The sequence below is a fragment of the Christiangramia pacifica genome, assembly GCF_057221535.1.
Window position 1 is genome coordinate 1,636,949 of sequence record NZ_CM170146.1, and the last position, 57,671, is coordinate 1,694,619.

At 38.1% G+C, this 57,671-nt stretch carries 58 protein-coding genes (2 of these 58 running past the window's edge); 38 read left to right on the forward strand and 20 right to left on the reverse strand.

Going from position 1 to position 57,671, the window contains the following annotated elements; genetic code table 11:
- From rpsK to ctlX, 12 genes are all read left to right on the forward strand, one after another.
- Positions 1-342 carry the 3' portion of a 30S ribosomal protein S11 gene (rpsK, locus tag AC2S94_RS07495; protein WP_300434111.1) on the forward strand. The gene continues 60 nt to the left of window position 1, outside the view, so 342 of the gene's 402 nt are visible here — the last part of the coding sequence; its start codon lies beyond the left edge, outside the window; it ends in the stop codon at positions 340-342.
- Between the two features lie 83 nt (positions 343-425).
- Positions 426-1,031, forward strand: coding sequence for a 30S ribosomal protein S4 (gene rpsD, locus AC2S94_RS07500; RefSeq protein WP_484630824.1), 606 nt, complete (start codon positions 426-428; stop codon positions 1,029-1,031).
- A 22-nt stretch (positions 1,032-1,053) separates the two neighbouring features.
- Positions 1,054-2,046 carry a DNA-directed RNA polymerase subunit alpha gene (locus AC2S94_RS07505; protein ID WP_156274123.1) on the forward strand — a complete coding sequence of 331 codons (993 nt, stop codon included), beginning with the start codon at positions 1,054-1,056 and terminating at the stop codon, positions 2,044-2,046.
- Positions 2,047-2,143: 97 nt separating this feature from the next.
- Positions 2,144-2,686, forward strand: coding sequence for a 50S ribosomal protein L17 (gene rplQ / locus AC2S94_RS07510; RefSeq protein ID WP_484630825.1), 543 nt, complete (start codon positions 2,144-2,146; stop codon positions 2,684-2,686).
- Between the two features lie 115 nt (positions 2,687-2,801).
- Positions 2,802-3,914, forward strand: coding sequence for a glutamine-hydrolyzing carbamoyl-phosphate synthase small subunit (gene carA, locus AC2S94_RS07515; protein ID WP_484630826.1), 1,113 nt, complete (start codon positions 2,802-2,804; stop codon positions 3,912-3,914).
- A 134-nt stretch (positions 3,915-4,048) separates the two neighbouring features.
- The gene (locus AC2S94_RS07520) at positions 4,049-5,263 is read left to right on the forward strand and encodes a hypothetical protein (RefSeq protein WP_484630827.1); all 1,215 of its coding nucleotides are present in this window, start codon (positions 4,049-4,051) and stop codon (positions 5,261-5,263) included.
- A 112-nt stretch (positions 5,264-5,375) separates the two neighbouring features.
- A complete protein-coding gene (locus AC2S94_RS07525; protein ID WP_484630828.1) occupies positions 5,376-5,900 on the forward strand; it encodes a hypothetical protein in 525 nt (174 codons plus the stop codon).
- A gap of 230 nt (positions 5,901-6,130) precedes the next feature.
- A complete protein-coding gene (gene eno, locus AC2S94_RS07530; RefSeq protein WP_484630829.1) occupies positions 6,131-7,420 on the forward strand; it encodes a phosphopyruvate hydratase in 1,290 nt (429 codons plus the stop codon).
- A 155-nt stretch (positions 7,421-7,575) separates the two neighbouring features.
- On the forward strand, positions 7,576-9,120 hold the full coding sequence (locus AC2S94_RS07535) for a glycogen synthase (protein WP_484630830.1): 1,545 nt from the start codon (positions 7,576-7,578) through the stop codon (positions 9,118-9,120).
- Positions 9,121-9,379: 259 nt separating this feature from the next.
- Positions 9,380-10,663: a citrate synthase gene (locus AC2S94_RS07540; protein ID WP_484630831.1), complete on the forward strand. Its 1,284-nt coding sequence runs from the start codon at positions 9,380-9,382 to the stop codon at positions 10,661-10,663.
- Positions 10,664-10,746: 83 nt separating this feature from the next.
- Positions 10,747-11,658 carry a dimethylarginine dimethylaminohydrolase family protein gene (locus tag AC2S94_RS07545; RefSeq protein WP_484630832.1) on the forward strand — a complete coding sequence of 304 codons (912 nt, stop codon included), beginning with the start codon at positions 10,747-10,749 and terminating at the stop codon, positions 11,656-11,658.
- Positions 11,659-11,668: 10 nt separating this feature from the next.
- Complete coding sequence (ctlX, locus tag AC2S94_RS07550; RefSeq protein ID WP_484630903.1) at positions 11,669-12,595, forward strand: citrulline utilization hydrolase CtlX; 927 nt, start codon at positions 11,669-11,671, stop codon at positions 12,593-12,595.
- Here ctlX and AC2S94_RS07555 read toward each other — a convergent pair.
- Positions 12,592-14,094 (reverse strand): BCCT family transporter, encoded by a 1,503-nt coding sequence (locus AC2S94_RS07555; RefSeq protein WP_484630833.1) that lies wholly within the window; start codon positions 14,092-14,094, stop codon positions 12,592-12,594. The two genes, ctlX and AC2S94_RS07555, sit on opposite strands and share 4 nt — an antisense overlap.
- 24 nt (positions 14,095-14,118) lie before the next feature.
- Positions 14,119-15,555 (reverse strand): SDR family oxidoreductase, encoded by a 1,437-nt coding sequence (locus AC2S94_RS07560; protein WP_484630834.1) that lies wholly within the window; start codon positions 15,553-15,555, stop codon positions 14,119-14,121.
- A gap of 70 nt (positions 15,556-15,625) precedes the next feature.
- Between AC2S94_RS07560 and AC2S94_RS07565 the strand changes: the two genes are divergently transcribed.
- On the forward strand, positions 15,626-15,829 hold the full coding sequence (locus AC2S94_RS07565) for a hypothetical protein (protein ID WP_484630835.1): 204 nt from the start codon (positions 15,626-15,628) through the stop codon (positions 15,827-15,829).
- Between the two features lie 3 nt (positions 15,830-15,832).
- On the opposite strand, the gene AC2S94_RS07570 is transcribed toward AC2S94_RS07565, so the two are convergent.
- Both AC2S94_RS07570 and AC2S94_RS07575 read right to left on the reverse strand, forming a co-directional pair.
- Positions 15,833-16,462 (reverse strand): MarC family NAAT transporter, encoded by a 630-nt coding sequence (locus AC2S94_RS07570; protein WP_484630836.1) that lies wholly within the window; start codon positions 16,460-16,462, stop codon positions 15,833-15,835.
- A 110-nt stretch (positions 16,463-16,572) separates the two neighbouring features.
- The gene (locus AC2S94_RS07575) at positions 16,573-16,998 is read right to left on the reverse strand and encodes a hypothetical protein (RefSeq protein WP_484630837.1); all 426 of its coding nucleotides are present in this window, start codon (positions 16,996-16,998) and stop codon (positions 16,573-16,575) included.
- Between the two features lie 111 nt (positions 16,999-17,109).
- On the opposite strand from AC2S94_RS07575, the gene argS reads away from it, so the two are divergent.
- From argS to AC2S94_RS07590, 3 genes are all read left to right on the forward strand, one after another.
- The gene (gene argS / locus AC2S94_RS07580) at positions 17,110-18,888 is read left to right on the forward strand and encodes an arginine--tRNA ligase (RefSeq protein ID WP_484630838.1); all 1,779 of its coding nucleotides are present in this window, start codon (positions 17,110-17,112) and stop codon (positions 18,886-18,888) included.
- Positions 18,889-19,057: 169 nt separating this feature from the next.
- Complete coding sequence (gene ffh / locus AC2S94_RS07585) at positions 19,058-20,386, forward strand: signal recognition particle protein (protein WP_484630839.1); 1,329 nt, start codon at positions 19,058-19,060, stop codon at positions 20,384-20,386.
- A 45-nt stretch (positions 20,387-20,431) separates the two neighbouring features.
- On the forward strand, positions 20,432-21,334 hold the full coding sequence (locus AC2S94_RS07590) for a bifunctional 5,10-methylenetetrahydrofolate dehydrogenase/5,10-methenyltetrahydrofolate cyclohydrolase (protein WP_484630840.1): 903 nt from the start codon (positions 20,432-20,434) through the stop codon (positions 21,332-21,334).
- 32 nt (positions 21,335-21,366) lie between these two features.
- On the opposite strand, the gene AC2S94_RS07595 is transcribed toward AC2S94_RS07590, so the two are convergent.
- The 4 genes from AC2S94_RS07595 to rluF all read right to left on the reverse strand — a co-directional run bounded on the left by AC2S94_RS07595 (position 21,367) and on the right by rluF (position 24,184).
- Positions 21,367-21,780 carry a YkvA family protein gene (locus AC2S94_RS07595; protein WP_484630841.1) on the reverse strand — a complete coding sequence of 138 codons (414 nt, stop codon included), beginning with the start codon at positions 21,778-21,780 and terminating at the stop codon, positions 21,367-21,369.
- Between the two features lie 18 nt (positions 21,781-21,798).
- A complete protein-coding gene (locus AC2S94_RS07600) occupies positions 21,799-22,818 on the reverse strand; it encodes an AI-2E family transporter (protein ID WP_484630842.1) in 1,020 nt (339 codons plus the stop codon).
- 30 nt (positions 22,819-22,848) lie between these two features.
- Positions 22,849-23,271, reverse strand: coding sequence for a VOC family protein (locus AC2S94_RS07605; protein WP_484630843.1), 423 nt, complete (start codon positions 23,269-23,271; stop codon positions 22,849-22,851).
- Positions 23,272-23,383: 112 nt separating this feature from the next.
- Positions 23,384-24,184 (reverse strand): 23S rRNA pseudouridine(2604) synthase RluF, encoded by an 801-nt coding sequence (gene rluF, locus AC2S94_RS07610; RefSeq protein WP_484630844.1) that lies wholly within the window; start codon positions 24,182-24,184, stop codon positions 23,384-23,386.
- Between the two features lie 133 nt (positions 24,185-24,317).
- Here rluF and AC2S94_RS07615 point away from each other — a divergent pair, with 133 nt between their 5' ends.
- From AC2S94_RS07615 to dnaG, 4 genes are all read left to right on the forward strand, one after another.
- Entirely contained in the window at positions 24,318-24,881 is a 564-nt protein-coding gene (locus tag AC2S94_RS07615; protein ID WP_484630904.1) for an RNA polymerase sigma factor, read from the forward strand.
- Positions 24,868-25,641 (forward strand): hypothetical protein, encoded by a 774-nt coding sequence (locus tag AC2S94_RS07620; RefSeq protein WP_484630845.1) that lies wholly within the window; start codon positions 24,868-24,870, stop codon positions 25,639-25,641. The genes AC2S94_RS07615 and AC2S94_RS07620 overlap by 14 nt, the downstream gene beginning before the upstream one ends.
- A 52-nt stretch (positions 25,642-25,693) precedes the next feature.
- Positions 25,694-26,722, forward strand: coding sequence for a porin family protein (locus AC2S94_RS07625; RefSeq protein ID WP_484630846.1), 1,029 nt, complete (start codon positions 25,694-25,696; stop codon positions 26,720-26,722).
- Positions 26,723-26,807: 85 nt separating this feature from the next.
- The gene (gene dnaG, locus AC2S94_RS07630; RefSeq protein ID WP_484630847.1) at positions 26,808-28,763 is read left to right on the forward strand and encodes a DNA primase; all 1,956 of its coding nucleotides are present in this window, start codon (positions 26,808-26,810) and stop codon (positions 28,761-28,763) included.
- On the opposite strand, the gene AC2S94_RS07635 is transcribed toward dnaG, so the two are convergent.
- Together AC2S94_RS07635 and nadE are read right to left on the reverse strand one after the other, a co-directional pair.
- Entirely contained in the window at positions 28,756-29,394 is a 639-nt protein-coding gene (locus AC2S94_RS07635) for a response regulator transcription factor (RefSeq protein ID WP_309562643.1), read from the reverse strand. The genes dnaG and AC2S94_RS07635 overlap by 8 nt on opposite strands.
- A 114-nt stretch (positions 29,395-29,508) precedes the next feature.
- Positions 29,509-30,300 carry an NAD(+) synthase gene (nadE, locus tag AC2S94_RS07640; protein WP_484630848.1) on the reverse strand — a complete coding sequence of 264 codons (792 nt, stop codon included), beginning with the start codon at positions 30,298-30,300 and terminating at the stop codon, positions 29,509-29,511.
- Positions 30,301-30,406: 106 nt separating this feature from the next.
- Here nadE and gldB point away from each other — a divergent pair, with 106 nt between their 5' ends.
- From gldB to AC2S94_RS07655, 3 genes are read left to right on the forward strand one after another with little or no spacing between them, the layout of a single operon-like run.
- Positions 30,407-31,366 carry a gliding motility lipoprotein GldB gene (gldB, locus tag AC2S94_RS07645; RefSeq protein ID WP_484630849.1) on the forward strand — a complete coding sequence of 320 codons (960 nt, stop codon included), beginning with the start codon at positions 30,407-30,409 and terminating at the stop codon, positions 31,364-31,366.
- The gene (gene gldC / locus AC2S94_RS07650) at positions 31,366-31,704 is read left to right on the forward strand and encodes a gliding motility protein GldC (RefSeq protein ID WP_309562646.1); all 339 of its coding nucleotides are present in this window, start codon (positions 31,366-31,368) and stop codon (positions 31,702-31,704) included. Before gldB ends, gldC begins: the two co-directional genes overlap by 1 nt.
- Positions 31,705-32,064, forward strand: a complete 360-nt coding sequence (locus tag AC2S94_RS07655) for a GTPase (RefSeq protein WP_484630850.1) — start codon at positions 31,705-31,707, stop codon at positions 32,062-32,064.
- Here the strand turns inward: AC2S94_RS07655 and AC2S94_RS07660 are convergent.
- The 3 genes from AC2S94_RS07660 to AC2S94_RS07670 are packed head-to-tail and all read right to left on the reverse strand — an operon-like array spanning position 32,061 to position 34,146.
- Positions 32,061-32,753, reverse strand: a complete 693-nt coding sequence (locus tag AC2S94_RS07660; RefSeq protein WP_484630851.1) for a hypothetical protein — start codon at positions 32,751-32,753, stop codon at positions 32,061-32,063. The two genes, AC2S94_RS07655 and AC2S94_RS07660, sit on opposite strands and share 4 nt — an antisense overlap.
- A 12-nt stretch (positions 32,754-32,765) precedes the next feature.
- Positions 32,766-33,371 (reverse strand): ribosome biogenesis GTP-binding protein YihA/YsxC, encoded by a 606-nt coding sequence (gene yihA / locus AC2S94_RS07665; RefSeq protein WP_484630852.1) that lies wholly within the window; start codon positions 33,369-33,371, stop codon positions 32,766-32,768.
- Positions 33,372-33,381: 10 nt separating this feature from the next.
- A complete protein-coding gene (locus tag AC2S94_RS07670; RefSeq protein ID WP_484630853.1) occupies positions 33,382-34,146 on the reverse strand; it encodes an alpha/beta fold hydrolase in 765 nt (254 codons plus the stop codon).
- 290 nt (positions 34,147-34,436) lie between these two features.
- Between AC2S94_RS07670 and mraZ the strand changes: the two genes are divergently transcribed.
- Genes mraZ through ftsZ form a run of 13 tightly spaced genes read left to right on the forward strand, consistent with a single transcriptional unit; the run spans position 34,437 to position 49,937 of the window.
- Positions 34,437-34,904, forward strand: a complete 468-nt coding sequence (gene mraZ / locus AC2S94_RS07675; protein ID WP_484630854.1) for a division/cell wall cluster transcriptional repressor MraZ — start codon at positions 34,437-34,439, stop codon at positions 34,902-34,904.
- Positions 34,891-35,787 carry a 16S rRNA (cytosine(1402)-N(4))-methyltransferase RsmH gene (gene rsmH / locus AC2S94_RS07680; protein WP_484630855.1) on the forward strand — a complete coding sequence of 299 codons (897 nt, stop codon included), beginning with the start codon at positions 34,891-34,893 and terminating at the stop codon, positions 35,785-35,787. Before mraZ ends, rsmH begins: the two co-directional genes overlap by 14 nt.
- 5 nt (positions 35,788-35,792) lie before the next feature.
- Positions 35,793-36,110, forward strand: a complete 318-nt coding sequence (locus AC2S94_RS07685) for an FtsL-like putative cell division protein (RefSeq protein WP_484630856.1) — start codon at positions 35,793-35,795, stop codon at positions 36,108-36,110.
- Positions 36,111-36,116: 6 nt separating this feature from the next.
- Complete coding sequence (locus AC2S94_RS07690) at positions 36,117-38,108, forward strand: penicillin-binding protein (RefSeq protein WP_484630857.1); 1,992 nt, start codon at positions 36,117-36,119, stop codon at positions 38,106-38,108.
- Positions 38,108-39,574 (forward strand): UDP-N-acetylmuramoyl-L-alanyl-D-glutamate--2,6-diaminopimelate ligase, encoded by a 1,467-nt coding sequence (locus tag AC2S94_RS07695; protein WP_484630858.1) that lies wholly within the window; start codon positions 38,108-38,110, stop codon positions 39,572-39,574. The genes AC2S94_RS07690 and AC2S94_RS07695 overlap by 1 nt, the downstream gene beginning before the upstream one ends.
- Positions 39,574-40,806: a phospho-N-acetylmuramoyl-pentapeptide-transferase gene (gene mraY / locus AC2S94_RS07700; RefSeq protein WP_484630859.1), complete on the forward strand. Its 1,233-nt coding sequence runs from the start codon at positions 39,574-39,576 to the stop codon at positions 40,804-40,806. The genes AC2S94_RS07695 and mraY overlap by 1 nt, the downstream gene beginning before the upstream one ends.
- Before the next feature lie 9 nt (positions 40,807-40,815).
- Positions 40,816-42,153 carry a UDP-N-acetylmuramoyl-L-alanine--D-glutamate ligase gene (gene murD / locus AC2S94_RS07705; RefSeq protein ID WP_484630860.1) on the forward strand — a complete coding sequence of 446 codons (1,338 nt, stop codon included), beginning with the start codon at positions 40,816-40,818 and terminating at the stop codon, positions 42,151-42,153.
- A 28-nt stretch (positions 42,154-42,181) separates the two neighbouring features.
- A complete protein-coding gene (locus AC2S94_RS07710) occupies positions 42,182-43,390 on the forward strand; it encodes an FtsW/RodA/SpoVE family cell cycle protein (protein WP_484630861.1) in 1,209 nt (402 codons plus the stop codon).
- Complete coding sequence (gene murG, locus AC2S94_RS07715; protein ID WP_484630862.1) at positions 43,387-44,490, forward strand: undecaprenyldiphospho-muramoylpentapeptide beta-N-acetylglucosaminyltransferase; 1,104 nt, start codon at positions 43,387-43,389, stop codon at positions 44,488-44,490. Before AC2S94_RS07710 ends, murG begins: the two co-directional genes overlap by 4 nt.
- Positions 44,491-45,849, forward strand: coding sequence for a UDP-N-acetylmuramate--L-alanine ligase (gene murC / locus AC2S94_RS07720; protein WP_484630863.1), 1,359 nt, complete (start codon positions 44,491-44,493; stop codon positions 45,847-45,849). It begins immediately after the preceding gene.
- On the forward strand, positions 45,839-46,555 hold the full coding sequence (locus tag AC2S94_RS07725; RefSeq protein ID WP_484630864.1) for a cell division protein FtsQ/DivIB: 717 nt from the start codon (positions 45,839-45,841) through the stop codon (positions 46,553-46,555). Before murC ends, AC2S94_RS07725 begins: the two co-directional genes overlap by 11 nt.
- Before the next feature lie 3 nt (positions 46,556-46,558).
- Positions 46,559-47,911 carry a cell division protein FtsA gene (gene ftsA, locus AC2S94_RS07730; protein ID WP_484630865.1) on the forward strand — a complete coding sequence of 451 codons (1,353 nt, stop codon included), beginning with the start codon at positions 46,559-46,561 and terminating at the stop codon, positions 47,909-47,911.
- 28 nt (positions 47,912-47,939) lie between these two features.
- Entirely contained in the window at positions 47,940-49,937 is a 1,998-nt protein-coding gene (ftsZ, locus tag AC2S94_RS07735) for a cell division protein FtsZ (protein ID WP_484630866.1), read from the forward strand.
- A 67-nt stretch (positions 49,938-50,004) separates the two neighbouring features.
- Here the strand turns inward: ftsZ and AC2S94_RS07740 are convergent, their stop codons facing one another.
- From AC2S94_RS07740 to AC2S94_RS07765, 6 genes are all read right to left on the reverse strand, one after another.
- Positions 50,005-50,208 (reverse strand): hypothetical protein, encoded by a 204-nt coding sequence (locus AC2S94_RS07740; RefSeq protein ID WP_026933611.1) that lies wholly within the window; start codon positions 50,206-50,208, stop codon positions 50,005-50,007.
- A 68-nt stretch (positions 50,209-50,276) separates the two neighbouring features.
- A complete protein-coding gene (locus tag AC2S94_RS07745; RefSeq protein ID WP_484630867.1) occupies positions 50,277-50,873 on the reverse strand; it encodes an inorganic diphosphatase in 597 nt (198 codons plus the stop codon).
- A gap of 2 nt (positions 50,874-50,875) precedes the next feature.
- Positions 50,876-51,433 (reverse strand): hypothetical protein, encoded by a 558-nt coding sequence (locus tag AC2S94_RS07750; protein WP_484630868.1) that lies wholly within the window; start codon positions 51,431-51,433, stop codon positions 50,876-50,878.
- A gap of 17 nt (positions 51,434-51,450) precedes the next feature.
- Positions 51,451-52,971: a helicase HerA-like domain-containing protein gene (locus AC2S94_RS07755; RefSeq protein WP_484630869.1), complete on the reverse strand. Its 1,521-nt coding sequence runs from the start codon at positions 52,969-52,971 to the stop codon at positions 51,451-51,453.
- Positions 52,972-52,980: 9 nt separating this feature from the next.
- A complete protein-coding gene (locus AC2S94_RS07760; protein WP_484630870.1) occupies positions 52,981-54,030 on the reverse strand; it encodes a S66 peptidase family protein in 1,050 nt (349 codons plus the stop codon).
- Between the two features lie 48 nt (positions 54,031-54,078).
- Complete coding sequence (locus AC2S94_RS07765) at positions 54,079-55,362, reverse strand: D-alanyl-D-alanine carboxypeptidase/D-alanyl-D-alanine-endopeptidase (protein WP_484630871.1); 1,284 nt, start codon at positions 55,360-55,362, stop codon at positions 54,079-54,081.
- A gap of 124 nt (positions 55,363-55,486) precedes the next feature.
- Here AC2S94_RS07765 and AC2S94_RS07770 point away from each other — a divergent pair, with 124 nt between their 5' ends.
- Positions 55,487-56,119, forward strand: a complete 633-nt coding sequence (locus AC2S94_RS07770) for a 7-carboxy-7-deazaguanine synthase QueE (RefSeq protein ID WP_484630872.1) — start codon at positions 55,487-55,489, stop codon at positions 56,117-56,119.
- A 52-nt stretch (positions 56,120-56,171) separates the two neighbouring features.
- Here the strand turns inward: AC2S94_RS07770 and AC2S94_RS07775 are convergent, their stop codons facing one another.
- Positions 56,172-56,750, reverse strand: coding sequence for a DUF2911 domain-containing protein (locus tag AC2S94_RS07775; protein WP_484630873.1), 579 nt, complete (start codon positions 56,748-56,750; stop codon positions 56,172-56,174).
- Between the two features lie 256 nt (positions 56,751-57,006).
- On the opposite strand from AC2S94_RS07775, the gene asnB reads away from it, so the two are divergent.
- Positions 57,007-57,671, forward strand: partial view of an asparagine synthase B gene (gene asnB, locus AC2S94_RS07780; RefSeq protein ID WP_484630874.1) — the 5' portion only. It continues 946 nt past the right edge of the window; only the first 665 of its 1,611 coding nucleotides appear in the window; the start codon lies at positions 57,007-57,009; the stop codon falls past the right edge of the window.

Below are 57,671 nucleotides of genomic sequence, written 5' to 3' on the forward strand. Positions count from 1 at the left end.
TCCAACGGTGAAGCACACGTAACTGCTTCTTTCAACAACATCATTATTTCCCTTACCAATAAAAAGGGAGATGTTGTAGCATGGTCGTCTGCAGGTAAGATGGGCTTTAGAGGATCTAAGAAAAATACTCCTTACGCTGCGCAGTTAGCTGCTGAAGATGCATCGAAAGTTGCACATGAAGCTGGTATGCGTAAAGTAAAGGTTTATGTAAAAGGTCCTGGAAACGGTAGAGAATCAGCAATCAGATCTATCCATAACAATGGAATAGAAGTGACTGAGATCATCGATATTACTCCGCTTCCACACAATGGTTGTCGTCCACCTAAGAGACGTAGAGTTTAATAAATTTAATTAATAGGAGAGGAATTAGATTATCGAAGGACTTATGCCTTAATTCATAATCCCTTTCTAAAACTATAATAGTAATGGCAAGATATACAGGTCCAAAAACTAAAATAGCCCGTAAATTCGGTGAAGCTATTTTTGGAGACGACAAATCTTTCGAAAAAAGAAATTATCCTCCAGGACAGCACGGTAACAACCGTCGTCGTGGAAAGAAATCAGAATATGCTATCCAGTTAATGGAGAAGCAAAAAGCTAAGTATACCTATGGTATTCTTGAGCGTCAATTCCGCAACATGTTCGAAAAAGCAACCCGTGCCCAGGGAATTACTGGTGAGGTACTTCTTCAACTTTGTGAGTCTCGTTTAGATAACGTGGTGTACCGTATGGGTGTTGCTCCTTCAAGAAGAGCTGCCCGTCAATTAGTTGGTCACCGTCATATTACTGTAAACGGAGAACTTGTAAATATTCCTTCTTACCACCTTAAAGCTGGTGATGTTGTTGGAGTAAGAGAAAAATCTAAATCACTTGCTGTGATTCAGGAATCATTATCAAATAACAGCAGTGTTTACGAATGGATTTCATGGAACTCAGAGAAGAAAGAAGGTACTTTCGTATCTGTTCCTGGAAGAGTTCAGATTCCTGAAAACATTAACGAGCAATTTATAGTCGAATTATATTCGAAATAATAATTCACACAGAAGTCGAAATATGGCAATACTAAATTTTCAGAAGCCCGATAAAGTTATAATGATTGATTCAACAGATTTCGAAGGGAAATTTGAATTTCGCCCTTTGGAGCCTGGTTATGGATTAACCGTTGGTAACGCTTTAAGACGAGTGCTTTTATCTTCTTTGGAAGGTTTCGCGATCACTTCAGTTAGAATTGAAGGTGTAGATCACGAATTCTCTACCATCGCAGGTGTAGTGGAAGATGTAACCGAAATTATTCTTAACCTGAAACAGATCAGATTTAAGAGGCAAATCGATGAGATCGATAACGAATCGGTTACGATTTCAGTATCCGGAGAAGAGCAGTTAACTGCCGGTCACTTCCAGAAATTCATTTCAGGATTCCAGATTCTTAATCCAGACCAGGTGATCTGTCACATGGATAAGAAAGTTAGCTTGAACATGGAGGTTACTATCGAGAAAGGTAGAGGTTATGTTCCGGCGGAAGAAAACAAGAAAGCCAATGCTCCTCTTGGTACTATTTTCACTGACTCTATTTACACTCCTATAAAGAATGTAAAATATAGCATCGAAAACTACCGTGTAGAGCAGAAGACTGACTATGAAAAACTGGTATTTGAAATTATCAGTGACGGTTCAATTCATCCAAAAGATGCGCTAACTGAAGCGGCTAAAACTCTTATTCACCACTTCATGTTATTCTCTGATGAGAGAATCACTTTAGAAGCTGATGAGATCGCTCAAACTGAAACTTATGATGAAGAATCTCTTCATATGAGACAACTTCTTAAAACGAAGTTGGTAGATCTTGATCTGTCAGTAAGAGCTCTAAACTGTTTGAAAGCTGCAGAGGTTGATACTTTAGGAGACCTTGTATCTTACAATAAGAATGATCTTATGAAATTCAGAAACTTCGGTAAAAAATCACTTACTGAACTTGAAGAACTTGTAAGCAACAAAGGTTTAAACTTTGGAATGGACCTTTCAAAATATAAATTAGATAAAGACTAGTTCTGAAATTATTCAGACAAATAGTCAAATAATATAAATCCCGTCATAATTTGCTCCCCAAAACGGGTCGTAGCAAGATGATGAAACAAAAAATGTCATGAGACACGGAAAAAAAGGAAATCATTTAGGTAGAAAAACAGCTCATCGTAAGGCAATGCTTGCGAATATGGCTTGTTCCCTAATTGAACACAAACGTATTAACACTACAGTTGCAAAAGCGAAAGCTCTTAAAGTATTTGTTGAGCCGTTAGTAACAAAATCTAAAGAGGATACTACTCATAACAGACGTATCGTATTTAGTAAGTTAAGAAGCAAGGAAGCTGTAAGCGAACTTTTTCGTGAAGTTGCTCCTAAGGTTGGAGATCGTCCAGGTGGATATACCAGAGTTATTAAACTAGGTAGTCGACTAGGTGATGCCGCTGAAATGGCACTTGTAGAACTTGTAGACTTCAACGAAACTTACAATGTTGGTGAGAAGCCGAAGAAGAAAAAATCTACTCGTCGTGCTGGTAAGAAGAAATCTGATGATACTGCTTCTACAGCGCAGCCAAAAGAAGCTTCTGCAAAGGAAACTAAGAAAGAAGAGCCGAAAGCTGAAGAAGCTAAGGCTGAAAAAAAAGACGATAAAAAAGAGGAATAGAAATGATTCTTTTTACAATCTAAATTTTAAAAGGATAAGCTTTAAGAGTTTATCCTTTTTTTATACCCTAGCTATAAATTATTAAATTTGCCACAACAGCAACACAAACACAACTATGAAATACCAGGCTAAAAGAAAGGCGATCATTTTACTGGAAGACGGAACTATTTTTTACGGGAAATCTGTGGGTAATAAAGAAGGGAGCGCCGTTGGAGAAGTTTGTTTCAATACGGGAATGACCGGTTACCAGGAGATATTTACAGATCCTTCCTATTACGGTCAATTAATGGTGACTACCAATGCACATATTGGAAATTATGGTACCAACGAAAATGAGAATGAATCTGATAGTGTAAAGATCGCGGGACTTATTTGCAAGAACTTTAGTTACGTAGAGTCCAGGCCAGCTTCAGACAAGTCGCTAGAGCAGTTCCTTGATGATAACAATATTTTTGCCATTTCAGATGTGGATACCCGTGCTTTGGTAACCTATATTCGTGAAAATGGAGCCATGAATGCGATAATTTCTACAGATGTTGCTAATATTGATGAACTGAAAAAGCAATTATCGGAAGTGCCAGATATGAATGGTCTGGAACTGGCTTCGAAGGTTTCTACAAAAGAACCATATTTCTACGGAAACGAAAATGCAACTTATAAGATCGCAGCGTTGGATGTGGGAATCAAAACCAATATTCTTCGCAATCTTTCGAAGAGAGATGCTTATGTAAAAGTTTTTCCTTACGATGCTACTTATGAAGAAATGAAAGAGTGGAATCCTGACGGATATTTTCTTTCTAATGGGCCTGGAGATCCACAACCACTTGAAAGCGCCATCAATGTGACCAAGACTATCATTGAGAAAGATCATCCTTTGTTCGGAATATGTCTAGGGCACCAGATCATTGCTATAGCTAATGGAATCGAGACCTATAAAATGCATCATGGTCACAGAGGGATCAATCACCCGGTGAAGAATATGATTACAGGAAAAGGGGAGATCACTTCGCAAAACCACGGATTCTCTGTAGATAAAGACCAGACTGAATCTCATCCAGACGTTGAAATCACCCATATTTGTCTAAACGATGGTACGGTTGGTGGATTGGTTATGAAGAGTAAAAATACTTTTTCGGTACAATATCATCCGGAAGCAAGTCCAGGACCGCATGACGCCAGCTATCTTTTTGATGAATTCATTGAAAGAATCAAGTCTGTAAAAGCATAATATTTTTACGAAGAAAATAATACAAAAGCCGGAAGATTTCTTCCGGCTTTTGTATTAACGTTTAAGCCTATTAAAATTTTTGTTTTTTGATTTTAAGTTCTATGTTTACCGCTTTTAATTTTAACAGATTTTTAATGAAACAAATTTTATTTTTTGCCTTAATTTTTTTCTCTACTGGTGTTTTTGGCCAAATAGATTTTAAAAAGGGTTATTACGTAGATCAGTCGGGAAACAAGATCAATGGATTGATAAAAGATATGGATTGGATCTACAATCCTGATCAATTTTTATTTAAAAACAACGAAAATTCTGAAATTAAATTTCTTGATGCCTCAAAGGCACAGGAAGTGAAAGTGGGAGAATTTTATTTTATCAGCAAAGAGGTTCAATTTGAAAATTCCTCTTTTGAAACTGATCAATTGGATAACAAGCGTAGTCCGAATTTCGAGAATAGAAAAATTTTCCTGAGGATTCTTTTAGATGGAGAGGTAGATCTTTTGGAACATGCTGGTAAGTTGAAGACACTTTTTTTCTACAGGGATAAGAAAGATTCCATTTATCCCCTTATTTATAAGAAATACATTGTAAACAATAAAATATCTGAAAATTTCAGATTTCGTCAGCAATTGGTAAATGATCTTTCATGTAAAGAAATAAATCAGCCCATTCAATATATAGAATATAGGAGAAGTGATTTAGTGGATTATTTCACGGAATATAATGCTTGCTTAAACGCTGATTCAACTACGTATATTGAATATAAATCTCCTAAAATATTTATATCTCCAATAATTGGGATTGGATTTGCTCAAATGAATATAGAAAGAGGATTAATAACCGATGGTCAAAAATTAACTGGAATTGAATATGGATTAGGGGCTAGCTTAGAATATAATTTTGCTTTCAATGAATATAAGTGGTCTATGGTTGCAGACATATTTTACAGGTCTTTTGAAGAAGAAATTTTTATTGAGGCACTTCAATACGATGCAAATTTAATGGTGAAATATAATTCCCTGAATGTGTTTTTTGGCCTAAAACATTATCTGTTTTTAAATGAGAAATTAGATCTTTTTTTAAACGGTGGGCCTACATTGGATTTGCCTGTTAATTCTGAAATTTTGTTTGCTAATACTGGAAGGACGGTAGATCCAATTCTTGAAGATCTTGATTTAGGTATTGGATATAGATTAGGAGTAGGATTAGATTGGAATAATAAATTTTATGTAGGGTTAAATTACGAAGGTAGATCAGTAAATGGTGAAAGTTTTCTTCAAGGCAATTATGATCTTGACTGGCAAAGCAATTATAGTAGTCTGAATCTTAAATTGGGTTACAAATTATTTTAAAGAATTAAAAGCCGGAAGTTCTCTTCCGGCTTTTTTTATTACTCTTAGGTGTAAAATAAATTTGAGGAAGATATTTATAAGTGTATTTTTAGAAAGTTAATCTTACATATATATGAAGAAATTATTATTCGTTTTATTATTTCTGGGGTATACAGGCTTTTCACAACAAACCACTAACAGCCAGTTTTCCTTGAACTTTCTGGTTCCTTCTGCTGAATACGAACTGGCAGTTTCAGACAACTCAACCATAGATCTGAATGCGGGAATTGGCTTCGCTTACCACAAATCTTCCTACAGTGGTGAGGCTTTCGGAATTTATCCCGGTGGGGAAGTGCAATATCGATATTACTACAACTTCAATAAACGCGCAGACAAGGATAAAAAAACTTCTGAAAATAGCGGTAACTATATTGCAGTGGTAGGTTCGATAACTGGTGGAGATCCAATTATTGGTGATTTAAAATATAGTAATGATTATGGCGGATTTGTCGGTCCAACCTGGGGATTGCAACGAGTTTATAATAGTGGTTTTAAATTAAATCTTAACCTTGGTCTGGGAATGGGATTTAATGATGGTGGAGACACTTATTTAACGCCGCTTTTTGGTCTTCAGCTAGGTTGGTTAGTGGCTCAATAAAAGTCCAAATCGCTTAATTATCTTACGGATCTGCAAATTTTGTGGATTCTTTTCCGAAGATTTCGTATTTATCGTGTGCTGTTTTTGTCAGAACTCTAAAAACTTCTCAAATCGAAAACGTTTTAGTTTGCTTTAATGTTATAAATGCTTTAAAACTAATGCTATCAGTCGATTTTTTGTGCTCCTATTTGTATCTTGCAGATTGTTCAACTAACTAATATTAAAAGAAAATGAGCGCTATTTTAGATATTCACGCACGACAGATATTCGATTCAAGAGGGAACCCTACAGTAGAAGTAGATGTTTATACAGAAAACGGAATCATGGGACGCGCAGCTGTTCCTTCCGGAGCTTCAACAGGAGAACATGAAGCAGTAGAGCTTCGTGACGGAGGTGAAGATTTTATGGGAAAAGGAGTAAAAAAAGCCGTAGAAAATGTAAACGGACAGATTGCTGAGAAACTACTGGGTTATTCCGTATTTGAACAAAATCTGATTGACCAGACCATGAGAGATCTTGATGGTACTCCGAATAAATCAAAACTTGGAGCTAATGCAATTTTAGGTGTTTCTCTTGCAGTTGCCAAAGCAGCGGCAAATGAATTAAATATGCCTCTATACAGATATGTTGGTGGAGTAAGCGCAAATACGCTTCCTGTGCCTATGATGAACATTATTAATGGAGGTTCTCACAGTGATGCGCCAATCGCATTTCAGGAATTTATGATCATGCCAGTAATGGCTGAAAGTTTTTCTCATGCTTTAAAGATTGGAACCGAGATTTTCCATAATCTTAAGAAAGTGCTTCATGATCGTGGTTTGAGTACTGCCGTTGGAGATGAAGGTGGTTTTGCTCCAACCCTGGATGGAACTGAAGATGCTTTAGATACTATTCTAAAATCTATTGAAAAAGCAGGATATACTCCTGGAAAAGATGTGATGATCGCACTAGATTGTGCTGCCGCAGAATTTTTCGTAGATGGCAAATATGATTACACCAAATTTGAAGGAGATAAAGGAAAAGTAAGAACCAGTGAAGAGCAGGCAGAATACCTTGCAGAACTGGCCTCTAAATATCCAATTATCTCAATTGAAGATGGAATGGATGAGAATGACTGGGAAGGTTGGAAAGCCGTTACAGATAAGATTGGAGACAAAGTGCAGTTGGTAGGTGATGATTTATTCGTAACCAATGTAGAACGTCTTGGTAGAGGGATCAAAGAAAATATCGCCAACTCAATCCTTATCAAAGTAAACCAGATTGGTACTTTAACTGAAACTATTGCTGCGGTAAACATGGCACATAATGCCGGGTATACTTCAGTAATGTCTCACCGTTCAGGTGAAACTGAAGATAATACTATTGCCGATCTTGCTGTGGCCTTAAATACGGGTCAGATCAAAACCGGTTCTGCTTCACGTAGTGATCGTATGGCTAAGTACAATCAATTGTTAAGAATTGAGGAAGAGCTTGGGCATGTAGCTTACTATCCACAGGACAAGGCCTTCAAAATTAAATAATCTGAAACCTAAAAATTTATAAAGCCTCTTCGAAAGAAGGGGCTTTTTTGTTTATCTGCTATTTATTTGTATGTTATATTAACAATCATTTAATTGTCGAAACTATGAGAGCTGTCGCTTAATTAGTAACTTCAGGCAATTAACCAACCACTACATTGAGTACCAATTTTCTATTCGTTGCTGCGGAAAATGATGGCATCCCACGCTGTAAAGCTGGAGGGATGGGCGATGTTGTTCGTGATGTTCCAAGGCAAATAGCCGCAAAAGGCGATACTGTTCATGTGATCACTCCAGCATATTCACGGTTGCATAATTCTGAAGCCACCAAATTAACAGATATCAACTTTGTATTTCGAGGTGTGCCGCACAATGCCGAAATCTATGAAGTTCAGGGTAAAAAGGATATTCCGGGAATCAAACATTACGTATTGCATCATCCGGATATCAAAGCTGGTGATATAGCCCATATTTATTTCAATGATCCGGATCAGCCATTTTTTACAGATGCTAATGTATTTGCACTTTTTTGTACCGGAGTTGCAGCTGCAATCAGGGAAAATGTATTTCAGAGGCTGGATATAATTCATTTGCACGACTGGCATACCAGTATGCTTTTGTTTCTAAGAAAATTCAATCCTAGATTTGAAATATTAAAGGATATCCGTTTTGTGTATTCTATTCATAACCTGGCAATACAGGGAATCAGGCCTTTCAGTAATAATTATTCTTCTGTAGATGCATTTTTTCCGGATATCGAATATGATCGGGAAGTATTGCTGGATAGGCGATACCAGGATTGTATCAATTTGATGGCAGTTGGAATCAGGCTTTCTGATGCTGTTCACACAGTTTCGCCATCTTATAAGGAAGATATTCAGAAGCCCAGCGATCCGCCACATTTTATCGGTGGCGAGGGTTTGGAGGAAGATCTAAAGAAAGCGGATAAGGAAAACAGGTTATTCGGAATTTTGAATGGTGCGAATTATGCCAATATTGAGGTAGTTGAAAGAGGTATTTTGCTTAGGCAATGCGTAAGAAGATTGTTCAGATGGCTACAGGAGGAAAACAAGGATTATAAAGCGCATTATCTTGCGCACACAGGAGAAAAGATCACACGTTGGCAGGAGAAGAAGCCGGATTTTATATGTTCCAGTGTCGCGAGGTTAACGGAACAGAAATTCTTTTTCTTTAAGGATAATCCTGAGTTGCTTTCCGGATTGATGGAGAAACTGGCCAGTGTTAATGGGATTTATATTTTGCTAGGAACGGGTGCGCCAGAATATGAGGTGCTTTTTAGAGAAGCAAGCTACAAATACAAGAATTTCATTTTTATTAATGCGCAGTCAGATAGTATCATTGACATGTTATATCAGGATTCTGATTTATATCTGATGCCAAGTCTTTTTGAACCCTGTGGAATAAGCCAGATGCTCGCCATGAGAAATGGTCAGCCATGCCTGGTTCATCATACCGGTGGACTAAAGGATACAGTGATTCACGGAAAAACCGGTTTCAGTTTTGATGGGAATACTACTGAAGAAAAAGTGGAGAATTTCGTCGAGGTATTTTCAGAAGCCGTAGATCTGTTTTTCAATGATAAAAAAGGATGGAAAAAGATTTGTGCGAATGCAAAAAAACAACGATTTACCTGGGAGAAATCTGTAGATGAATATTACGAAAAGCTATATAAGATTTCATGATCCAATTGCAATTGAAAATATTTTAATGTTACAGCTTATCACCCCATAGAAACTTAATATTGAAAGCGATATTTTTTCGATATTCAAGCCAATCTTATTAAAACTGACCTAAGTTTTTGGTTACCTATAGTTAAAATTCACGAAAACTGAATAAAATCAAGGTATTTGTGAAATTTCGTTACTAAGCTTAAAATTATTTTAACACTAAATTTCGTAATTTAGCAATCCTTAAAAATTAATCTAAAGAACTATATATACTATGTCTAAAACAGCGACACTCGAATTTGACGGAAAGAAATATGAGTTTCCCGTTACTGTGGGAACAGAAGATGAAATAGGGATCGATATTAAAAAGCTACGTGGAGAAGCGGGGCTTATTACTCTTGATCCTGGATTTAAGAATACTGGAAGCTGCGAGAGTGCGATCACTTTTTTGGACGGTGAGAAAGGAATCTTAAGATATCGTGGTTATGCGATTGAAGATCTTGCTGAAAAAGCTGATTTTCTTGAAGTAGCTTACCTATTGATCTTTGGAGAATTACCAAACAAAGATCAGCTTGAGAAATTTACAAACGATATAAAAGAGCAATCTCATGTAGATGAGGAGATGAAAAAGATCCTTGATGGATTCCCTAAATCTGCTCACCCAATGGGCGTTCTCTCATCGCTTACTAGTGCTCTAATCGCATTTAATCCATCTTCAGTAGATGTTCAGTCTGAAGAGGACATGTACAAAGCGATCGTTAAGATCTTGGGTAAATTTCCTGTGCTTGCCGCATGGACGCTTAGAAAGAAAAATAGTCTTCCTCTAAATTATGGAGATGAGTCTCTTGGCTATGTAGAGAATCTTCATAAGATGATGTTCGAGAAGCCTAACAAAACATATAGCGTAGATAAAGCAGTGATCGATGCTTTGGATAAATTACTGATCCTACATGCAGATCACGAACAAAATTGTTCTACTTCAACGGTAAGAATGGTTGGTTCTTCTCATGCCGGACTTTTCGCATCTCTTTCTGCTGGTATTTCTGCACTTTGGGGACCACTTCACGGTGGAGCAAACCAGGCAGTTATTGAAATGCTTGAAGGGATTAAAGCTGATGGTGGAGATACCCATAAATTCATGCAGAAAGCGAAAGATAAGGAAGATCCTTTCCGTTTGATGGGATTCGGACACCGTGTTTACAAGAATTTCGACCCTCGTGCCAAGATCATCAAGAAATCTGCAGATGAGGTTCTTGGTCAATTAGGAGTTGAAGATCCAGTACTTGATATTGCTAAAGGATTGGAAAAAGAAGCTCTTGAAGACGATTATTTCGTAAAAAGAAAATTATATCCAAACGTAGATTTCTATTCAGGAATTATCTACCGTGCACTAGGAATTCCGGTGGAAATGTTTACTGTGATGTTTGCATTAGGTAGACTTCCAGGATGGATCGCACAATGGAGAGAAATGAGATTGAAAAAAGAACCAATTGGTCGTCCACGTCAGATTTACGTAGGTGAAAATCACAGAGATTTTAAACCACTTGGTAGCAGATAATTTTCAAATTTCATTTGAAACTAATTAATTGAAAAAGCTTCATCATCGGATGGAGCTTTTTTATATTTGTCAAAATCTTAGCAATGAAATTGCATATAATTAATGAAACTTCAAGACTTAGAGCGGTTGTTTTAGGAACTGCTAAAAGTAACGGCCCGATTCCAACTCTGGAAGAAGCTTACGATCCAAAATCTCAGGAGCATATTAAAGCAGGAACTTATCCCAAAGAAGAGGATATGGTGAAAGAGATGGAAGCGGTAGCGGCTGTTCTGGAAAAATATGATGTTAAGGTTTTCAGACCTAAAATAATTGAGGATTATAACCAGATTTTTACGCGTGATATCGCTTTTGTGATTGACGATAAATTCGTGAAATCCAATATACTTCCAGATCGTGATCAGGAGATCGAAGCGATAGAACATGTGATGAAACAAATAGATCCCTCTAAAATTGTAACTCTTCCGGAAGAAGCTCATATAGAAGGCGGGGATGTGATGCCAATGGGCGATTATATTTTTGTTGGTACCTATAAAGGCAAGGATTATAAAAATTTTATTACTGCCAGAACTAATATTCAAGCCGTGGAAGCTTTGGAAAAAGCTTTTCCAGATAAGAAAGTCATATCCTTCAGCCTTAAAAAATCAAATACGATTGCGAAGGATAATGCCTTGCATCTTGATTGCTGCTTCCAGCCGGTGGGGAAGGATAAAGCTATTCTTTACAAGGATGGTTTCCTAATTCAGGAAGAATATGAGTGGCTGGTTAATTTCTTCGGAAAAGAAAATATTTATGAGATCACTCGAGATGAAATGTACCATATGAACTCGAATATTTTTTCTATTTCAGAAGATGTGGTGATTTCAGAAAAGGGATTTACCATGCTGAATAATTGGTTGAGAGGACAGGGTATCACGGTGGAGGAAGTTCCTTACGCAGAGATTTCAAAACAGGAAGGACTTTTACGTTGTTCAACTTTACCTTTGATCAGGGATTAAAAGAATTATGATGAAGCAGATTACAGATACAATTTTAATGGTGAGACCGGTCGGTTTCAGAATGAATGAACAAACCGCGGTAAATAATTATTTCCAGACAAAATTGGAAGGGGATGATATCAATGAACTCGCGACTCAGGAGTTTGACATTTTTGTTGAAAAATTGAGATCGGTAGGAGTCAATGTTGTGGTGGTTGATGATGTGCCTGAAGATGATACTCCAGATTCTATCTTCCCTAATAATTGGGTTTCTTTTCACGAAGACGGCCAGATCGCTCTTTATCCCATGTTTGCTGAAAACAGGAGAAAAGAGCGAAGACTGCATTATTTCGCAAAACTGGAAGATGCCGGATTAAAGATCACTGATATTGTAGATTATACCATGGCCGAAGAAGATGATGTTTTTCTGGAAGGGACTGGAAGCCTAATTCTTGACAGGGTTCATCAAAAAGCATATTGTGCCATATCTCCTCGAGCAGATGAAGATCTATTGATTGAATTCTGTGAAGATTTTGAATTCACACCGGTTATTTTTAATGCATACCAAAGTGTGGGCAATAAACGACTTCCGATTTACCATACCAACGTTATGATGTGCATCGCAGAAGAATTTGCGGTGATCTGTTTAGATACGATCGATGATAAAAAAGAGCGTAAGAATGTAGTAAAGCATTTGAAAATGGATGAGAAGGAGATCATTTCTATTTCTGAAGAGCAAATGCATGAATTTGCCGGAAATATGCTTCAGGTGCAGGGAGCTGAAGGAAAGAAATATCTAATAATGAGTGCAAGAGCCCATAGAAGTCTTACAGAAGATCAAATTTCCAGGATCGAAAAACATTGCGAAATCTTAAGTTCAGAAATTCAGACGATTGAAACTTGTGGAGGCGGAAGTGCAAGATGCATGATGGCGGAAGTATTTCTTCCAAAAGCCTAGAATTTTTCAGCACTTCTTTTAAGGAGTTTTCTGCTAAATAGCAGTATGATGATCACACTCAGAAAGGCAAATGGCAGCGAGCTTATAATTAGGAATTTTTGCATTGCGGTTAACACATCAGAGTCAGGTTTTACCTGACCTAAAACAATGATTGCCTCACAAAATATAAAGATCAATACCGCCCAAAGAAGGCGGTATTTCTTTTTTGGTTCGGGATTGCCGTTATCGGTAAACATGCTCAGAACAAAAATAGCCGAATCTACAGAGGTTACCAGAAAGCTAATGAGTAGCAACATTACGATCAGGCTTGTAATTACCGGAAGTGGATAGGCTTTGAAAAATACAAAAAGTGAGGTAAAAACATTTCCAAATTCATCGTTATAAGCATTCCAGCTTTCAATGATTTCGAAGGCTGAGGTTCCAAAAACGCTGAACCAGAAAAAACTTCCCAAGGAAGGAATCAATAAAACTCCCAGTATCATTTCTCGAATCGTTCTTCCTTTGGAAATGCGCGCGATAAAAATCCCAGTAAACGGTGCCCATGCCAGCCAGAAGGCCCAGTAATAATACGTCCAGTCGGTTAAAAATTGAACTCCCGGATCATAACTGCCCATGGCAAGACTTAATGGTATAAAATCAAGAATATAGTAGTAAAGGGAACTAAGGAAATTCGAAACAATAACAGTGATGTTACCAGACAGGAATACGAAAACCATCAGTAGGAGCGCAACAAATATATTCCAGTTCGAAATTCGTTTAATTCCATTATTAACTCCTGCCCAGGCTGAAAAAAAAGCTAACGTACAAATTAGAAAAACCAATCCCATATTCTGAATTAGAGATCCCGGCTCTCTTGATTGTAAATGACTCAGACCACCTTCAATTTGAGTGGTTCCAAGTCCAATTGCGGCTACCAGACCTATAACTGTGGTGAGAATGGTAAGTGTGTCAATTGATATAGGAAAAAATCTAGATTTTTTAAAGGTATTAAATCCTGAACTCAGTCTGATGTCAGCTTTATCCACAAATAAGGAATATCCAATGACTAAAGCAAATAAGCCATAAAATGCCCAGGCGGTGAAGCCCCATTGGTAAAAAGTATATTCAAGGGAAATAATTTCAGCGGATGCTCCCGTATCAATTGGCGGATTCATCAGCATATATACAGGTTCCTGTACAGCTCGCAATAAAATTCCGGCGCCCATACCGGCAGAATATAACATCGCGATCCAGGACCAACGATCAAATTCAGGAGGAGATTCCCCGAGTCTTATCTTTCCGAATTTTGTAAAAGCGATCACTAAAAGAAAGACTACGCACCCCAGGCCTAACCATAAATAGAAAGTTCCAAAATACTCTCTTACCCAAAGCGAGATAATTTCAATACTATTATAAAATTCATCAGTGAAAAGAAAAATAAGAACGGAGCTAAGCAACAAAATCGCAGCAGATATCGAAAATTCTTTATTTCTGAAAAGTGATTTGAAATCTGATTTCAAGATGATTAGTTCTTGATCATAAAACTAATTCTTTTTTATTCCCTTCGCAATTCGGTTGATCATCCCTTCAAATATGAAAAAATGAAATGGATACATCGCGTACCAGTAAAGCCGGCCAAGTAAGCCTTTAGGTCTGAAGGTTGCATTTTGATGTAAAATATTTTCCTCATCTATTTTAAATTCTAGCCAGGCTTCCCCAGGCACCTTCATTTCAGCAAAAAGTAGCAATCGTCTTTCTTCCTTATCTGCCAGAAGAACGCGCCAGAAATCTAAAGAATCTCCTGCATTGATCTTGGTTGGATGGGTTCTGCCTCTTCTTAGTCCAACGCCGCCAAATACTTTATCCAAATAACCTCTTACTTTCCAAAGCCAGTTTCCATAATACCAGCCATTGAGTCCGCCAATTGCCCAGACTCTTTCCAGCGCCTCTTTTGGATCATCTACCTTGATAGATTTCTTATCCTGCAGGCATCCGTATTTTGGGATCTGAACATATTTATTTAGTTCTTTCCTGAATCTTCCGCTACTTAAAGAATCTTTCCAGCTAGATAATACTTCATTTTGTTCGATCTTATAAAATGCCAATTTGATCGCTTCTTTATAAGATATAAGTTCAATATTGAGAATCTCTTTCAGCCGGGTATCTCTGGTAATTACTTCTACAGACATACTATCTACAAGATTCTGGGCAAGTCTATAAGATGTAGAGGTCACGAAATAAAGCCAGTAAGAACTCAATTTTGGTGACATAAATGGGACACCGATGATCCATATCTTTAGGTTACGAACTTCAGCATATTGTTCCATCATTTCCTGATAGGTCAAAATATCGGGACCTCCAACATCAAAAGACTCATTATAGCATTCTTCACATCCAATTACACCGGTGAGATACTGGATGATATTTCTGATTGCAATTGGTTGAGATTTTGTTTTGACCCATTTTGGGGTGACCATAACTGGTAATTTTTCGCACAAATCACGAATGATCTCGAAAGATGAACTTCCTGATCCTACAATAATCGCTGCTCTTAGGACAGTGACATTGAAATCACCCTTATATAGAATTTCCTCGACGGCTTTTCTGGACTTCAAATGCTTCGATAATTCTTCCTCATTAATGATCCCGCTGAGGTATATGACCTGGTTCACCGAAGTTTCAGCCATCATCTTATTAAAGTTCTCTGCAGCCTGAGCTTCCTGTTTGTCAAAATCCTTGGTGGAAGCCGTCATGGAGTGGATCAGGTAATAAGCAACATCGATATTTTGGATCTTTTCTGGAGCTGTACTATCTTCCAGGAAATCAAGTTCTACAATCTCAACTTTTTCTTTGAGCTCTTCGTTGGAAGTAAAGCGGTTTTTATTACGGACTGCACAAATAACTTCATGCCCCTGCTCAAGTAGTTGAGGTAGAAGTCTCATTCCAATATATCCATTGGCACCGGTAAGTAATATGCGCATTTGAAGAATTTGAACTTCAAATTAGAAATTTAATTATTACTTTCACTTCAGATTAGTAAAACTTTATTAAATGAATAACGTGCTGAAATTCGTCCTACTAATAATTGGGATAGGACTAATTGGATATGGTGTTTATGATCTTGTTACACCTGAATTTTCTATTGATGCAGGTCCCTTGCAGGTTGAAGCACATGGCGACAATACACAATCTTACGCAATGATCGTCTTCGGAATTCTTTCCCTGGTTGGCGGACTGGCTTTTAACAGGCGATAATTCTTAAACAAGTTTTCCCAGCAGGTTCATTATTGATGAACTGATATATTCTATTCCAATAGCGATCACGATAAAGCCGATGATCCTCGAAATGGCATTAATACCTGACGCTCCAAGGATATTGACGATATAGTGTGAACTTTTCAGTACAAGTAAAGTTGCCAGGCAAACGCAGAATATTGCGGCAACGGCAATAAGCTTATCGTTCCAAAGCTCATAATCCTGGTAAAGCCCGATAAGAAATGAAATAGATCCTGGCCCGGCCAGCATTGGTATTGCCAGCGGTGTTAAGGAAACACCGTCTCTTTCAAAAGCATCCTCTTTTACTTTTGGTTTGTCCATTCCTTTATGTTTGGAAAAGGAACCGGTTAGCAAGGCAAAACCTGAAGTGGTGATGATTAACCCGCCGGCAATTCTCAAAGAATCAAGGCTTATTCCGAAGAAATTTAAAATATACCTTCCGGTAAAAAAGCTGATTAGCAAGATCACGAAAATATTGACTGCCGCAAGAATTGACGTTTTGGATCTTTCCGCTTTTGAATCTTCTTTGGTTAGACCAACAAATATTGGAACGGTGCCCAGCGGATTAATTACTGAAAATAATGCGGCGAAAACATAAATGAATAATTCCATTAATTTTTTTCCGCAAAACTGCTTCAGCTTTCCTTGAGAAAAATTAAAATGAGATCAATTTTGAGTTAAACAAATTGCATCAGAAGCCAGGGAATGTAAATTGAATATTACTAAAGATCCTCGATCTGTGTTGGCGCATTATCGTTCTTGTAATCGATGATCTTTTTAAAGAATTTGTGAATTCCGGGAGTATCAGCTTTAACCTTTATGAAGTGATGATCCTTATAAATACTATATTCTTCCGCTTTTCCTTTATAAAGGTTGAGTTTGTAATATGGGATCACCAATGCGTAAGTTTCCAGAAGTGATCTGAACATAACGATAATGCCATTATTTCTCATTTCCACATTGCAAACGTTGGCATTGTTATCCAGGATGAGCAAATTATGAATATCTATGCTGGTAGACGTAATGTGTAGTTTTGGAGAGCCGGTCCCTTTGAGCTTTACTCTTTCAAATAGCGTAAAAGGCTTGCCCACTTCCTTATTTATTTTGTCTGAGATCGCCGGACGATTATAGGAAATATTCAGTAGCATTTCTTTTTTCCTAAATATAAGGATTTGAGTACAAAGCCTGGCGCCTGAAACTTCAATTCTTTTTATCTTTGCGCACTTATTAATTGGAAATACGCCAAAAAGCATAGGAAAATGAATATTGAACAAATTCTTGCATCAAAAGTTAACGAAGCCGTCAAGAAGCATTATGACGTGGAACCTGAAAACATCGAATTTCAGCCTACGCGTAAAGATTTTGAGGGTGATATTACTTTGGTGGTTTTTCCAATGTTAAAACAGGTGAAGACCAATCCTGCGCAGCTGGCTGAAAATATTGGAAAGTTTTTAGAAGAGGAGGTTGAAGAGGTTGCATCGTATAATGTGATCCAGGGTTTTCTGAATATTGTTATCAGCGATAAATATTATATCAATTTTTTTAATGATGTAAGGAATAGGGAAGATTTTGGAATACTGCTTCCGCAAAGTGATGCCAGTGGGATCATGGTGGAATATTCCTCACCAAATACGAATAAACCACTTCATTTAGGACATATTCGAAATAACCTATTAGGTTACTCGGTTTCAGAAATTTTAAAAGCAGCTGGAAACGAGGTTTATAAAGTACAGGTGATCAATGACCGTGGAATCCATATTTGTAAATCTATGGTTGCATGGCAGAAATTTGGAAATGGTGAAACTCCTGAATCCACAGGATTGAAGGGAGATAAACTGGTTGGAAATTACTATGTGAAGTTCGACCAGGAATATAAAAAGGAGATTGCTCAGCTGCAGGAAGAAGGAAAAAGTGAAGATGAAGCGAAATCTCAGGCTCCTATTTTTGTTGAAGCTCAGGAAATGCTAAGAAAATGGGAAGCCAATGATCCTGAAGTAGTAAAATTATGGTCAACGATGAACCAGTGGGTTTATGATGGCTTTGATAAGACCTATGATGCCCTTGGCGTTGATTTCGACAAGAATTATTACGAGAGTGAGACCTATCTTCTGGGAAAGGACAATGTGCAGAAAGGACTTGAAGACGGAGTTTTTTATAGAAAGGATGATGGAAGTGTCTGGATAGATCTTAGCGATGAAGGTCTGGACGAAAAGATCGTTTTAAGAAGCGACGGTACGGCAGTTTATATGACGCAAGATATCGGAACAGCGATCCAGAGATTTGCTGATTTTGATATCAACCAAATGGTTTATACCGTTGGAAATGAGCAGGAATATCACTTTAAAGTTCTATTCCTGATCCTGAAAAAACTTGGCTATGACTGGGCAGATGCTCTTTATCATTTGAGTTATGGGATGGTGGATCTTCCTAGCGGAAAAATGAAAAGTAGAGAGGGAACAGTTGTTGACGCTGATGATCTAATAAAAGAAATGGCAGATACCGCAAGAAGTATTTCCGAAGAACTCGGGAAACTTGACGGCTATTCTGAAACTGAAAAAGAAGAACTCTACCGTATTATCGGTCTTGGAGCTTTGAAATATTATATTCTGAAAGTGGATCCGAAGAAACGTATTCTTTTTAACCCGGAAGAATCGGTAGATTTTCAGGGAAATACGGGGCCTTTCATTCAATATACCTATGCAAGAATTCAGTCGATCTTGAGAAAGGCAGATTTTGATACATCTGCAGATCTTTCGAAAGATTTCAGTTTCCACGAGAAAGAAAAGGAACTGATCAAGCAGATACAGTTATTCCCCGAAACAGTTGGTTTGGCTGCAGAAAATCATTCCCCGGCACTGATCGCGAACTATACCTACGAATTAGTGAAATCATTCAATTCTTTTTATCAGAATGTTCAGATCTTAGGGATTGATGATGAAGCTGAAAAGATTTTCAGGGTACAACTTTCAAATCTGGTAGCAAATGTGATCAAATCGGCATTCAAGCTACTCGGGATTGAGGTTCCGGAGAGAATGTAATAGGAAGTATGAAAGTAGATGTACAGAATTCGATATTTCGTCGTGCTGAAATTTTTTCAGTATCTCAACAGAAATAGAATTTTAATTTTTGAACTTTCTCTTTCAGCTTCAAATCATTAAATTTGCAATTCGCTGCTTAGCAGTAATAGAATAAAATCACAGGAAAATTATGTTTGATAATTTAAGCGATAAGTTAGATAGTGCCTTTCACGTCTTAAAAGGGCATGGACAGATTACGGAGATAAATGTTGCGGAAAGCCTTAAAGAGGTGAGACGAGCGTTGGTAGATGCCGATGTGAACTATAAGATTGCTAAAGAATTTACTAATACAGTAAAGGAAAAAGCTCTTGGGCAGAACGTTTTAACAACGCTGAAACCAGGACAGCTAATGGTAAAGCTTGTTAAGGATGAGCTTACTGAATTAATGGGTGGTGAAGCTGAAGGTATCAATCTTTCAGGAAATCCTTCTGTGATTTTAATGTCTGGTTTGCAGGGTAGTGGTAAGACCACTTTCTCCGGTAAATTGGCGAACTTCCTTAAAAATAAAAAGACCAAAAAGCCTCTATTAGTAGCCTGTGATGTTTACCGTCCTGCAGCGATCAACCAGCTTCACGTAGTTGGAGAGCAGATTGGTGTTGAGGTATATTCAGATGAAGGGAATCAAGATCCGGTTGCGATTTCTAAAGACGCTATTGCCTATGCGAAGGAAAATGGACATAATGTAGTGATCATCGATACCGCGGGTCGTCTTGCTGTTGATGAAGCCATGATGACCGAAATCTCAAATATTCACCAGGCGATCGAGCCACAGGAAACACTTTTCGTAGTCGACTCTATGACTGGTCAGGATGCGGTGAATACTGCTAAAACCTTTAATGAAAGGTTGAATTTTGACGGGGTGATCCTTACTAAACTGGATGGTGATACTCGTGGTGGTGCGGCGATCTCTATTAAATCTGTCGTTAATAAACCAATCAAATTCATCGGTACTGGTGAAAAAATGGATGCGATCGATATTTTCTATCCATCTCGTATGGCCGATAGGATTCTGGGAATGGGGGATGTAGTGTCTCTTGTGGAAAGAGCTCAGGAACAATACGATGAAGAAGAAGCTAGAAAACTTCAGAAAAAGATCGCTAAGAATGCCTTCGGTTTTGATGACTTCCTGAACCAGCTTCAGCAGATCAAAAAAATGGGATCTATGAAAGATCTTATGGGTATGATCCCGGGAGCAGGAAAAATGCTGAAAGATGTAGATATTGATGACGATGCCTTCAAAGGAATTGAAGCGATCATTCATTCAATGACTCCGGGTGAAAGAAGCGAACCTAAGATCATCAACGCTAGTAGAAAAAAGAGAATTGCAAAAGGATCTGGAACTTCTGTACAGGAAGTGAACCAGTTGCTGAAACAGTTCAACCAGATGGGTAAAATGATGAAGATGATGCAAGGTGGCGGTGGCCGAAAAATGATGCAAATGATGAAAGGAATGCAATAATCCTTTCGGTAAACATACAGAACAACAACTAACACACAATAATTAATGACAATTCTCGACGGTAAAAAGATCAGTAATGACATCAAAGATGAAATTGCTGCTGAGGTTACCAAAATCAAGAAACGTGGAGAAAAAGTTCCTCACCTTGCTGCGATCATAGTAGGTAAAGATGGGGCCAGCATGACCTACGTAAATTCTAAAGTGAAAGCCTGTGAAAGGGTTGGTTTTGAATCTTCGCTTTACAGACTTCCAAATACAGTAAGTGAATTAGAATTACTGGATAAGATCGAAGAGCTTAATCAGAATGATGAAATTGATGGTTTTATCGTGCAATTGCCTTTGCCTCCGCAAATAGATACTCAAAAAGTATTAAATGCGGTAGATCCTGACAAAGATGTGGATGGCTTTCATCCCACAAACTTTGGGAAAATGGCTTTAGACATGACCAGTTTCATACCTGCCACTCCCTTCGGAATTCTTGAGCTTTTAGAACGCTATGATATTCCTACAAAAGGAAAACACACTGTGGTGATCGGCAGAAGTTACATTGTGGGAAGGCCGATGAGTATTTTGATGGGAAGAAGTGGTTTCCCTGGAAATTCCACCGTTACTTTAACTCATGAATTTACCAAGAATATCACCCAGGTGACCTCACAGGCTGATATCATTATTATCGCCGTGGGTATTCCCGATTTTCTTAAAGGAGAAATGATCAAGGATGATGCAGTTATTATTGATGTAGGAATCACAAGAGTTCCAGATGATAATGCTGAAAGAGGTTATATTATAAAAGGAGATGTAGACTTTGAAAATGTAAGTAAACGTGCATCCTATATTACTCCTGTTCCTGGAGGTGTAGGCCCAATGACCGTTTCGATGCTGTTAAAAAATACTTTACTGGCCAGAGAAAGACATAAGCACAGAGCTATGGAAGCCAAAAAGAAATAAAAAAGAGGGAGCTCAGCTCCCTCTTTTTAGTTTTATAAAGCACCGCTGGTATCTCCATTCTCTAATTTCCAGTCCAGGTAATTATGAATATCAGACTGGATAAATCTTAATCCGAAAGTTATGATCGCCATATCATCTATATAGCCCAGTCCCGGGATGAAATCCGGGATAATGTCCAGAGGATTCAGGATATATAAAAAGGTGAAGGCTATGGTCGCAATGGTAAACCAGGGAACTTTACTATAAACACCCCTGCGGTAATCCTTTAGCATTCCGTACATCACTTTAGCCAGTTCACTGTATTTCTGAAGGACTCCTGAATTATTTATTTTTGAATCAACCTCTTCCTGGCTGTCCATGGCGATGCTTACATCATCCTCATCTATCTTGGCAACCTCTGTTTTAACAAGATCTTCATCGATAACTTTTTTCTTTCTTCCGAACATAATTCAGTTTGTTTAGTTTTATAATCTATGATGTGAATTTCCATATTCCTTCTTATAGATTTTCAGAATAAGTAGAAAAAGGGAAATTAATAATGGTCCGAATATCAATCCTATAAACCCGAATAATGGTACTCCCACGATCACTCCGAAAAGTGTGATCAAAGGGTGAACGCTGGCTAGTTTTTCTAGGACGTATAACCTGATAATATTATCTGTTGATCCAACTACAACAAAGCCGTAAATCAGCATGGCGATCGCCTGCCAGTCCTGTCCCTGAGCAAAGAGCAATATGGTTGCCGGGATGATCCCAATGGCTGTTCCTATAAATGGGATCATAGAACCTATGGCGGTGATCACAAACCAAAAGAATGGATCTGGGACTCCAAAAATAAGAAAACCTATTAGGGCAATAATTCCCTGAACTAAGGCCACTAATGGAATTCCAAGGGCATTGGATTTTACCAACTGATTGCTTTCTTCACCGATGATTCGGAGATTGTCTTTACCTAATGGAATATAAGTGATCATTGATTCTCTCATCGATTCACGATTAATCAGCATATAATAAAGCATGAAATACATTATCCCGATAGCTATGAATGCATTGAATGTTCCCCCGGCCAGGTTTTGCAGGTTTGATGAAACCCAGTTGGTTACAGATGCGGTGTCTATGCTGGAGCTTACGCTAAAACCCAGTTCAGCTTCAACATGATCTAACTGATCTTTTAATGCTTTTAAAACCCTTTCAGAATTTGAAACAGCTTTTCCGATTTTTGAAGTAAGCATAATGGCAATTAGCGTCACAGGGATCAAGATCCCCACGAAAGACCCAGCCATTAAAAGGGCAGCGGCTAATGGAGGACGCCATCCGCGGCTTACCAGCTTTTTCATCCAGCTTTTCAGGATAACATATAAAGTTACCGCTCCCAGAACTCCGGAAAGGTAAGGCAGGGTTTCTTTAATGATTAAAACCGTTAAAAAAAGAATTACCATTAAGACAAATATTTGCCTTACCAGTGACGGTTTAAGTCTATCCATATTTTTGGTTGGTTGTTGGTTGTAGCGCCTTTATTTGGCAAAAAGCTGATTCATATCTTTAAAAGCTTTGAACTCCAGGGCGTTGCCGCAAGGATCTTTAAAGAACATTGTAGCTTGTTCACCCGGTTTGCCTTCAAATCTTATATATGGTTCAATAACAAAATCAATATTTTTACTCTTCAGTAATTTCGCAAATTCATGAAATACCTCCCATTGAAGAACAACTCCAAAATGCGGTACAGGAACATCCTTTCCATCCACCGGATTAGAGGTTGAAGCTTTTGTCTCCTGCGGATCCTGATAGTGAATCACCAACTGATGACCAAAAAAATTGAAATCTACCCAATGATCACTGCTTCTGCCTTCACCACAGCCTAGGGTTTCCTTATAGAATTTTCTGCATTTTTGAAGGTCTGATACGGGAATAGCAAGATGGAATGGTTGTACTTTCATTCTTTGAATATTAATCTGATTATCCTAAAGATAAGAATATTGCTCTAATCTCAAGAATTTAAAATTAACAAGAACCGGATACAAAGTGTTTAACGTGTGCGCTAATTCTCTGTTAAGATTTAGGCTTGCGTGGTCTTTTGCCTCTCTTGGGGTTTGGTTTCAGATTGGTTTCGAACACCGAGCCTTCTTCGGTCTTGGTAGAATCACCGGTTAACTGGTTGATTATTTTCAATTCTTCAGGAGTAAGGTCTCTCCATTCCCCAACCGGAACATCAAGTGTCACGTTCATAATTCGAATTCTTTTCAGCGAGGTAACCTCATAGTCTAAAAATTCGCACATTCTCCTGATCTGTCGGTTCAGACCCTGGGTTAAAATAATTCTGAAAGTATGTTTTCCTAATTTCTCAACTTCACATTCCCTGGTTACTGTATCCAGAATAGGAACTCCTGAAGACATTTTTTTTATAAAATCTGAAGTGATGGGTTTGTTGACAGAAACAACATACTCCTTTTCGTGGTTATTCCGTGCTCGTAAAATTTTATTTACAATATCTCCGTCATTGGTTAAAAATATCAATCCTTCACTTGGCTTATCTAAACGACCAATTGGAAAAATGCGTTTAGGGTAATTGATAAAGTCGATGATATTATCTTTTTCTACCCTGGTATCTGTAGTGCAAACAATGCCTACGGGTTTATTAAAGGCGATATAAACATTTGGCTCTTTCAGCTCCTCTTTTGAAACAGGTTTTCCGTCAACTTTCACAAGGTCGCCGGGAGTAACTTTAGTTCCCATTTCTGGAACTTTATCGTTTATAGTTATTCTTCCCTGGTCTATAAGTTTATCTGCTTCTCTTCTGGAACAATATCCCAGCTGACTCAAATATTTATTTATACGTACTTCGTCTCCCATAAAATCTATTCTAAAGCAAAGATACGAGTTATGAATTTGAAGGACTTAAGTGAAAAAAATAAAATTTTTAAAACCTCAGGCAACCTTTCGTAACTTTCCCACGTCTATATAAATAGAAGGCCTTGTGAAAATGGTGAAAGTCATACAACTATTTAAAAATGAATCCTCTTTGATAAAAAGAGCTTCTTCGGGAAACCGGGATGCTCAACAGAGACTGTATGAAATTCATTCACCTAAAATGTTAAGTGTATGCAGGCAGTATATAAAAGATATACATCACGCTGAAGACACAATGCTAAAAGGATTTTTTAAGGTATTTACACATCTGAAGGATTTCAAGGAAGAAGGAAGTTTTGAAGGCTGGATTAGAAAGATAATGATCAGAGAATCAATTTCATTCTTGAGACAGCATAAAAAACTTGAATTTCAGGAGGATATGAGTAACGAAACCAACGAAGTTTTCAATAATGTGAATTCTGAAATGGATGTGGCCGATATACAAAGTTTGATAGACGCTTTACCGGAAGGTTATAAAATGGTGTTCGTCATGTATGCGGTAGAAGGTTACAAGCATTCTGAAATTGCCAAGATGCTTGAAATTACTGAAGGGACCTCGAAGTCTCAATTATTTAAAGCACGAAAAATGCTTCAGGAAAAATTAAAAACAATTAATTCATCAAGTTATGGCACCAATTAAATTTGAAGAGCATGTGAAGAAGAAGCTGGATGAAAGAGAAATTCAGCCATCTGCCGGAAGTTGGGACCAATTAAATTCCAGGCTGAATGACTCGAAAAAGAGCTCGGGAAATAGATGGTGGTTATCGGCTGTTGCTGCGGTGGTAGTTGTACTTGTTGCTAGTATGTTATTTGTAAATCAACAAGAACAAACTTCTATACCGATCGTTGAAAAACCGGCAGAAATAAATACTGATAATAATGCTGATAAAGTTCAGTTTGAGCAGCCTGTAGAAATTGCTTCAGAAGAAACTATCGAAAACGAAGAGGTAGAAAGCAAACCTATAATTCAGGAATATACCGAAGAAAGTCAAAATATTGAGAATGGTAAAAATTCAGGTATAGCTTCTAATGATATTCAGAAAAGAGAAATTATTACACCGATATCCATAGAATCCAAGGCACCTAAAACAGTTTCCCAACTTAAGTTATCTGAAAAAATGCAGGAATTACTGGCTACAATCTCTCAAAAGAAAAGCGATTCCGGTAGTGAAATCACAGAGGCTGAGGTAGATGCATTACTGGCTGAAGCTGTCAGGGAGTTAAACAATCAAAAGGAACCTTATAGGCAATCTGAGATTAATGCGAGCGAGTTGCTTGCAGAAGCGGAAGATGAGCTTTATCAATCATTCAAAGAAAAAGTATTTGAAATAGTTAAATCTGGTTATCAAAAGGCAGCAGTAGCGGTTTCAAATAAACTCGATAACAATCAAAATCAATAATCATCACCTTTAAAAGGGTCAATCATCAATCATCTAAAAACAAATCATCATTATGAAAACAATTATTCTCTACATCGCATTTTCGATTTTAAGTCTAGGTCTTTGTACTGCGCAAACCGTAGAAATTACACGTGGAAATAAAATCGAAGTACTACAAAAACAAAAAAAGGACATTGTTGCTCAGGAAAAAGAGGAGCTAAGAAAAGAAGTGGAAGAAATTAATGAAAAACTTGATAATAAGGAGATCACACTTGAAAAAGCCAATGAATTAAAGGAGGCCGCGGCAAATAAACATGCGCTTAATATTGAAAATAGGGTGGCAATCATAGATAACAAAATTGCTCTGTTAGAAAGAGACGAAGAAGCTAAAGTTGAGAACGATCAGACCTTCGTTTTTTCATGGGGAGAGGATGATAAAAAGGAAAAAGATAATTACAGGGATAAAAGGACCACTTCCACAATCATGGTGGCTGCAGGTTTGAATAATGCACTTGCAGATGGACAGTCGCTGAGCGATTCAGATTTTGAAATAGGAGGTAGTAGATTCTTTGAAATAGGATGGGTATGGAATACAAGGGTTTTTGAAGATTCTAACTGGCTTCGTTTAAAATATGGAGTGTCGTTTCAATTTAATGGACTTAAACCGACTGATAATAGATATTTTGTTGAAGATGGAAGTCTGACTTACTTGGAGGAATTCCCGCTAAACTTGAAGAAATCTAAATTCAGAATGGATAATCTCGTAGTGCCGCTACACTTTGAATTTGGACCATCTAAGAGAATTCAGAATGATTATGGAGATACGTTTTCTACTTATAGAAAATTCAAAATCGGTCTTGGAGGCTACGGAGGTTTCAGCCTTGGAGAACGTCAGAAACTAAAATATGAAGAGGATGGTAAAAATGTAAAAGAGAAATTGAAGTCAGATTACAATACCAATGACTTTATTTATGGATTAAGTGGTTATGTAGGTTGGGGAAATACATCGCTTTATGCCAAATATGATCTTAATCCGATTTTTGACGGCTCAAATACTGAAATGAATAATTTTTCATTGGGAGTTCGCTTCGATCTGGATTAATTATTTTGAATTAGCAATTAATATAGATTATCTAAGCTTCCTTCGGGAAGCTTTTTTATTTTTACGTTCCTAAACAAGTTTTGTATTGATCTCAAAAACTACCATAGATAACGTATTTGAAACCGCTCGTGTTGAAGAGGTTATAGGTGATTTTGTTCAGTTAAAAAGATCTGGAAGTAATCTAAAAGGATTGAGTCCGTTCACAGATGAGCGAAGTCCTAGCTTTATGGTATCTCCGGTAAAACAGATATGGAAAGATTTTAGTAGCGGTAAAGGGGGAAATGTGGTTGCATTTTTAATGGAGCATGAGCATTTCAATTATCCTGAAGCCATAAAATATCTAGCTAAAAAATATGGAATTGAGATAGAGGAAACTCAGCAAAGCGACGAGCAGAAGGAGCAGGCCAACGAGAGGGAGAGCATGTACCTGGTTTCAGAATACGCCAATGAGTTTTTTCAAAAGAAAATGCATGAAACCGATGAGGGTCAGGCGATCGGGTTGAGTTACTTCAAAGAAAGGGGATTTACTAAGGAAACGATCAAAAAGTTTGATCTAGGTTATTCTCCAGATGACTGGGAGGTATTTACCAAAGCTGCTCTGGATAATGGCTATAAACTTGAATTCCTCGAAAAAACAGGACTTACCATTGTAAAAGAGAACAAGCGTTTTGACAGGTTTAAGGGTAGAGTGATGTTCCCGATTCATTCTATGTCTGGTCGTGTTTTAGGTTTTGGAGGCAGGATCTTATCGAATACAAAAAAAGCTGCTAAATATTTGAATTCTCCAGAGAGCGATATTTATCATAAGAGCAAAGTTCTTTATGGAATATATTACGCCAAGCAGGCCATCGCCAAGGAGGATAATTGCTACCTTGTGGAGGGTTATACAGATGTGATCCAGTTTCATCAAAGTGGGATCGAGAATACAGTTTCTTCTTCAGGAACTGCGCTAACTCCGGAACAAATTAGGTTGATCAACAGGTTGACCAAAAATATCACCGTTTTATTTGATGGTGATGCGGCAGGAACCAGGGCCTCTCTACGAGGTATTGATTTGATACTTGAACAGGGAATGAACGTAAAAGTTTGTCCTTTCCCTGAAGGTGAAGATCCAGACAGTTTTGCCCGCGCTAATTCTGAAGATGATCTGCGTGATTTCCTGGAAGAGAATTCTTATGACTTCATTACTTATAAGGCATCCTTACTAATGGATGAAGCGAAAAATGATCCGGTTAAGAAGGCTGGGCTAATTCGCGACATGGTTAACAGCATTGCGAAAATTCCGGATAACATTCAGAGAGAGGTTTATCTTCAGGAGTGTTCCCGAATAATGGATATCAATGAGGATGTGTTATACGCAACTCTTGCGCAGATAGAGAATAAAGATTCAAAATCTTCTGGCAGACCTCAGAAAAAGAAAATGGAAGTGGTAAAGGAGGAGTCTGCTCCTAAAGCTAAAGTTGATCCATTATACGAACTGGAGAGAAAGATCATAAGTCTGCTGGTTTTATACGGAAGGGAAGAGGGTGAATTCCATGACATGCTGCTCAAGCAAAATGATCAGGGAGAAATGATCTACGAATCTGAAATCCAGCAAGCAAAAGTTTTTGAAAAGATTTTTCTTGATCTTCAGGAAGATGAAATTGAATTCACCAATGAAGATTTTAAAAAGCTATTTCTCCTTCTTATTGAAAAATTGAACAGCGAAGACGAATTTGGAGTTGAAATGATCATTAATGATATCGAAGAGTCTCAAGCGATGAAGCTCACCGATATATTAATGGAAGAGGAACAATATGAGTTGCATGATTGGGACAGGCATGATATTCCAGTGAAAACCAAAGACCAGGGGATTTCACAATATGTAACTCAAACTATTTTATCCCTAAGAAGACATTTGGTTGGTAAAAAGATCAACGAACTTCTTGAGGAAATGAAAGATATAGAATCTGAAACTGAAAGAACAGATAAGATTCAGGAAATAATGAGTTATACGAGCTTAAGCACTATAATTTCAGACAGGCTTGGCCGGGTTATGTAGTATTTAATTGAAGTAATCTTGACTGAGTAATAAGATCTGCAACATTATCTACTTTCAACTTTTTCAATAATCTTGTCTTATAAGTACTTACCGTTTTTTCATTAATATCAAGAGCTTCAGCAATATCTTTATTTCTTTTGCCGGAAGAAAGCAAGTTTAGAACTTCAGTTTCTCTAGTAGAAAGCTTCTTAAATTTTGTAATCAAACTCTTACCTCTTGAAATTCCAGAATTTAGCTTCTCTGTGATCTTGCGATTTAAGTAAATTCCACCACGAGCAACCTGATAAATTGCCTTTTCCAGAGTTTCATTATCGGTGTGTTTTGAAATGTAACCTGCAGCTCCTGCTTTAATCGCGCTAAGCGCATACATCTCTTCTGGATGAGAACTGAAAATAAGGGTTTTAACTTCAGGGAATTCCTGTTTTATACGTCTAATAGCGTTGATCCCGTTGATTTGGGGAAGATCTAATTCTACGATCAAAACATCTGGAGCGTCTTTTTCCAGTTGGTTAAATAACTGGGTTCCGCTTCCAACTCTGCCAACAACTTGAAGCGCCGGATTGTTTTGAAGTACACATTTTACACCGTCCAGTATGATGGGGTGGTGGTCTGCAATTAATACTCGATACATGATTTTAAATTAAAAACAAGTCCGGGGGTAACTCGTTGAGTTTGGTTTCGTTAACCTAAAATAATGCATTGACCCTTTATAAACTGAAAGAGACCGAGATATTCGATAAGATGTTTATTTCTTCAGATGAACGGGTATGTCACAGACAGGAATCGGAACCATTTTATGTCTGTTGGCGGTATGAAGTCGGTCGTAAATTTCGAAAACTTCTTGTTGTCTACCTTCAAAATCTGATGCCGTTTTTCCTTCATCTTTTACTTTCATCGCCCATTCAAGTTCATCATAAGAAGCGCCCAATTGGTCTTCATCACTTCGGCTGTCTCCAAATAAACCATCAGTTGGAGCCGCGATCATAATTTCTTCAATAATGTTGAGATATTTACCTAGTTCGTAGACTTCACTTTTCATTAGATCTGCGATCGGACTAAGGTCTACACCGCCATCGCCATATTTAGTGTAAAATCCTACACCAAAATCTTCTACTTTATTTCCAGTTCCGGCAACTAGGTATTTATGCAAACCCGCAAAATAATACAGAGTTGTCATTCTTAACCTTGCCCTGGAATTAGCAAGTGCAAGATCCAGAGAAGATGTTTCTCTATGCTGCGGCATTCCATTTTTGAACTCTTCAAATACAGGAGTAAGGTTTACTTCCAGATCACTTACATTTGCAAAATTGTGCTGTAGTTCTTCAATATGTTTTCTGGCTCTGCTAATCTGATTTTTGTGCTGATGAATAGGCATCTCCAGGCACAAAGTTGGAAGGCCTGTTTTAGCACATAGTGTAGAGGTAACAGCCGAATCAATTCCGCCGCTAACACCAACCACAAATCCGTTCATATTAGCCTTGGTAGCATAATCTTTTAGCCAGTTTATAATATGGTCAGCAACTTTTTCGGTCTGCATAATATTGGGTGATTAAGTTTGTAAGTAATACCTTTGCCTCACAAATCTAATACATAAAGCCAATTTTTAAAAGGGTAGGGCGTTAAAGCCTTCACAATAGAGAATTATGCTGAATAAATTCTGGTTTTTATTACTTACTGTACTACTTTTTTCCTGCGATAATCAATCTGAAACAGAGGCTAAGATTGAGAAGATCAACGCCGAATTTGAGCTGATAAGATTTGATCAGAAATTTGCCGAAACCACAGAAGAAGAATTACCTGAGCTCAAAACCGAATATCCATTTTTATTTCCGAAGCAATATCCGGATAGCGTTTGGATCGAAAAATTAAATGACAGTATTCAGCAGGAGATAAACACAGAAGTAGCAAACGTATTTCCAGAATTTTCCGAAGAAAATGATCAATTACACTCTCTGTTTCAGCACGTGAAATATTATTTCCCTGACTTTCAGGTTCCAGATGTGATCACGGTAACTTCAGAAGTAGACTATAAAAATAAAGTCATCTATACCGAGGATTATCTATTCGTTTCGCTCGATACTTACCTGGGAGAGGATCACAAGTTTTACACCGGCATGCAGGAATATCTGAAAAAGAATTTTACCAAAGATCAAATCGCTGTAGATGCAGCTGTTGAAATTGCTAAATTATATGTTCCAAAAGCCGAATCCCGAACTTTTTTAGCTCATATGCTTTACTATGGAAAGTTGCTTTATTTGAAAGACAGGTTTATTCCGTTTAAATCTGATGCTCAGAAAATAGGATATTCTGAAGAGGAGCTGGAATGGGCAAAAGCAAATGAAGACCAGATCTGGAGGTATTTTATAGAGAATGAACTTATTTACGATACAGATTCACAATTATATACCAGGTTTTTATATCCGGCACCATTTTCGAAATTCTATCTACAGCTGGATGCCGAATCTCCCGCGAGATTAGGCCAATTTATAGGCTGGAATATCATCAGGGCATATATGGAAAAGAATGATGTTGGAATCAATAAGATGCTGAATACATCTGCCGAAGAAATTTTTAATAAAGCTAAATACAAACCCAAGAAATAATGTCTCAATACAAAAAGTCTGAAATTAATATAGAAGTGGTAACAGATGAGAACCACGTTCCTGAAAATATTACCTGGAGTGCTCAGGATGGCAATGTTTATAAGGAAGATGCGAAGGCATTGATGCTTTCAGTATGGGATAGTAAAGACCAGGAAACGTTGCGAATAGATCTGTGGACTAAGGAAATGCCGGTAGATGAAATGAAAAAATTCTTTCATCAAACATTGGTTTCTATGAGCGATACTTACTTTCGAGCTACTCAGGATGATAAGATGCGCGATACCATGAAAGATTTCTGTGATTATTTCGCTGAGAAAACTGAAATCAAAAAGTCATAATTGGAAAAGCTGGTATTTGTCTATAATGCAGATTCTGGTAAGCTGAATGCGCTAATGGATTCATTACAGAAGGTTGTGAATCCATCGGCCTATTCCTGTAAGTTATGTGAACTTACCTATGGAGCCTTTGAAGAGAAAAAGGCCTGGCGTAAATTCAGGAAAGAGCTAGATGTGGAAACCGAATTTTTGCACAAGGATGAATTTAGAAAAGAATATGCTTCCAAATTCGGTCATAAGTTTGAATTTCCTATAGTAATTGGACAAACCGGTAAAGGTCTGGAAGTCATTATTTCAAATAGTGAATTTGAAGAGATCAATAACCTGGAGGTATTGATTGATAAGATCAAAAGCCGAATTTAGTTCTCTTCTTTCGGAAAAAATTTCTCCCAGTTTTCAGGTCTAATGTGATTTAACATTCCCTCGATCCCATATTCACCATTTCTCACCAACATTTCTCCGTTGGATTTGATAATGGCAAAAGAGCTACAGAGGCTTGGGTTTCTAAAAACCTTATCGCGGAAAAATCCTGAGTGATCAATAAACATTAATTCCTTCTGTTCTTTCGAAAATTTAGGTAAGTTAATTCCTTTTTCAAAGACCTTTACATAGGCCAGGTTATCAAAATCATCTTCAGATGTTTTTAATCCTTTTTTGATGAAATTAAAACGAGTATTTAGTCTTGCTTTACTCCAATCATTAGGAGGTGAAGTGATGCAGTAATCATCTTTAAAATTATAGTCAACCAGGAAAGTGGTAGAATCTGGAAGATTTTTGCCTAATAGTTGCTCCATGGTTTTATGGAAAGGTTTGTAGGCTATTTTATATTTTTCGTAAGTTGGGTGACTTAGTTTAATAACCATCCCGGTATCCTTGGCTATATATTTTACTGCTGCATATTTTGGAGAATAATTCCTCCATTTCGAATCAAACTCTTTTTCTTTGATTTCGCTTCCATCTACATCTAAATAATATTTTATGGGTGGTTGAACGTAGATGTTACATGAGATTATTGAGAAAACTGTAATTAAAAAGATGAAATATTTGATCATGAGTTGGGAGATCTACTTTTCGTTCAATTGCTCATTTATGCTGTCTATATAATCCAGAACTTCGTCTTTTCCAATAGCTGCAGATGCTGAGGTGATGAAATATTCTGGCATTTCTTCCCAGGATTCCAGCATTTCATTTTTATAGTTTTCAATATTCTTTTCCAAAGCCTTTGGCTTTAGCTTGTCTGCCTTGGTGAAAATTATACAAAAGGGAATTGCATGTTCTCCCAGCCACTGCATGAATTCCATGTCAATAGGCTGAGGCTTGTGTCTTGAATCTATTAATACAAATGCACAAATCATTTGTTTACGTTTCTCGAAATAAGCAGTAATGAATTTCTGAAATACCCTTTTTGTAGATTTCGAAACCTGTGCATAACCGTATCCCGGAAGGTCTACCAAATGCCAGTTTTTATTGATCAGGAAATGATTGATCAATTGGGTTTTCCCAGGTTTTGCTGAAGTTTTTGCCAATGATTTTCTGCCGGTAAGCATGTTGATCAATGAAGATTTTCCAACATTACTACGGCCAATGAATGCATATTCTGGTAAGGAACTGTTTGGGCAGTGATCTACCTTTGAGTTGCTTACTACAAATTCAGCGGTCTTGATTTTCATAAAAGCGGTTTTAGATCTCGCGTTCTTTCAGCCATTGGTGGAAAACCTCGTTGAATTCTTCAGGATGTTCCATCATTGCAGCATGTCCGCATTTATCGATCCAGTATAAATCTGAATCTGGCAGCAAACGCTGAAAGTCTTCGGCTACTTCCGGTGGAGTTACCGTATCATTTTTTCCCCAGATAATGCAGGTTGGTGTTTGCATTTTGGGAAGATCTTTGGCCATGTTATGGCGAATAGCACTTTTTGCAATAGCCAGAGTTTTCACAAGTTTATTACGATCGCTCACAGTTTCGTAAACTTCATCCACGATTTCCTTGGTGGCAACTTCAGGATCGTAAAATACAGCTTCGGCTTTCTTTTTGATAAAATCATAATCTCCGCGTCTAGGGTAGCTTTCGCCCATCGCGTTTTCATAGAGACCAGAACTGCCTGTAATTACAAGTGCCTGAACAGATTCTGGAAACATTTTAGTAGCTAACAGCGCAATATGACCTCCAAGTGAATTACCAAGCAGGATAACATTGTCAAAATTTTTAAAGTCTAAAAATTCCTTCAAATATTTAGCAAATGTTCCAACACTGGTTTTTAAAAGTGACATGGAGTAAAGTGGCAATTCCGGGATCACTACTTTGTAGCCATGCTCCGGGAAGTAATCCACCACGCCATCAAAATTACTGAGGCCTCCCATAAGTCCGTGAAGAATAACAATTGGTGTTCCTTCGCCTTTTTCAAGATATGTGAATTTTCCCTCTTGCCTTAAGTGATCTTTCATTGATAGCCTTTGCGGTTAGCAATCGCAAATATAGCGATTTCGATACAAGTATAATCATTTTTGAGCAACTGCAATGGCTTTTCTGCGAAGTGGGAAAATTATAATCACCAACATTTTTCAGGGATATTTTACACTTTTTCCCACCATTTTTCAAATTACTGAATCCTAAGCGAATAGGCCTATTTAAAAGGTTTTCAAATACATACAGTGGTAAAACTTATCAACATTGTGGTAAAAAGTGGTAAATTGTGGTAATATTTTCAATATATTTGGCTCTATAATACTTAACCGTGATAAATCTAATTGGGACATACGAATGTAAAGTCGATGCGAAAGGCCGTTTGATGGTGCCTTCAGCATTGAAGAAGCAATTGGCTCCCATGATGCAGGACGGTTTTGTAATTAAGAGAGCGGTTTTTCAAAACTGCCTTGAGCTTTACCCGATGGAAGAGTGGAATAAGTTGATGAAGAAGATGAACGGGCTCAACAGGTTCAAGAAAAAGAACAATGATTTTATCAGAAGGTTCACTGCTGGAGTGAAAACCGTAGAGGTTGATACCAATGGCAGGTTATTGATCCCGAAAGACCTTGTTGGTTTTGCTGGAATTGAGAAAGAGATCGTTCTCTCTTCGGCGATCAACATCGTTGAGATCTGGGATAAGGATAAATACGAACAAACCCTTGACGATTCTTCAGATGATTTTGCAGATCTGGCTGAGGAAGTGATGGGAAATGATGATTTTGATGGAATATCATAATCCGGTTCTGCTAAAGGAAACTGTAGATGGTCTAGATATAAAACCTTCAGGAGTATACGTGGACGTTACTTTTGGTGGTGGAGGTCATTCCAGGGAAATCCTGAATAGACTCGGGCCTGAAGGAAAGCTTTATGCTTTTGATCAGGATAAAGACGCTCTTGAAAATAAGATTGACGATTCCAGATTCACGCTAATCAATGAGAATTTCAGATTTGTAAAAAGATTTCTCAGATTTTATGGAGTGAAGCAGGTAGATGGGATTCTTGGAGATTTCGGGGTTTCTTCTCATCAGTTCAATGAAGCTGAAAGAGGTTTTTCTACCAGGTTCGATGCGAAACTGGATATGAGAATGAACCAGGGAGATAAGTTGAGTGCTTATGAAGTGATCAACGAATACGATGAGGATCAGCTTAAAAAACTTTTTTATGCGTATGCCGATCTTAAAAATGCTCCTAAACTGGCCAGGACGATTGTTTCAGAAAGAAAGAATAATCCAATCGAAACCAGTGAGCAACTGAATGATCTATTGAAGCCATTACTTTTCAAGGGTAAGGAAAATAAAATTCTTGCTCAGATCTACCAGGCGATACGAATTGAAGTGAATCAGGAGATCGAGGTTTTAAAGGAGTTCTTATTACAAACTGAAGATATTATCAAGCCTGAGGGAAGGTTGAGTTTAATCTCCTATCATTCCTTGGAAGACAGGCTGGTGAAAAGATATATAAGGAGCGGGTTATTTGAAGGAGAGCCTGAAAAAGATATGTTCGGTAACATATCTGTACCGTTTAAAAAAGTGAACGGACTAATTGTTCCTTCAAAAGAAGAGATTAAGCAGAATAACAGAGCCAGAAGCGCAAAATTAAGAGTGGCGCGTAAGCTGTAACAGATATGAAAAAAGGTTTTTACAACATACTGAAAGCTAATTTCCTTATCAGTGAAGATGCTGTAAAAAACTGGCGGTTCATAGTTTTTTGTACCGTTCTGGCCATTGTGATGATCGCAAGTTCGCACAGTGCAGAACAGAAAGTACATCAAATTGCAAAATTGAATAATGAAGTATTGGAATTGAGGAGTGAGTTTTTGGAGAGAAGATCCAAGCTAATGCGAGTGAAGATGGAATCTACCATTACCGAAAAAATGGTAGAAAAAGGGATAGGGCCTTCAGAAACCCCACCCAATAAGATAAGAGTGATAATAAAAGACTAACCTGAAATGGCTACAACCGAAAAAAGCATCCTGAATCGTTTGTATTTCGTGGCTGGCTGTCTCCTTGTTTTTGCGATAGCAGTAGGGTTTAAGTTGCTCGATATTCAATTCGCACATGGAGATCATTATAAAGAGCTGGCTGAAGAGCGAACTCTGAAGAATTTTAAAATTCCTGCTAACCGTGGGAATTTATACGATGTCAACGGAAATCTCCTGGCAACATCAGTTCCTAAATATGATATCCGTTTTGATGCGGTAACAGTTTCAGATAAAAATTTTGAAGAAAATATAGGACCACTTTCTGAGAAACTTTCCGGAATGCTAGGTCAACCAGCTTCTTACTATTCTCAAAAGTTAAGAGCGGCCAGGGCTAATAAGCAGCGCTATGTTCTTATTGCTCGAAACCTTGGATATTCAGATTACATGAAGATCAAGAGTTTCCCAATGTTCAATCTTGGAGCTTATAAAGGTGGAATGATTACAGAGCAAACCACTGTTCGTGAACATCCGCTTGGCAAAATGGGAGAAAGAACGGTTGGCTATGAGAGAAGGGATGAAAATGGATATTTCACCAGGGTTGGTTTGGAAGGAGCCTTCAGTAATTACTTGCGTGGAACAGATGGTCGACGTTTAAAGCAAAAGATCGCCAAAGGTCAATGGAAGCCGATCAGCGATAATAATGAAATGGAACCGAAGGATGGTTATGATGTGGTTTCTACCATAGATGTAAATATTCAGGATATAGCACATCATTCATTATTGCGTCAGCTGGAAAATTTTGAAGCTGAGCACGGTACTGTAGTAGTGATGGAAACTGCAACCGGTGAAATAAAAGCGATGTCTAATCTCGGGCGCACCAAGGATGGGACATATTTTGAAAAAAGAAATTATGCGGTTTATGAAGCTCATGAGCCTGGATCCACTTTTAAATTAATGGCCATGGTTGCTGCTTTGGAAGATAAAGTAGTAGATACAAGCCAAATCATTGATACTGAAAAAGGGGTGGTGAGGTTCTACGGTAGGCCAGTTCGTGATTCGCATCATGGCGGTTACGGTGAGATTTCTGCTGCTAAAGCTTTCGAAGTTTCTTCGAATACAGCATTTACAAAAATGATCACAGAAGGATATAAAAATGATCCTTCAAAATTTGTTGATAGACTATACTCAATGGGACTTAACCAGAAAATTGGTCTTGAAATCAAAGGTGAGGGATCCCCCCGAATTCCTCACCCTCAAGACAAAAACTGGAACGGTTTGAGTTTACCGTGGATGGCTTTTGGTTATGGTGTTTCAATTACTCCATTGCAAACCCTGACTTTTTATAATGCCATAGCTAATGATGGTGAAATGATCAAACCAAGATTCATCAAAGAAGTAAAAGATCGCGATAAACCAATTATAACGATGGAAAAGCAGGTGATGAATCCTTCGATTTGTTCTGTAGAAACAGCCAAGAAGGTTCGCGCAATGATGAAGAATACAGTTATTCGAGGAACTGCTGCTAACATTCACACAGAGAATTTTTCCATGGCCGGAAAAACCGGAACTTGCCAGACGGAATACTGGATCGAACCAGGAAGATATATCGCTTCATTTGCAGGCTACTTCCCGGCAGAGAATCCTAAATATTCCTGCATTGTAGTGATCCACAAGCCGAACAGGAGAAAAGGTTATTACGGAAATATCGTCGCGGCGCCCGTTTTCAAGGATATCGCCAGGAAGATCTACACAGATACTCCGGTTATGGATGAACTTGAATCTCTGGATGTTCAGGATAAAAAAGTTAAAACCGATTTCGATAAATATTATACCAAAATTCAGGATGAAAAATTGTTAATGCCAGACGTTACCGGAATGCCGGCAATGGATGCGATATCAATTCTTGAAAACCTGGGATTGGAAGTTAAGTTCAATGGGAAGGGTGTGGTAAAAAGACAATCGGTATCTGCCGGACAGAAATTAAAGAATAAACAAACAGTAAAATTGGAATTGAGTTAATGAGCGTTTTAAAGGACATACTCTATAAGGTGAACATGAAGGCGGTGAATGGCGATACCGGTGTGACCATTAACGATATTCAATTCGATTCCAGGAAAGTAAAACTGAATGATGTTTTTATAGCTATCCGTGGAACAGTTTCAGATGGCCATGATTTCATTAAGAATGCTGAAAACCAGGGAGCATTAGCAATCGTTTGCGAAGAAATTCCGAAAGATAAGATCAACGGAGTTACATACATAGAAGTAGAAGATACCAAAAAAGCTCTGGCATATATTTCCGCGAATTATTATGATAATCCCTCGGAAAAATTGCAATTGGTCGGAGTAACTGGGACAAACGGTAAAACTACCATTGCCACCCTGCTTTACGATCTGTTTACCAAAGCCGGTTATAAATGCGGGTTATTATCTACGGTCAAAGTGATGGTTGGAGATGATGAGCACACTGCTATTAGAACCACTCCAGATTCTATTACGATCAATTCTTACTTAAAAGATATGAATGATGCTGGTGTGGAATACTGCTTTATGGAAGTAAGTTCTCATGGTATAGATCAGCATCGCACTTCCGCACTTAAATTTGCTGGTGGAATATTTACGAATCTGTCTCATGATCACCTTGATTATCACAAGGATTTTGCGGAATACCGTGATGTTAAAAAGCGCTTTTTCGATGAATTGCCGTCTTCAGCGTTTGCCTTAACCAATATAGATGACAAAAATGGTTCTGTAATGCTTCAAAATACCAGGGCCAGGAAATACTCTTATGCCCTGAAGTCTTATGCAGATTATAAAGCGCAGATACTGGAAAATAATTTTACAGGATTGCTTTTGAAGATAAATGAGCAGGAGCTGTGGACTAAACTCATCGGAAATTTCAATGCTTACAATGTTCTGGCAATTTATGCCACCGCCAATCTGTTGGGATTGAAAACATTGGAAATTTTAAGATTAATAAGTGAGCTGAATTCGGTAAACGGAAGATTTCAGTATGTCATTTCGGAAAAAGAGAAGATCACTGCAATTGTTGATTACGCTCATACTCCGGACGCATTGAAAAATGTATTGGAAACGATCAATAGCATTCGTACCAAGAACGAAGAGTTGATCACCGTTGTTGGCTGTGGCGGCGACAGGGATACTACTAAAAGGCCTAAAATGGGGCATATTGCTTCAGCTTTAAGTACGAAAGTTGTTTTTACCAGTGATAATCCAAGAACTGAAGATCCTGAAAAGATCATTGAGGATGTGGAGGCTGGTGTAGAACCTCAAAATTTTAAAAAAACAATAAGTGTCACCAATAGAAAGCAGGCTATAAAAACAGCTTGCCAGATGGCGGGACCTAATGATATTATTCTCATCGCCGGTAAAGGCCATGAGACCTACCAGGAAGTGAATGGTAAAAGAGTTGATTTTGATGATCTAAAGATCGTGAACGAATTTTTAAAACAACTGGATAAATAATGCTGTATTACTTATTTCAATTTTTAGAAGATCAGTATCAGTTGCCTGGCGCACAGTTGTTTGAGTTCCTGTCGTTCAGATCTGCCATGGCAATCATACTCTCGCTGGGGATCTCAACGATCTATGGAAAAAGGATTATCAATTATTTGAGAGCAAAGCAAATTGGTGAAAGCGTTCGTGATCTTGGATTAAAAGGTCAGACAGAAAAAGCCGGAACACCAACTATGGGTGGTGTGATCATAATCATCGCGACCCTCATCCCGGTACTCCTTTTTGCAAAACTTGAAAATATATATGTCATTCTCCTGATTGTGACTACACTTTGGATGGGAGCAATCGGGTTTCTGGATGATTACATCAAAACCTTTAAAAAAGATAAAGAAGGTCTTAAAGGAATTTTTAAAGTGATTGGTCAGATAGGTCTCGGGTTGATCGTGGGTTGCACCATGTATTTTCATCCGCAGATCACAACTAAAGAAGTGGTTACTGAAACCAATCCTACAGAAAATGTGATCGCCAGAGCTGAGGTTGTAGATATGGGTCCTGAAGTAAAGGATACCAGTACCACGATCCCGTTCGTAAAAAATAATGAATTTGAATATTCAAGTTTGATAAGCTGGATAAATCCAGAATTGGTGAATTATGCCTGGCTGATCTTTATACCGATCGTAATTTTTATTGTCACTGCCGTTTCCAATGGAGCGAATTTAACAGATGGGATCGACGGGCTCGCCGCAGGATCTTCCGCAATAATCGTATTAACACTGGGTATTTTTGCCTGGGTTTCAGGTAACATCATTTTCTCAGATTACCTGAATATCATGTATATCCCACGTTCTGGGGAAATGACCATTTTTATTACAGCATTTGCAGGAGCCTTGGTTGGTTTCTTATGGTATAACACTTATCCGGCCCAGGTTTTTATGGGTGATACAGGAAGTTTGACCATCGGTGGAATTATAGCAGTTCTAGCAATCGCCACCAGAAAAGAATTATTGATTCCACTTTTATGCGGAATCTTCTTAGTAGAGAACCTTTCCGTGGTAATGCAGGTGGGTTGGTTTAAATACACTAAGAAAAGATTTGGCGAAGGCCGTAGGATTTTCCTGATGTCGCCTTTGCACCATCATTATCAGAAGAAAGGAAAACATGAAAGTAAGATCGTTGTGAGGTTCTGGATTATAGGAATTTTTCTCGCGATTCTTACCATCGTGACATTGAAGGTTAGATAATCTGAAACTGTGAGTAAGAAAATTGCCATACTGGGTGGAGGAGAAAGTGGGATTGGAACGGCAATCCTGGCCAGAAAAAACGGATACGATGTTTTTCTTTCAGATAAAGGGAAAATTAAAGATAAGTACCGAGAAGTTCTTAAACATATTGAGATTGAGTGGGAAGACCAACAGCATACGGAATCAAAGATTTTCGATGCCGATGTGGTGATGAAAAGTCCGGGAATTCCAGATACAGCTCCAATGATCGTGGAGCTAAGAAATAAGAATATTCCGGTGGTTTCTGAAATTGAATTCGCTTCCTGGTATTCTGAAACTCCGGTAATAGGTATTACAGGAAGTAACGGAAAGACCACAGTAACCAATCTTGTTCAGCATTTGCTTCAGGAAGGTGGAGTTGATTCAGGAATAGGAGGGAATATTGGAAATTCTTACGCGAAGATGGTTGCGGAAGAAAATCATGATTGGTTCGTATTGGAATTAAGCAGTTTTCAGCTGGATGGAATAGAAAAATTCAGACCACACATTGCGATTTTAACCAATATCACCCCAGACCATTTGGATAGATATGATTATAAACTGGAAAATTATATCGCTTCAAAGTTCAGAATTGCTGAAAATCAAACCGGGGATGACTATTTCATCTATGATGCAGATGATAAGAATATTACCGGCTGGCTTGCGAAAAATCCTATAAGATCTCAAAAACTGCCATTTTCAATTGAAAGAAAAATTGAAAACGGCGCATATATAGAAAACGAAACAATTGTTGTAAACATTAATAACACAGAATTTACTATGCCAACATCAGAACTTGCCCTTCAAGGCAAACATAATGCAAAAAATGCCATGGCAGCTTCCATGGTGTCTCAGTTACTCCGCATTAGAAAACAGACCATCCGCGAGAGTATGGCTAATTTCCAGGGAGTGGAACATCGCCTTGAAAAAGTGCTGAAAATTAACAATGTACTTTATATAAATGATTCAAAAGCAACCAATGTAAATGCAACATTTTATGCTTTAGAAAGTATGGAATCTGAAACTGTTTGGATCATTGGTGGTGTGGATAAGGGAAATGTATACGATGACCTTCTTCCATTAGTGAATGAAAAAGTAAAAGCCATCATCTGCCTTGGTGTGGATAACGAAAAGATTAAAGCTTCCTTCGGAAATATCGTAGAAACAATGGTTGAAACAACTTCCATGAGCGAAGCGGTGCAAATGGCATACAGACTTGCAGATAAAGGTGATAATGTGTTATTATCTCCGGCCTGTGCAAGTTTCGATCTTTTTGAAAATTACGAAGACAGAGGAAGACAATTTAAAGAAGCGGTTAGAAATCTATAACCACTAGAAAAAAGTAGAAAAAGAACAAATGAGCAACGTTTTTTCAAATCTTAAAGGAGACAAGGTGATCTGGGCGGTAGCCGGCTTGTTGGCAATATTTTCATTTTTGCCGGTATACAGTGCCAGTAGCAACCTTGCATATCTTCATGGAGATGGAAGCACTTCGGGATATCTCGTGATGCATTTCTTCCATTTGCTTTTAGGATTTTGTGTTTTATTCGCTGTTCATAAAATACCTTATCACTATTTCCGCGGAATTTCCATTCTGCTGTTGCCGGTGATCATTGTATTGTTATTATTTACTATCGCGCAGGGAACTACAATTGAAGGCGCTTATGCCAGCAGATGGATACAAATACCAATATTGAATGTTTCCTTTCAGTCTTCAACTTTGGCGGCAGTTGTCCTTATGGTCTACGTAGCCAGGTATTTATCGAAAATTACTGAAAAAACGGTCACATTTAAGGAAACAATTCTCCCGCTTTGGTTGCCTGTATTCGTTGTTTTAGTATTAATTTTGCCGGCCAATTTTTCCACTACAGCCATAATTTTCTGTATGACGCTGGTGTTGATGTTCTTAGGTGGTTATCCTATAAAATACCTTGGGGCTATCGTTGGTGCCGGAATTCTAATGCTGAGTATTTTCATACTTACTGCTAAAGCATTTCCGGGATTATTACCGAACAGAGTTGATACCTGGTCAAGCCGAATTGAAACCTTCTTTGATGATGAAGAAGGAACTGAACAATACCAGGTTGAAAGAGCCAAAATTGCAATCGCTCAGGGAGGTATTACCGGAACTGGTATTGGAAAAAGTGTACAAAGAAATTTTTTACCACAATCCTCTTCAGATTTTATCTACGCGATAATCGTTGAAGAAATGGGATTGATAGGAGCTTTTGGAGTGATGCTTGCATACCTCTTATTGCTCTTCAGAATTGTAATTGTGGCTACCAAAGCCAATACCATTTTTGGTAAACTCGTGGTCATGGGAGTCGGTCTTCCTGTGGTTTTTCAGGCACTCATCAATATGGGAGTGGCTGTAGAACTTTTTCCAGTGACCGGTCAAACTCTTCCGCTGGTTAGTAGCGGTGGAACTTCCATCTGGATGACATGCATAGCACTGGGAATTATTTTAAGCGTAAGTGCGAAAAGAGAAGAGATAAAGGAATTTGAAAATAAAGGACTGGAAGACGAAGGGGAAAATCCTCTTGATATTCTAAGCGAAGCGATATGAAAGAAGGTTTACGCGTCATATTATCTGGTGGTGGTACAGGAGGGCATATTTATCCTGCCATCGCTATTGCTGATGAAATCAAAAGAAGGCATCCTGATGCTGAAATTCTTTTTGTGGGAGCAAAAGACCGAATGGAGATGGAGAAGGTTCCACAAGCTGGTTATAAAATTGAAGGTTTATGGATAAGTGGTGTGGACAGGTCCTTCAGCTTAAAGAATTTCGTTTTTCCTTTCAAGCTTATGAGCAGTCTTATAAAGTCAAGAAAGATCATAAAAAGCTTTAGGCCGGATATCGTGATCGGTACTGGTGGGTTCGCCAGTGGACCTTTACTTCGTGTTGCAATTTCAAAAGGAATTCCAACCTTGATTCAGGAGCAGAATTCTCTCCCTGGAGTTACAAACAGGATCCTGGCGAAACATGCGAATAAGATATGTGCTGCATATGAGAAAGTGAAAAATGTTTTTCCGGCAGAAAAAACCATTATAACTGGAAATCCGGTACGGCAGGATCTTTTGAAGGTTGATGAATTACGAGCTGAAGCAAAAGAGCATTTTCAGCTGGATAATGATAAAAAAACTGTGCTTGTATTAGGAGGAAGTCTTGGTGCGAAAAGAATAAATAAGCTTATTGAGAACAATCTTAAAAAGTTCAGGGATGAAAATATTCAATTGATCTGGCAGATTGGGAAGCTTTATTATGATGATTATAAAAAATATGATTCCTCGACCGTTAGAGCAAAGGAATTTATCAATAGAATGGATTACGCGTATGCAGCTGCAGATGTAATCATTTCCAGAGCTGGAGCAGGAAGTGTTTCAGAATTATGCATCGTTGGAAAACCGGTCTTGTTCATTCCTTCGCCCAATGTTGCAGAAAATCACCAGGCGAAAAATGCCATGGCGGTTACCGAGCATGACGCGGCAATTATGATCACGGAAGATGAATTAAATGAACGTTTTGAACCATGTTTTTTCAGTCTTCTGGATGATGAAAGAAGATTGAACAGGTTTGCTCAGAATATTAAAAAACTGGCATTGCCAAATGCGACTTCAGATATAGTTGACGAAGTAGAGAAATTGGTAAATGCCTCAGTAAAATAGATGATAGAACTTAACCACATAAAATATCTGTATTTCATTGGGATTGGTGGAATAGGAATGAGTGCATTGGCCAGGTATTTCAAGGCCAAAGGCATCTATGTGGCAGGTTACGACCGAACTTCTACCGAATTGACCAGAACTCTTGAAAAGGAGGGAATTGAAGTAAATTACCAAGATGAGGAAAAACTGATTCCAGAGGTTGTTCTTAATAATCAGAATAATACATTGGTAATATATACACCGGCAGTTCCAAAGGATCACAAGCAATTTGGGTTGCTTCAGGAAAGAAAATTTGAAGTTATCAAACGAGCAAAATTGCTAGGTCTGGTTACTGAGAATAAAAAATGCCTGGCTGTTGCCGGAACGCATGGTAAAACTACTACGACCGCTATTCTAGGTCATTTACTAAAAGAAACTGGCGCTAGAGTGACCGCTTTTTTAGGTGGAATTAGCGAAGATATTCAGTCTAACTTGATTATGCAGGGCGATGATGTAATTGTAGTTGAGGCTGATGAATTTGATAGATCGTTTCTGAATCTTTCTCCGAATATTGCCGCGATCACTTCTATGGATGCTGATCATTTGGATATCTATGGAGATAAATTTGAACTGGAGAAGTCTTTTAAAGAATTTGCAGCCAAGGTTCCGAAAGATGGAAAGTTGTTTTTTAAGAATGGGTTGCCATTAAACGGTGTCAGCATAGGAATTAATGACGATAGCGATATCTCTGCTAATAAGATTAAAATTAAAGATGGAAGCTATGTTTTTGATCTGCGTACGCCTTCTTTCGAAATCAAAGAATTAAAATTTAATCTCCCCGGCAAACATAATTTGCTAAATGCTATAACAGCCCTGGCGATGGCGATCGAGTACGGCTCCCCAACCGACGGTCTGGCCAGGGCTTTATATAGTTTTAGAGGAGTAAAACGCAGATTTAGTTATAAGATAAAAACGGATAACCTGGTTTTGATCGATGATTATGCTCATCATCCTACTGAAATTTCAGCAGTGCATCAGGCAATTCGTGAAATGTACCCCAACAAAAAAGTTTTAGCGGTTTTTCAGCCCCACCTGTTTAGCCGTACCCGCGATTTTGCTGAGGATTTTGCTTCAAGTCTTGCAGAATTTGACAAGGTTTTTCTTCTGGATATCTATCCGGCTCGAGAATTGCCTATTGAAGGAATTTCTTCAGCATGGTTGCTGGATCAAATTTTCAATCCTGAAAAATCCCTGGTGAACAAATCAGAATTACTGGATAAGATAAAATCAGAAAATGCTGAAGTAGTAGTGATGATGGGAGCTGGAGACATTGGAGAAGAAGTCGAAAAAGTGAAAAAAGGATTGTTACATGAAGCGTAGTTTAAGTTACATAAAGGCTTTCGTTTTGGTGGCAATTATTTGTCTTTTGTATGGTTTTGCTGAAAAGCGACATAAGTCGCGAGGTATCAGTGAGGTAAAGGTTGAATTTACAGATAGTGAAAATCTCTATGTGACTGAGGAAGTGGTTAATAAATTGTTAATACAAAATAATGCCGCTGTCTCGAGCATAGATAAAGAAACTTTAGATTTGAATAGGGTGGAAGCCCTTTTGAATAAGCACCAAATGATTGAAAATGCGGAAGTTTACCTGACACTTGATGGAAAACTTGAAGCAATAGTAAGTCAAAGAAAGCCAATTGGGAGAGTTGTAGGCAATTCATCCTTTTACCTGGATAAAAATGGAGAGATCATGCCTTTATCAAGGTTTTATTCGGCTAGGGTGCCATTAATGTTTGGTTTTGATGGTTCTAATGTGACAAAAGCATTTCCAATCATCAAGCATATTAAAGAAGATGAGTTTTTAAAAAGGCATGTAACCGGTATTAATCGGCTGAAAGGTGATAAATATTCGCTGGATCTTAGAGAGCAGGATTTTGAACTGTATTTTGGAGATTCGAGCAATGTGGCTTTAAAATTCAACAATTTCAAAGCCTTTTATAAGAAAGCACAGAAAGAAAATAAATTAGAGACCTACAAAAAAGTGAACTTACAATTTGGAGACCAGGTTGTGTGCACGAAAAAATAGTTTATGGAACAAAACGATATTGCAGTAGGATTAGATATTGGAACAACAAAGATTGTGGCTATGATCGGCCGCAAAAATGAGTATGGCAAGGTAGAGATCATTGGTATTGGAAAATCAAAATCTCTTGGCGTACACAGGGGCGTGGTGAATAACATTACGCAAACCATCCAGTCTATCCAGCAGGCAATACAGGAAGCGGAAGCCGATAGTGGTTTGAAGATTAGTGAAGTGGTGGTTGGAATTGCTGGGCAGCATATTAGAAGTCTTCAGCATAGTGATTATATAACCCGTCAGAATCCTGATGAAGTGATAGATGCAGATGATATCCATACACTTTGTAACCAGGTTCACAAATTGGTGATGTTGCCGGGAGAAGAGATCATTCACGTGCTTCCACAGGAATTTAAAGTCGATGGTCAGGCTGAAATCAAAGAGCCTATCGGGATGTACGGTGGTAGACTGGAAGCCAATTTCCACGTGGTGGTTGGCCAGGTTTCTTCGATCAGGAATATTGGAAGATGTGTAAAGAGCGCGGGACTTGAACTTTCTGCAGTGACCTTAGAGCCACTTGCTTCAGCAAATGCGGTATTGAGTCAGGAAGAAAAAGAAGCCGGAGTTGCTCTTATCGATATAGGTGGTGGTACTACTGACCTCGCCATATTTAAAGATGGAATTATTCGCCATACAGCGGTAATCCCTTTTGGAGGTAATGTGATTACTGAAGATATTAAGGAAGGTTGCTCGATCATTGAAAAGCAGGCGGAATTACTGAAGATCAAATTCGGTTCAGCATGGCCGGGTGAAAATAAGGATAATGAGATCGTTTCTATTCCGGGGTTAAGAGGAAGAGAGCCGAAGGAAATCACCCTTAAAAACCTTTCAAAAATAATTCATGCAAGAGTAGTGGAGATCATTGAACAGGTTTATCTGGAGATCAAAAACTACGGGCATGACGAGCAAAAGAAAAAATTGATCGCCGGATTAGTATTAACCGGTGGTGGTGCACAATTGAAGCACATAAAACAGCTGGCTGAATATATCACCGGGATGGATACCAGAATCGGTTTTCCTAACGAACATTTAGCCGGAAATAATGATTCAGAAACCACCAGCCCGGTTTATGCAACGGCAGTTGGTTTAGTGATGAATAGCCTGGAAAAGGGTAATAGCAGATTCCAGGAGGAGGCAGTTCTATCAGATAATAGTCCGGTAGAAAATGATTCCGAAGATTACGAAGAAGATCAGGTGACAGATGAAGCTGATCACGAGGAGGAATCCTCGAAAAAAGTTGCCCGTAAGAGCATTTTTGACAAGTGGGCAGAGAAATTCAAAGATTTTTTAGATAACGCAGAGTAATAAAGATACAACCAGTAAAACAGAGTTTATGAGCAGTACAGAATTTGGAGACATCTCATTCGATTTACCTAAGAATCAATCGAACGTCATCAAAGTGATAGGAGTAGGCGGTGGAGGAAGCAATGCCATCAACCACATGTTCCAGTTAGGAATAAAAGGGGTTGATTTCGTTGTTTGTAATACCGATTCCCAGGCACTTGAAAACAGTCCGGTTCCCAACAAGATTCAATTAGGTGTGACGCTTACTGAAGGACTAGGAGCAGGAGCAAATCCCGAAATTGGGGAGAAAGCAGCAGTAGAGAGTTTTGAGGAAATCAAACAAATGCTGGATTCTAATACTAAAATGGTATTCATCACTGCCGGAATGGGTGGTGGTACCGGTACAGGAGCTGCGCCAATTATTGCCAAACAGGCTAAGGAACTGGATATTCTTACCGTTGGTATTGTAACCATTCCTTTTCAGTTTGAAGGTAGAAATAGAAATGAACAGGCACAATTAGGAGTTGAAAGACTTAGAAGTCATGTAGATTCTTTAATTGTGATCAATAATAACAAACTTCGTGAAGTTTACGGAAATCTTGGATTTAAAGCAGGTTTCTCTAAGGCTGATGAAGTGCTGGCAACAGCATCCAGAGGTATTGCCGAAGTAATTACGCATCACTACACGCAAAACATTGACTTGCGAGATGCAAAAACAGTATTAAGTAATTCAGGTACCGCGATCATGGGTTCTGCGCAGGCTTCAGGAGCCAGCAGGGCTACAGACGCAATCATGAAAGCTTTAGATTCTCCTTTATTAAATGATAATAAGATCACCGGTGCCAAAAATGTTTTACTGCTTATTGTATCTGGTAACGAGGAGATCACTATTGATGAAATTGGAGAAATTAACGATCACATTCAGGCAGAAGCTGGTCACAGTGCAAACATCATAATGGGTGTTGGTGAAGACGAGGCTTTAGAAGATGCAATTGCTGTAACCATTATCGCTACTGGTTTCGATGTGGAACAGCAAAATGAGATCACTAATACAGAAACTAAGAAGATCATTCACACCTTGGAAGATGAGCAAAAGGCTGAACAGGATCTAACAACTAAAAGATCTGCGCCAATTTCTCAGGTTACCAATGCGCCGGTGAATGATAATCCGAACAACGAGCTTCAGTTTGATGAGCCCGCAAAAGAGGAGAAAATAGTTCATACGTTAGATGAAACCGAAGAAGAGGTTGATGAAGTTGGAAATATTCATAAAAAAGTAGATGATATTTTAAAGACTCCAGATTTCGCTCGTAAACTGGATGTTACATATGAAGAAGTAGATCCTGAAGAATTTATCATCAATGATACCAGCGACGAGGTAAAGGCAATGGAGGTTAATGAGCCTGAAGAAGTGAAAAATGATAGCGAAGAGCAATTCATGTTCACTTTTGACATGCCTATGAACAAAGAAGAAGATAAACCCAGATCTACTCCAAAATACCAGGAGGTGACTCGACACAGTCTGGAGGAAGAAGAAATTGAAGAAGAGGCAAAGAATATAAAAGTAAACGAAGCGGTGGAAATCGTTCCAGTTACTGAAAGTTCTGCCCAGGGAATAAAGAGATATAGTCTTGATGATTATATGGAAATGGAGCAGAAGCTTGAAAATTCAAAAGCTCCTAAAAAGGAAGAAGAGCCTAAAGATGAAACGATCGCTTTTGAAAAAAGAACGGTAGCTCCATCTCCAGAAAAAGAGAATACCGGAGACGGTCATGATCCCTTCGATAATCCTATTTCATCAGAAGTTGTTAGACAACGTACTGCAGAGAGAAAGGCGAAAATGAAGGAATTCAATTATAAATTCAGAACAGGTTCTGCTCAAATCGATGAGATCGAAAAGCAGCCGGCTTATAAAAGGGCTGGAATAGAACTTGATAATTCTAAGCCAGGAGAAGGTAAGCTGTCCAGAACAAGTATAGATCAGGACGAAAATAATGATCTTCATTTCAGAAGAAACAACTCTTTTCTACATGATAATGTAGATTAATTTCAACCTAGCCAAGAAAAAAGGCAGCCAAATGGCTGCCTTTTTTTATTACATAAAATAGATAAAATCAATTCTGGGCTTTTGCCTGAACTTCATCTGTATCTCTTCTGTACTTCAACATGGAAATTCCGGCAACGAAAAATACGAAGCCAAGGATAGTGAGTGCCCAGGGGCTAAGCATTAAAGCTACACTACCAAAAATTCCTAATACTCCCATAACAAGTGCGATAGCACCTCCTATGGTCATAATCATTGCTAAGACTTTAATCATAACATTTATTATTGGTTATGAAATAAAAGTAGTTAAACAATTGAAAGTAACGTGAATATTAACAAATTTTAAAACTCGGTTTGCAATTTCAATATTTCAGCTTCAGCTTCTTTTTCATCTGCCCAACCTTGTATTTTCATATCGTCAGCAGGATCGTAATTCAAAAACCAGCCTTCAATGATATTCTTCGCGGGTTCATAATTTTTAACGAAATCTTTAAAAGTCTCAGCCGAAATAGTCCGCAGATTTTTGTCTGCAGGTATGGCAATTACTTTAAAATCCTGTTCGCCGTCATCCATTAATTTGAGCATTCCAATAGGAATGATTTCAATCACTTTTCCTGAAGGAATGGTCGAGCTTAGGATCATGACATCCAGGGCATCTCCATCACCACCTTTTTCAGGATCAGAGAAAGTGGAGGGAATAAATCCGTAATTCGCAGGATATGCGAGAAAATCTATTTTTCGCTCTTTTCCATCTCTCAATGAAGGTTTGAAAACCCTGGCAACTTTGTCGTATTCTATTTTCGAATTCGTGCCTGCAGGAATTTCAACCACGGCCTGGTAATATCCATTTTCAGATTTAAGATCTGTTTGTAAATAGTCAATAGAAGTTTTACAACTGGTAACCACGCAAAGCCCTAAAATGAAAAAAATGTTACGCATTCTTAATTCCAGTAGATCATAAAGTATTTGATCTTGGCGTCATCCGGAATTTGGGAAGCCATGATCTTGCTGTCTGTATCGTATCTTAAATTAGTAGGTAACTGGTTTTTATCTATCGTGATGTATGCGTTGATCTCATCAAGAAATACTACAGCAGAATTGATGGTATTTTCAATTCTGGAGATCGTATAATTTTCCACAATCTCCTTGAAAGTACTTTCAATATTAATTCCTTGTTTCGTTTCGTAACGTGGATCAAGAATTCTTATATAACCAATAGTGCTGGTTGAGTCAAATTCCTGTAAAGGTTCCAGGCTCATTAATGCCTGGCCATCTTCTCCAAAAATTTTGATCTCATCAGTGGTTCTGAAATCCTGAGGTCCGCTAGTTTGCCTAACAATACTGTCTCCCTGAAAAATTGAATCCAGCTGATTTATCTTAATTTCTTTTTTTAAAGGTCCTACCTGTGTGGGTGTAATTAAAAACGGATTTTCTTCATCGCTGGTGCAGGATGCAACACTAACACATAAACCAATAATTAATAAAGCTCTTTTGTACATTGTAGATTGAGTAGTTTTTATTTTAAAAATTTATTCAGTATTCCCATCACACCTCTTATAAAGGTGGCGCTGGTCAATACTTTTATAATTGCTCCCTCGGTACTTTTCGTACTTCGGCGGGAACTGGTTTTAGTTACTTTTCTTCGCTCTTCTTCAGCTTTTTCCTTTGCTTCTTCTTTTTCGGCTATTTCAATTTTCCTGTTCAGCAGTTCATAGGCGCTTTCACGGTCTATCTCTTCGTTATACTTCGCCTTGAGATCTGAAGACTTTATCAGGTCTCTTAATTCTTTATCGGTAAGTACGTCCATTCTGCTCATGGGTGCTCTAAGCATCGTGGCAACCAGAGGAGAAGGTCTGCCTTTTTCGTCTAAAGCTGAAACTAAAGCTTCTCCAATACCTAACGCCGTAAGCATGTTTTTGGTATCGTAAAAATCTGATTCCGGATAATTTTCCGCGGCTAATTTTATCGCCTTTCTATCCTTGGCTGTAAATGCTCTTAAGGCGTGCTGAACTTTCAATCCTAATTGGCCTAAAACTTCTTCCGGAACATCTGACGGATTCTGAGTGACAAAATAAATTCCAACGCCTTTAGATCGAATAAGTTTCACGATACTTTCTATCTGGTCAAGCAAAGCATCTGAAGCTTCCTCAAAAATAAGATGAGCTTCGTCAATAAACATAACCAGTTCAGGTTTATCCATATCGCCTTTTTCCGGAAAAGTAGAATAGATCTCTGCCAATAAGCTCAGCATAAAAGTTGAGAAAAGCTTTGGTCTGTCCTGGATATCAGTTAATCGCAAAATATTAATAAATCCTTTTCCGTCGCTGTTCTTGCGTAAAAGATCATTCACTTCAAAAGATCTTTCACCAAAGAATAGATCTGCACCCTGTTGTTCCAGAGATACAATTTTTCTGAGAATGGCTCCCGTCGAGGCTTTAGAAATCCTTCCATAATTATCTTCAAATTCCTCTTTCCCTTCTTCGGTAGAATACTGTATGATCTTTTTCAGGTCTTTAAGATCCAGCAATGGCAGTTGTTGATCATCACAATACTTAAAAATGATCGCAAGAATACCTGTTTGGGTTGAAGTGAGGTCAAGGATTCTCGAAAGCAAGACCGGTCCAAATTCGCTCACCGTAGCTCTTAACCTGATCCCATCCTGATCAGACAGTGTAAGGATCTCGACAGGGGAAGCTTTGGGCGTAAAAGGAAAGTCAAGTTTTTTATGGCGCTCGTCAATAAAATCGGCACCATCTGAGGCTTTTGCCACACCACTTAGGTCACCTTTTACATCCATGAGCATAACCGGAACTCCCTTTTCTGAAAGATTTTCAGCAATGATCTGAAGGGTTTTTGATTTTCCGGTTCCTGTTGCACCGGCGATCAATCCGTGCCGGTTCATTGTTTTTAAAGGAATTTTTACTGCAGCATCAGCATGCACTTCATTGTCCAGCATCCCTGCGCCCAGGTAAATATAATCTCCTTTGGTGGTATAACCTTTCGAGATCTTAGCTATAAAATCTTCCTTGCTTTTCATGATTCTTGATTATTTTACGGCAGAATTTAGAAGTTTGATAGTTCCGTTTTCCGCATCAATTTCAGCTTCAATTCCATTTGGCAGTGTAATATTATCATCAATATGACCAATCATCGCTCCGGAATAAGCTGGAATATCTAGTGGTTTTATATAATGATCAATTACTTCTTCCATCGTAAGAGAACCATAGCCGCTACCTCCGGGATCACAACCATTACATTTTCCAAATACAAATCCAGAGATTTGAGCAAGTATTCCTCCAAGTTCTAATTGAGACATCATCCTGTCTACCGCGTAAATTTTTTCACCAATATCCTCGATATATAAAATTTTACCATTCCAGTCTTCAGGAAAATATGGCGTTCCCATGATGGAGGTTAGAACGGAAAGATTTCCACCCAGTAGTTTGCCTTTACTTTTTCCAGGATTTATCGTTCTAATGCGATTGCTGGTTTGGGTTAATCCGCCAGCTTTTGAATTAGGATTGGTATATGTGATGTTTTCTCCTTCAAAAAGAAGTTTTCTAAAATATTCATAACTGAAGTCATTCCAACTCGAAACTGCCACCGGTCCATGAAATGTAACCAGTCTGGTATTCTTATAAATGGCGAGGTGTAAAGCGGTAATATCGCTGTAGCCAACAAATATTTTCGGATTTCTCTTGATGAGGTCATAATCAAGTTTGTCAAGAATCCTTGCTGAACCGGAACCGCCTCTTAAGGCGATGATCGCTTTAATATTTTTATCCCCAAACATCGCATTCAATTCCTCTGCGCGTTGCTCATCAGTTCCCGCCAGGTGACCATATCTACTCTGCGTAAATTCACCAAATCTCACCTTCAGGCCCATGGCTTCGAAAGTTTCCCGGGCAATTTCATAAGGCTCGGTTTCAAAGATAGCGCCGGCAGGGCTTACAATTCCTATGGTATCACCTTCTTTGAGTCGATTCGGGATCAAAGTATTCGAATCTAATAAGTTGAAATCCGGTTTGGTGAATGAGGCCAAAGGATAAGCGATACTAGCCAGACCAAGATTAAAAACAAAATTTCTTCTTTTCATAGTTTTAATGCTAATCCGAAATTAGGGAATATTTATCAGTTAAAGAATTCAATATTTATCTCTGATCCTAATTAGAATTTTTTCCATCTCTGCCTTCAGATCTCCAGAGGGCACAGTATAATTAGAATTCATGAAGCTGAAAAGTAATATCTTTCCTTTGTTTGAAATCAAAATTCCGCTTAAACTAAAATTGTTTCTCAAGCTACCCGATTTTGCACAAATAAAAGGTTCTTCATTAGTCAGAAAATTTTTGAGCGTGCCTTCCTTTCCAGCTTCTGGCAGTAAAGCCATTAATCTCTCAATCCCCGTAATTTTTTCAATTTTCCTAAGGATATTTATCATGGATCTTGGGGTGATCAGGTTGTATCGGGATAATCCGGAGCCATCAACCCAGAAAACTTCATCTGGAAGATCAAAAAGATCCCTTTTCTGTAATTCGGAAATTGAGTTCTCTTTATTTAATGTATCCGAGATCTTCAGGGAACTCATTAAAAGAATTTGTTCGGCAATCAAATTGTCACTATTGTGAAGCATTATTTTGTAAAGTGAGTCTGAAGAAACTGAATAGAAATTTTCATCTAATTCAGAAAGACGATCTGGATCAATTTTATAGGTTATTGGTTTTTTTAGAATATCGCTTAGGATATTCACGCTGGTTCTTTCAGAAGTTCGGAAGGGAATTGATCTGGAATAATCAGTTTCGGGTTTGCCAATAGTAAATTGATTGGAGTCAAAATTTCGATAAGTGCTTGTCCCTGGTTTCTTTAGCGTAAGCGAATCTGAGAAATATTCAGGCTTTACCTCGAGAGTTTCTGAATTCTTCTGGTAATTGATTCGAATTGAGTTGCCAAAGATCGGGAATGGAGATCTTTCCGCTGAGAAAGCATAATTATAATCATCCCATGCCCAGCCGCTTCCCAGGGGATCTTCGTCCCAGTTAGATTGTATGTAAACCAAATGTTGCTCGGTGTCTTTTAGTAGATCGAGACTCCTGTTTTTTTCAAACTTCTCATTCAATAAACTCGGATCCCCCGTGGCTGAGAAATACAGCGAATCGGAAGTAGTTTTGTAACTGAATGCGGGGATCGAATCACCCAGATATTTCAGGCCGGCCAACCACGTTAATAATTTGGTGTTTGAAGCAGGAGTAAAGTATTTATCTGAATTATATTCATAGATCATTTGATCTTCTTCCAGGTCAAAAATGGCAATTCCAGTAAAACCATGCTTAAAATTTTTTGAAGTCTGAAACTGTTTTTTGAGAGACGGCCCACATGATAAACAGGATAATGTAAGCAGGAATAGGAAAAGTCTGTTGATTGATGAGCTCAAAGGAATCAAGTTTTCGATTTAAAGATAACGGTAAAAATCATTTCTCACCAAGGCTTTTTAGGGCATTATAGAAGTTCTGGTTTGCATTATTCAAGCTGAAAGATATTGGTTATCTTTGCAGGCTATGATTTCAGAAGAGACAAGAGAGCTGGTAGACAGAGGAGTGATGCTTCCTTTGATGGAAGAATTTTACACGATCCAGGGTGAAGGATTTCACAAAGGAACAGCCGCATATTTTATTAGAATCGGTGGTTGTGATGTTGGCTGTCACTGGTGTGATGTGAAGGAAAGTTGGGATGCAGACGTTCATCCTCCAACGCATATTGGTCAAATCGTGGAAAATGCAACTAAATTCAGTAAGACAGTCGTAATAACCGGGGGAGAGCCTTTAACATGGGACATGACCGAGCTAACTGCCAATTTAAAGAAGAAGGCTTGTGATATTCATATTGAAACTTCCGGAGCATATGATCTTACCGGAACCTGGGACTGGATCTGTCTTTCACCAAAGAAGATAAAACTTCCAAAAGAGGCGATCTATCCTTTAGCCAATGAATTGAAGGTTATCGTTTTTAATAAGCATGATCTTAAATTCGCTGAAGAACAGGCGGCCAAAGTAAGCGAAAATTGTATTCTGTATTTACAGCCGGAATGGAGTAACCGGGACAAGGTTATACCGATGATCGTGGATTACGTTATGAAAAATCCTCAATGGAAGGTTTCCTTACAAACGCATAAATATTTGAATATACCTTAAAATAAAAAAGACGCCGATCGGCGTCTTTTTTATTGTTTTATTGAAACTTGAATTACTTAATAGTTTCAAACGGTACTTTTACGTAGCTATTATCCCATCCAATAAGTAAATCTGCTCCTTTTTTAGACTCCTGGAAGGCCATAGAAAGTGATTCAATGGTGTTAGGTGCTTTTCTTACCGGCACGTTAATTCTAACTTTATCTTCTTTATCTGTATATTCATATGCTCCCCAGGTATTGGTTTTTCCGTTAAGAATAACAGTCCATTCAGATTCTCCTGGAATAGAGTAAAGAGTGTAGGTTCCGGCTTTAACTACAGCGTCAGCTACTTTCATGTCTTTGTACAAAGTGATTTCAGTTGCTTCATTAGCTCCGGTTCTCCAAACTTCTCCGTAAGGAATCAATTTTCCAAAAATTTCACGATCTCTTTTTTGAGGTCGGCTGTAAATAACCCTAGCCACCGCCTGGTCGTTCTGATCTCTGTATAAAGCCAGGTCCATTGGGCTTGCATCCATTTTAGAGAACTTCAGCTCTTCCTTAGAATAATTTACTTTTTCATCTTCCTGTGCATTCACAGGATTTGCTATCAATAAACAAAGGGCGCTAAGTCCTCCTATAATCAACTTTTTCATGTTTTTCTGTTTAGTTTATATTTTTAATAAAGATAATTGAAGCGATCTGTTAGGTTTGTTAAAGAATATCAAAGGTGCTGTTAAAATTTGTGAGGTTTACATATGAAAGAAATTATTACGGAATACGCTAAGTTATCTTTTATATGGCATCTAATTAACCAAATTTTATTTCCATAAATAACTAATATAATGATATGTGTTTTGTAAAAGTAAGTTTAAACTAATATTTGTATTGTAATTATAAATAATATTAGTCATGTGTGGAATTTTAGCAGTTATCGGAAAAGACGTTGAAGCGGCAAAAATTAGTAGCCTTTCAAAAAGAATGTCTCATAGAGGACCCGATGAAAGCGGATTAAAAATTACAGAGAAAGGTCATGTGTTATCTCACGAACGTCTTTCCATTGTAGATCTAACAACAGGGATTCAGCCTATTCAGGGAACCAGTACAGCGTGGATGGTTCATAATGGTGAGATCTATAACCACATGGCTTTACGAAATAATGAATTAAAAGATCATAGTTTCAGAACTACCGGAGATTCAGAAGTGATCGTGCATATGTATGAGAAATACGGTGTCGATTTCGTAGATAAGCTTGATGGTGTATTTTCATTCGTGATCATAGATGGAGATGATTTTATAGTTGGTAGAGACCCGATAGGAGTGAAGCCATTATATTTTGGGACAGATGAAACCGGTGCAATGTGGTTTGCCAGTGAAATGAAAGCCCTTGCTGATAGCTGTGTAGAATTCTCTGCATTTCCTCCAGGACATTATTATACTCCTGAGACTGGTTTTGTAAGATATTATACTCCGGAATGGTTTGATTCTGAAAAGGCAGTTCAACCTGCAGATCTGAAGAAATTAAGAGAAAGTCTGATCGATGCAACTAGAAAAAGATTGATGGCAGATGTTCCGCT

Coding starts and splice junctions, on each gene's coding strand:
- murC (WP_484630863.1), top strand. CDS start 44,491: ATGATAGAACTTAACCACATAAAATATCTGTATTTCATTGGGATTGGT.
- ctlX (WP_484630903.1), top strand. CDS start 11,669: ATGAAGCAGATTACAGATACAATTTTAATGGTGAGACCGGTCGGTTTC.
- AC2S94_RS07660 (WP_484630851.1), bottom strand. CDS start 32,753: ATGATCAAATATTTCATCTTTTTAATTACAGTTTTCTCAATAATCTCA.
- AC2S94_RS07545 (WP_484630832.1), top strand. CDS start 10,747: ATGAAATTGCATATAATTAATGAAACTTCAAGACTTAGAGCGGTTGTT.
- AC2S94_RS07635 (WP_309562643.1), bottom strand. CDS start 29,394: ATGTATCGAGTATTAATTGCAGACCACCACCCCATCATACTGGACGGT.
- murG (WP_484630862.1), top strand. CDS start 43,387: ATGAAAGAAGGTTTACGCGTCATATTATCTGGTGGTGGTACAGGAGGG.
- ffh (WP_484630839.1), top strand. CDS start 19,058: ATGTTTGATAATTTAAGCGATAAGTTAGATAGTGCCTTTCACGTCTTA.
- AC2S94_RS07620 (WP_484630845.1), top strand. CDS start 24,868: ATGGCACCAATTAAATTTGAAGAGCATGTGAAGAAGAAGCTGGATGAA.
- AC2S94_RS07525 (WP_484630828.1), top strand. CDS start 5,376: ATGAAGAAATTATTATTCGTTTTATTATTTCTGGGGTATACAGGCTTT.
- rsmH (WP_484630855.1), top strand. CDS start 34,891: ATGGAATATCATAATCCGGTTCTGCTAAAGGAAACTGTAGATGGTCTA.
- rluF (WP_484630844.1), bottom strand. CDS start 24,184: ATGGGAGACGAAGTACGTATAAATAAATATTTGAGTCAGCTGGGATAT.
- AC2S94_RS07560 (WP_484630834.1), bottom strand. CDS start 15,555: ATGCGCATATTACTTACCGGTGCCAATGGATATATTGGAATGAGACTT.
- AC2S94_RS07775 (WP_484630873.1), bottom strand. CDS start 56,750: ATGAAAAAGTTGATTATAGGAGGACTTAGCGCCCTTTGTTTATTGATA.
- AC2S94_RS07505 (WP_156274123.1), top strand. CDS start 1,054: ATGGCAATACTAAATTTTCAGAAGCCCGATAAAGTTATAATGATTGAT.
- AC2S94_RS07755 (WP_484630869.1), bottom strand. CDS start 52,971: ATGAAAAGCAAGGAAGATTTTATAGCTAAGATCTCGAAAGGTTATACC.
- AC2S94_RS07690 (WP_484630857.1), top strand. CDS start 36,117: ATGGCTACAACCGAAAAAAGCATCCTGAATCGTTTGTATTTCGTGGCT.
- AC2S94_RS07595 (WP_484630841.1), bottom strand. CDS start 21,780: ATGTTCGGAAGAAAGAAAAAAGTTATCGATGAAGATCTTGTTAAAACA.
- ftsA (WP_484630865.1), top strand. CDS start 46,559: ATGGAACAAAACGATATTGCAGTAGGATTAGATATTGGAACAACAAAG.
- gldB (WP_484630849.1), top strand. CDS start 30,407: ATGCTGAATAAATTCTGGTTTTTATTACTTACTGTACTACTTTTTTCC.
- AC2S94_RS07605 (WP_484630843.1), bottom strand. CDS start 23,271: ATGAAAGTACAACCATTCCATCTTGCTATTCCCGTATCAGACCTTCAA.
- gldC (WP_309562646.1), top strand. CDS start 31,366: ATGTCTCAATACAAAAAGTCTGAAATTAATATAGAAGTGGTAACAGAT.
- yihA (WP_484630852.1), bottom strand. CDS start 33,371: ATGAAAATCAAGACCGCTGAATTTGTAGTAAGCAACTCAAAGGTAGAT.
- mraY (WP_484630859.1), top strand. CDS start 39,574: ATGCTGTATTACTTATTTCAATTTTTAGAAGATCAGTATCAGTTGCCT.
- rplQ (WP_484630825.1), top strand. CDS start 2,144: ATGAGACACGGAAAAAAAGGAAATCATTTAGGTAGAAAAACAGCTCAT.
- AC2S94_RS07625 (WP_484630846.1), top strand. CDS start 25,694: ATGAAAACAATTATTCTCTACATCGCATTTTCGATTTTAAGTCTAGGT.
- AC2S94_RS07750 (WP_484630868.1), bottom strand. CDS start 51,433: ATGTACAAAAGAGCTTTATTAATTATTGGTTTATGTGTTAGTGTTGCA.
- AC2S94_RS07740 (WP_026933611.1), bottom strand. CDS start 50,208: ATGATTAAAGTCTTAGCAATGATTATGACCATAGGAGGTGCTATCGCA.
- rpsD (WP_484630824.1), top strand. CDS start 426: ATGGCAAGATATACAGGTCCAAAAACTAAAATAGCCCGTAAATTCGGT.
- argS (WP_484630838.1), top strand. CDS start 17,110: ATGAATATTGAACAAATTCTTGCATCAAAAGTTAACGAAGCCGTCAAG.
- AC2S94_RS07600 (WP_484630842.1), bottom strand. CDS start 22,818: ATGGATAGACTTAAACCGTCACTGGTAAGGCAAATATTTGTCTTAATG.
- AC2S94_RS07745 (WP_484630867.1), bottom strand. CDS start 50,873: ATGCGTAACATTTTTTTCATTTTAGGGCTTTGCGTGGTTACCAGTTGT.
- AC2S94_RS07685 (WP_484630856.1), top strand. CDS start 35,793: ATGAAAAAAGGTTTTTACAACATACTGAAAGCTAATTTCCTTATCAGT.
- carA (WP_484630826.1), top strand. CDS start 2,802: ATGAAATACCAGGCTAAAAGAAAGGCGATCATTTTACTGGAAGACGGA.
- AC2S94_RS07590 (WP_484630840.1), top strand. CDS start 20,432: ATGACAATTCTCGACGGTAAAAAGATCAGTAATGACATCAAAGATGAA.
- AC2S94_RS07565 (WP_484630835.1), top strand. CDS start 15,626: ATGAATAACGTGCTGAAATTCGTCCTACTAATAATTGGGATAGGACTA.
- ftsZ (WP_484630866.1), top strand. CDS start 47,940: ATGAGCAGTACAGAATTTGGAGACATCTCATTCGATTTACCTAAGAAT.
- AC2S94_RS07575 (WP_484630837.1), bottom strand. CDS start 16,998: ATGCTACTGAATATTTCCTATAATCGTCCGGCGATCTCAGACAAAATA.
- nadE (WP_484630848.1), bottom strand. CDS start 30,300: ATGCAGACCGAAAAAGTTGCTGACCATATTATAAACTGGCTAAAAGAT.
- AC2S94_RS07570 (WP_484630836.1), bottom strand. CDS start 16,462: ATGGAATTATTCATTTATGTTTTCGCCGCATTATTTTCAGTAATTAAT.
- AC2S94_RS07695 (WP_484630858.1), top strand. CDS start 38,108: ATGAGCGTTTTAAAGGACATACTCTATAAGGTGAACATGAAGGCGGTG.
- AC2S94_RS07670 (WP_484630853.1), bottom strand. CDS start 34,146: ATGAAAGATCACTTAAGGCAAGAGGGAAAATTCACATATCTTGAAAAA.
- AC2S94_RS07520 (WP_484630827.1), top strand. CDS start 4,049: ATGAAACAAATTTTATTTTTTGCCTTAATTTTTTTCTCTACTGGTGTT.
- eno (WP_484630829.1), top strand. CDS start 6,131: ATGAGCGCTATTTTAGATATTCACGCACGACAGATATTCGATTCAAGA.
- AC2S94_RS07725 (WP_484630864.1), top strand. CDS start 45,839: ATGAAGCGTAGTTTAAGTTACATAAAGGCTTTCGTTTTGGTGGCAATT.
- AC2S94_RS07760 (WP_484630870.1), bottom strand. CDS start 54,030: ATGAAAAGAAGAAATTTTGTTTTTAATCTTGGTCTGGCTAGTATCGCT.
- AC2S94_RS07710 (WP_484630861.1), top strand. CDS start 42,182: ATGAGCAACGTTTTTTCAAATCTTAAAGGAGACAAGGTGATCTGGGCG.
- AC2S94_RS07770 (WP_484630872.1), top strand. CDS start 55,487: ATGATTTCAGAAGAGACAAGAGAGCTGGTAGACAGAGGAGTGATGCTT.
- AC2S94_RS07540 (WP_484630831.1), top strand. CDS start 9,380: ATGTCTAAAACAGCGACACTCGAATTTGACGGAAAGAAATATGAGTTT.